Genomic DNA, 57,671 nt, shown 5'->3' on the forward strand with positions numbered 1-57,671 from the left:
ACCCCAGAAGGTCTTGCCGATGTAAAACCGGGTGATGTGATTACCACCGAAGTAGAAGGTGTTGGCACCCTGACCAATACGATAATTTCTGAGACTGACTACTTAGCCAGCTTACACTAGGAGCCGATTATGCTATCGAAAGACATTATTACGTCCTGCGCACAGCGCCTAAATGAAGCAGAAAAGTCACGCACCCAAATCCGCCAGATCTCATTAGATAACCCTGACATCACGATCGATGACGCGTACGCCATTCAACGTGAGTGGGTCGATATGAAATTGCAAGAAGGTCGTAAAATCATCGGTCATAAAATTGGCCTGACATCGCGTGCTATGCAAATGAGTTCTCAGATTGACGAGCCTGATTACGGTACGCTTTTGGACGATATGCTGTACCACGATGGTTGCGAGATCAACACTGAAGATTTTATTGTGCCTCGTATCGAAGTGGAATTAGCGTTCATTTTGAAAAAGCCACTGAAAGGCCCTAACGTGACAATTTTCGACGTCTATGATGCAACCGGCTACGTTGTTCCAGCATTGGAGCTGATCGATGCACGCAGTCAGTCCATTGATCCTGATAGCGGTCGACCACGTAAGGTATTTGATACGATTTCGGATAACGCGGCGAACGCGGCCATCATCTTAGGTGGGCGTCCAATCAAAGTGGACGAAGTCGACTTACGTTGGGTATCTGCGATCATGCAACGCAATGGCGTCATCGAAGAAACCGGTGTCGCCGCAGGCGTACTGAACCACCCCGCAAACGGTATCGTTTGGTTAGCCAATAAATTAGCACCTTTCGATGTCGAACTTGAAGCGGGGCAAATCATACTTGGTGGCTCGTTTACCCGCCCAGTTGCAGCACGTAAAGGCGACACGTTCAGCGTGGATTATGGTCCGCTTGGCTCTGTATCTTGTTACTTCAAATAAAGGTGACGAACCATGACAGCACCCAAAAACACATTTAAGCAGGCCCTTGCTAATAAAGAACCTCAAATTGGACTTTGGCTGGGCCTTGCTAACCATTACACCGCAGAACTGATCGGTTCGGCGGGTTTTGATTGGCTTTTAATTGACGGTGAACATGCGCCAAATACCCTGCAAACCATATTGGGGCAGCTACAAGCGTTGGCACCTTTTAATACGCATCCTATTGTGCGCCCTGCTTGGGCAGACGATGTGGCACTGAAACAAATCTTAGATTTGGGTGTGCAAACCATCTTAGCCCCGATGGTTGATAACGCTGAACAAGCACAACAAATCGTGCGTGGAACGCGTTACCCTCCGCACGGTGTGCGCGGCGTTGGCAGTGCGTTAGCACGCGCCTCACAATTCAATCGTACGCCGAATTACCTAACCACGGCGAACGATGAAATTTGTGTGCTGGTTCAGATCGAATCGACAAAAGCGGTTGAAGAACTGGACAATATCCTAGCAGTCGATGGGGTTGACGGTGTCTTCATCGGCCCTGCGGATTTGAGCGCGTCGTTAGGCTATATCGGTCAACCTAATCACCCTGAAGTGGTGAAAGTGATCGAAGCCAGCATTGCCAAAATTGTCGCTGCCGGCAAAGCGCCGGGAGTGCTCATGGCCGACCAAGTGCAAGCACGTCGTTACCTAGATTGCGGCGCATTGTTTGTTGCTGTGGGCAGCGATACGGGCCTACTAATGAACAGCACTAAACAATTGGTTCAAGCGTTTAAACCTGACGCGGAGAATCAAAATACGGAAGGCCCAGCCTCTGTGTATTAAGGGTGGTTGCCCAACATTATTCCGAGTTAATGTTAGACATGTAATCTATTTTTCACCCTTTTTTTGCCCAGTATACTGGGCTTTTTTTTGGCTTTATAATTGCCCCACGATAACAATAAAAAATTGAGCATCCTATGACCAAAGAGTGGATTCCAAATATCGACCTTGGCCAAGATTACGATTCGAAATACAAGGACGAAACCGTTCATTTCGACAAACTTGGCAAACTTGCGGACTTTTTTGGACGGGATATGCCCATGCACCTGCATGCGGAATACTGTCAAATCCACCTTGTTCAAGCGGGTAAAACCTTCTTCAACATTGACCAGAACACCTACGAAACCCAAGGCAATGCCTTATTCTTTACGCCGTCCTCGACGCCTCACGCATTTTGGACAGAGCCTAATGCCCCAGGCTTCGTGCTAACCATGCACGCTTCGGTGTTAGCAAGTATTACCGATCGCTTGCAGGCATTTAATAATATCTTTTATCTGCCCATCGTCATTGAAGAGCGTCATACCACGCAAGCAGCGTGGCGTAAGATCGAGCAGATTTTTGACCTGCTGAAATACGAATGGATTGGGCAAAGCAAACTTCACAGTGAAGCAATAGAGTCCATCCTTCAGCTGCTTATCATCCACCTATTACGCCTGTCTGGCTCCCAACACCCACGCTACCAAAACAACCAAGCAGAAATTCTCAGCTTCCGTACATTCAGCCGCTTAGTCGAAACACACTTCGTCGATGAGCGCCGTATCACGTTTTACTGCGATCAGTTAAAGATTAATGAGAGCCGTCTAAATTACATCTGTAATAAAATTGCCGATACCAGCCCCAAAAAAATCATCAATGGGCGTGTCATTTTAGAAGCGAAGCGACTGTTGTCGCACACCAATATGAACCTTACTGAAATTTCGTACACCTTAGGTTTTATGGACCCGTCTTACTTCTCGCGGTTTTTTTATAAAAACACGCAATCAACGCCTACAGAGTTCAGAAATGAACACCGGAAAGACTAGTTCTCTGGCCTAAGTCAAAAGAGCAATGTGCGTAAATTGCCCTAAAAATATGCCTCACACATTTACTTAACATGTTAAGTAAAATACACTTTGAGGTATTTCGTGAACATTGACAAGCCAGTTTTCCATTAGAGTAAGCTCATGATTGAAACAACCATTAATCAACACAACCTAACCACCGCGGCTGCCGTTCAAATTGGAGCGACAGCAATGGCCCATGCGACGAGTCTAGGCATTCATATCAGCATCTGTATTGTCGATGCGTCCGGCATCCCTTTAGTCAGTCTGCGCATGAACCAGTCCCCGCTTCTTTCTACCGGCATCGCCGAGAAAAAAGCATACACCGCCGTGTCATTTGGCAAGCCGACCCAGTCTTGGCAAAGCACACTGATGAACAAAGAGAAGATTCTGTTTGCGCTGCAAAATGAGCCTAACTTCACCTACTTAGGCGGAGGGCTCCCTATTCGCCTAGAGACCATTACCGTCGGCGCCATCGGCGTTTCCGGTGGCAGTGAAGCACAAGATATCGACTGCGCCCAAGTGGCAATTGATGCGTTAATTAACAATCACTAAAGAGAGATCACGATGCTGAAAAAACACTATCCATTTTATTTAGCCAGCAAGCCCGTTTATGACAACGAAGATTTGGAAGTACGTAATAAGTATTCCGATGATCTGATTGCTACCGTGGCCTTAGCAACTGCGGATCACATTGATCAAGCGATTGCCGCGGCAGACCAAGCACAAGCCGCCATGAAAGCGCTTCCCGCTTACAAACGCCAAGCCATTCTGAACCATTGCGTGCGCCGCTTTAAAGAACGCGCCGAAGAGCTGGCCATCGCTTTATGTCAGGAAGCAGGCAAACCGATCAAAGATTCGCGCGGTGAGGTGACACGTTTGATCGATACATTCCAAATCGCCGCTGAAGAAGCCACGCGGATTTACGGCGAAGTGATTCCGATGGATATTTCAGCACGTGCCGAAGGCTATCAAGGTCAATGGAAACGCTTCCCGATTGGACCGTGTTCGTTTATTTCTCCGTTTAACTTTCCTTTAAACTTAGCGGCACACAAGATTGCGCCTGCGATTGCAGCCGGTTGTACGTTTATCTTAAAGCCCGCGTCTTTAACGCCGATCAGTGCCTTAATCATTGCCGAGATTTTAGCGGAGACAGAACTGCCTGAAGGTGCGTTCTCGATCCTACCGTGTCGTCGTGATGGCGCCGATTTATTCACCACAGACGAGCGTCTGAAACTGTTGAGTTTCACAGGCTCGCCAGATGTAGGCTGGGATCTCAAAAAGAAAGCAGGTAAAAAACCGGTTGTCTTGGAGCTGGGTGGCAATGCTGCCTGCATCGTCGATGAAGGAACCGATTTGGACGATGCCGTTCAACGTATCGTCTTTGGCGCTTACTACCAATCTGGTCAAAGCTGCGTCAGTGTGCAGCGAATCTTAATCCACGACTCGCTTTACGATCAAGCCAAAGCCATGCTCTCCGACGCGGTTAAAAATCTCGTTATGGGCGATCCATCGAACGAAGATACGTTTATCGGCCCAATGATTTCGTTAAAAGAAGCCGAACGTCTTCATGGCTGGGTAGAAGAAGCCCGTCAAGCAGGTGCGACTGTCTTGGCTGGTGGGCAACGTAATGGCGCTATGTTGGAAGCTACGTTATTGGAAAACGTGACCGCTGCCATGACAGTGAATAACGAAGAAGCATTTGGCCCGGTCGCGATCATTTCAAAATTTAGCGATTTCGATGAGGCTCTAAAAGAAGTCAATAATTCTGAGTTTGGACTGCAAGCCGGTATTTTCACCAAAGACATCTATAAAGCCCACAAAGCTTGGGAAGAGTTGGAAGTGGGCGGCGTGATCATCGGTGACGTGCCATCTTGGCGTGTCGACCATATGCCCTATGGCGGTGTGAAAGACAGTGGCTTGGGCCGTGAAGGTATCCGTTATGCCATTGAAGATATGACAGAGTTAAAACTGATGGTGCTTCGTACACCAAAATAAGGCTGATGTAGACCCTTTTTCAAAAGCCAACATTATGTTGGCTTTTTTATCTCTATAAGGACGGCATATGACTCGTACACATTCTTTTTGGTTAATTCCCTTACTGGGCTATCTTGTCGCATTTGGCCCCTTGTCCATTGATACCTATTTACCCAGTTTGCCTGAGATTGCTAAGAATCTCGGTGCCAGTCAACAAATGGTGCAGTACAGTATTACCTCGTTTTTAGTCGGCATGGCTATTGGCATGCTGATCATTGGCCCACTCTCCGATCAACTTGGGCGTAAGAAGATCTTATTGGTTGGTACTTTCACCTATGCCCTCACAAGCCTTGGCTGCGCCATGGTTCAAGATGCGGAATCGTTGGTACTCTTACGCGCTTTACAGTCCCTAGGCGCTGCTGCAGCGGCGGTACTCGCCAGAGCCTTGGTCCGCGATTACTTTGACCATCAGCAAGCGGCCAGTATTTTGTCGAGCATGCATATTATTTCAATGATCGTGATGATCTTCGCGCCACTGTTAGGCGCCTTTATCGTCAATACGCTGGATTGGCGTTGGATCTTCTATTTACTGGCTGCCGTGTCAGTTTTCGCTTTCGTCGCTATCGCGCTCATCATCAAAGAGCCGCAACGGGACACGACGAAACCGCCCAGCATCAAAGACTATCTAAGCTCATATGCAGTCTGTTTCAGCGAGCCAAAAGTAACGTTACTTATCCTGACCAATGGCTTTTCGTTTGCCGGCATGTTTGCGTTTATTGCAGCCTCGGCCTTTGTTTACATCGAATACTTTGGCTACCGCGAATCCACTTACGGCCTGCTGTTCTCAGCCAATATTGGTGCCATTATCGTTATGACGGTGATAAACAAACAGCTGCTGACACGTGCGTCATCTGAAACAGCTCTCCGTTTTGCGATCACTGTTTCGGCGATCTCCGCGTGCCTAATGGCATTAATAAGCGTATCTTATGCTGACATCGCCCTATTATTTATCGCCTCCAGCATGCTGTTTATCAGCGTCACAGGTTCCATTGGCGCCAACTGCTTAGCAACACTCTTTGCCATTATTCCAGAGCGAGCTGGCACCGCAGCAGGCTTATTGGTCGCAATGCAATTTGCGCTGGGCTCAATCAGCACCTACATCACGTCACTTCTTTTTGACGGAACACCCGCTTCGCTTTTAATCGTGATGGCGAGCTTTGGCGCGTTGAGCTTTGCCTCTTACGGTTTATCTTTGATGATCAGCCATAAAAAACAGCCACACTAAAGGTGCCATCTTCTGCATTTATATATGGCTTGGTAATTTTCTGATATTCGGTAACTTGTCTATAGAGCGCAGATTAAGTTGAGATAAATAGACGCTTAAATTAATTAAAGGCGCGACTTTTTCTAATCGCAATTAAAAAAACCGAGAAAGCATATAACAGCCTTCTCGGTATAAAAAAACTCTATTTTTGATACCTATCTCTTCAGGGGAGTGAAGGAAGGTATCCATTTCCCTTAACGATGCATCTATTTTAGAAGCTGAATTTAGCCGTGTACATTAAGCGAGTTGCGTCTGCATCGCTACCATCGAAGTAATCACTCTTGAAGTAACCAAGTTCAACTCCCATGGTGACATTGTTCACTGGGTACCAAATGTAGTTAACAAATGCATTGGAGTTAGCTTCGTTGTTACCGCCAACGTTACCTAGGTCATTATTCATATCGTCTAGGTCCATTTTTACTTTGCCATACACGATATTAAAGTCGCCTTCGCCGATCTTAGTGGATAGGCCGATTGAGCCGCCCCAGGCAGAGACTGTTTCTAGATCTCCATTGTGTAGGTAGGCATCCGTCCCAGTATAATCAGCACCTGAACGGTATAGGTAACTGTTGGTGCCATCAGAATAGTTAACAACGGCATGTAGTGTTACTGCTCCCATGTTTACATCTACACCAGAAAATGCGCCAAAACCAATGGTTGATTCATCAGTTGTGCCGTCATCAAGCGTTAGCATTCTGCCCATACCAGCAACTACAAAGTTAACACCCTCTGCAGCAGAGCCTTCGTAGCGCGCCGTGAAAGTAGGCAGACTGGTTTTGGTGCTAGCACTCCAGTCTGATGATCCATCGTTAACATTTGGAAAGTAGTCTTTTTCTAGAGCGAGAGACAAACCTCCGTCGGTATAACGAATTTGTTCAACACGGTCTTGAACACCTGCAATACCTGCTGTGGAATCGATGTCTACTGTAGGAGTCCAGCCAGTCCAGCTATTGTAGTTTGACCAAGTACGACCCACTGTCCAGTTTTCATAAGAACCGTACGCTTGACGAATAGAGAATGTACCTCCACGAAAGTGACCCTCTACAACGACTTTAGCACCATCTTTATGTTGGGCAGAGATACCAATAACAGACTGTTGATCAGCATCGAAAACACCTTCTGCAACATTATTTGAATCAGTTAGTTTTGCAAACGAACCAGATTGAGTAGCAACCCCAATATCTTCATTAATATCGTAAACCGTATTTAGTTGTGCATAACCATACACATTGGCTTGTATATCACCTGCGTTAATGTCGAAGGCAATAGCTGATTGAGATACTCCCAATGACCCCATACCGGACAAAATACTTAACACTAAAAAATTCTTACTCTTGATCATTATTTGGTTCCTTTTATGATTTTATATTAAGAAAGTGTTGATTAAAAACACATATTTTTTAGGTAATGCAATGCATTCGCAAAACAACATAGCATGCTTAAAATATGCACGACAATCGTTCAAAAATACCTAAATAGACAAAAAAGAATGGAATTAAAGTTTTTTTATGGGAAAAACCATTAAATTCGAGAGACTTGAATTTGCTCACATAAGTACAGCTTATGTTTTTTAAAGCATTGAAATAGAGTGATATTCGTTATATTTCCATGTGTTTTCTAGGCAAAGAATAAGGCTTATTCAATCATTTTTAGAATGTATTAAAAACGACATAGTTTGCAAATAGCGACACTTTTATTTTTATTGATAATTCATTTAAAAAAAACAATAGATTTTATTTTTTTAGATTTTTATATACCAAAAACGTCTTTTTTTTAACTTTTTACGTCATTTTTGACAGCCTTTTAACTTACTCATGATCATTCACATGCATCCTTACACTAAGAAATATGTGATCAGGCTGTAATATGACACGAACTTACCGGCATAAAATCATGCACTCTATGTCATACGCCTCTTGTAAAGAGACCTTAAGGCTTTATCGGCCTACTCTGGCAAAATTCCCCTAAATGAGATCGATGAAGAGAATGAATGACGAAACAACGCTTAATTTAGGTAGTGATATTCGGAGTTGGATTCGAGAAGCCTGCTTTAAATTCTGTTGGTGAGTTGGAAGATTTAATCACTGAACTTTTCAGCCATACCCTTATGAATACTTAACACACAAGTTAAAACATTCGTCATAAAAACATCATACATTAGAAATCCTTATGATTAGCATTAGTTTTTTAGCGGTTTACAAAACCCTTCTTCTTGCTCACTATTCATCATAGCCATGATTTTTAATTTGGCTTTATAGGCCTAATTATTTTAAGAAAAACCACTAATATAAAAATATAGGTCACAAAATAATAAACGAGGAACATATATGAAAACTAATAACTTATTATGCTACTTTAAGTTAAAATTAAGGGGGTCACATGGCTGATAACAAGCATAGTGACATGAAAACAGATTATGTAGTTGGTCAAGATAATATAGTAGGAAACCTAGGTCCTTTAGGGTTTGATATACATAATAGGGTCTTTATTATATCAGCACTCACCTCTCTCGTTTTCATTATTCTCACATTAGCTTTTCCAAAAGATGCTGGAACTATTTTCCAGTCAATTGTAGCGTTTTCGAATAAGACGCTTGATTGGTATTTTTTGAGCTTAGTCGACTTCTTCATTCTATTTTGCGTTTTTCTTGCTATCTCACCTTATGGAGCTGTCCGTCTAGGTGGTAAGGATGCAAAACCAGATCACAGCTACTTATCTTGGTTTGCTTTGCTTTTTACGGCTGGGATTGGCATCGGACTGCTTTTTTTTAGTGTTCTAGAACCTGTCTACCATGCCAATGTATCGCTTCCTCTTGGTATTACGTCTCCTTTTGCCGAAGATGGATCATTGATTGCAGGTGCAATTGAGGAAGCATCGGCCATGGGTCTTGCAGGAACATTTCTTCACTGGGGCATTCATGGTTGGGCTGTCTATGTCATTATGGCATTAGGGCTAGGTATTTTTACATATAACAAAGGCTTACCTTTTTCCATTCGTTCTGTATTTTTTCCGATTTTAGGTGATCGAGTTTGGGGCTGGTGGGGCGATATTATCGATATCTTAGCGGTATTCTCTACACTATTTGGCTTGGCAACTTCACTTGGTTTAGGTGCAAAGCAAGCCAATGCTGGTATGAATTTTGTCTTTGGAATTGATGTAACCACAACCACTCAAGTAATAGTGATTTTGGCTGTTACCGCTGTTGCATTAGTGTCTGTGTGGCGTGGCCTTGAAGGAGGTTTAAAAAAGCTTTCTGAACTGAATATGATCATGGCTGTTGTGTTTTTTCTTTTTGTTTTAATTGCGGGACCAACGTTGGTGGGTTTGAAAGGCTTTTGGACAGGTTTAACCACTTACGTCATTGAATTCATACCTTTGTCAGCTCCTGTAGGGCGAGATGATGATGCCTTCCGCCAAGGTTGGACTGTCTTCTACTGGGCTTGGTGGGTAAGCTGGGCACCTTTTGTGGGTATGTTTATCGCTCGTGTATCTCGTGGTCGATCGGTTCGAGAGTTTATAGTTTGTGTATTGTTAGTGCCTAGCTTATTCATCTTTATTTGGATGGGTGTGTTCGGTGGTATTGCTCTTGAGCAAGTTTACACTGACCCTGCTAACAGTTTAGTTAAAGAATATGTGATCGACAGCTACCGTCCTGAACTTTCCGTTTTCGGCCTACTTAATGAATTACCAATGCCGGGCGTAATGTCAATTTTAGGTATCATCTTAGCTTTGGTTTTCTTTGTAACATCATCCGACTCTGGATCTCTAGTTGTAGATACGATTACCTCTGGTGGTAAAGTTGATGCTCCTCGCCCTCAGCGTATTTTCTGGGCAGTGGTTGAAGGGCTAATTGCCATTGTACTTCTAATTGGAGGTGGCTTATCAGCTCTTCAAGCAGGAGTTACAGCGACCGCAATTCCATTCTCTGTTTTGATGCTGCTAATGTGTTATTGCATTGTTGTTGCCCTAAAAGGAGAAAAAATAAAAAACACTCCCTGATCACTCTTTTAAGTGTGTGACTCAAAAGCCATAGCGATTAATGCTATGGCTTTTGTATTTACTCTACTATAAGAAACACTCACTATATTAATATTTATAAATCCTTTTGATATGTTTTATTGAAGCAAATTAATACTTAAATAAGATCTGAATAGATTATAATCTTCATCCATAAAGACTAAAATAATAGAGAATTAAGACTAAAAAACCCATCTATAAATAGACTAAAAACCATAAAAAGATTAACAGAATTTCATTTTAAACTAGGAATCAGCGAGCCCCCTAATATTTAATTTCAGAAAAACCAATCTATATTAAAGATTAATCATTACTTGGTATATTGACCTCTTCAAGAAGCCACTGTCTAAACGTACTTGCATCAGGGTGCAAAAAACTCTTTTCAGAAGAAATCAGATAAAAAGCTTCGTTCGTAGGAACAGCTTCTTTAAACGGCACTATCAACTTACCTGTTTCAATCATCGGCTGAATCAATGAAGATCGACCTAAAGCAATACCTAAACCATAAGACGCCATTTCTAAAGTGGAGATCAAGGTATCAAACTGTATACCTTCATCAATCTCAACATCGTGAAATCCCGCCTGCTTAAGCCAATAGCCCCAACCCTCTTCGTAACCAATAACGTGTAATAACTCATAATTGGCTAAATCACCCGGACTGCTTGGGATCGGTTTACCATTCACTAATTTCGGAGAACAAACTGGGATAAGATGATCCCATGTTAAGCGCTCTGATTGCACATTAGACCACCTACCTTGACCATAGCGAATTTCTAAATCACTGTCAGTTTGCTCTTTAGAGTCTAGCCAAATATTACTCGTAAACCTCAGCCTTACATTAGGGTGCTTAAGGCGAAATTTCTCAATACGCGGCGTAAGCCAAGTATTGAGAAACACCAGACTCACTTTTACGGTAAGAGGTTGCGAACGACGACGCTGCCCAAACACCTCTTCAGTCACTATAGAAATCCGCTCAATAGACTCGCGTACCGCAGGCAAATACGCTTTTCCTGCATCAGTCAACTCTAAACTACGTGGAAGCCGTTTAAATAATAAACTACCAAGTTGAGACTCAAGTCCTTTGACCTGCTGACTTACTGCAGCTTACGTCAAATTAAGCTCTTGAGCGGCTAGCGTAAAATTAAGATGTCTAGCTGACGCTTCAAAGGAGTGAAGCCAGTTTAAAGGTGGCAACCTCTTTTTTATTTTTTTAGCCATCGCAGTTACCCTACATGCACATAATGAAAAATACCTTAACGTGGTAGTATAACGCCAAGAATTTAAATATGAATATACTATTACTTATCTGGTTGTTTCATGGTTGAAATTGAGTATAAAAAAACCTTCACGCACACCACTTTAATAGCCAAAGTCACATGGTGATTTTACACCTTTTATAGAGGATAAACCATCATGACTATAAACATGCTGACTTTAAAACAGTGGCAATTTTCAACCAAAATAGCCCTCCCAGAAATAGGGAGCGGGACATCAATACAAACCACACCAACTTAAACATTAAAGAGAAGCTTAAACATCACAAGTAAAGATAAAATCTCTAGTACATTACTCACAATTATTGGTCAACTACAGCGTCTCGAATATAGCCTCAGCACATATAATCGAGAGTAGAGAGAAAATGTTATCGCTCTCCACTAAAAAATTCTGAAAAAACACAGTCAAAAACTCACAACACACTATATTAATATTGAGCTTTAAAATCTAAATTAAGAGAAAAATAACAGCTTAAAAAATAGTTTTATTTCGGTATTTTTATAAATTCAAAATAAAACAATAAAAATACACCCTAAGACTACATTTTTATTATTACTAAATAAAAATATTTGGTCCTGAGGGTGATTTTTAATTGTTCGTTTCGCTATTTTTCCAACCCTATACTCTGCCTCTGTAATCAGTAATTTGGCAGCTCATTAGTAGCGCGACTTAATCATTTCATGATTAGTCGTAACCAATATACATTTCAATAATGATAAATAAGGGTAAGTGATGAAGACGAATAATTCTTTACCGCTATCAGGCGTTCGTGTAGTGGATTTCGGTCAACAGATCGCAGGACCAGCTGTAGCGATGGTAATGGCAGACCTAGGTGCAACGGTTATACATATTGATCCACCACTAGGCCCTAGTTGGGATCACCCTGCCAATGCTGTTTTGCATCGCAATAAGTCCATCGTCAAATTGAACTTAAAAACGAATGAAGGTCGCGCGCAAGCACTGGCGTTAATCGCTGAATCAGATATTGTTTTGGAAAGTTTCCGACCAGGAACCTTGAAACGATTAGGCATTGATTTTGAAGCATTGCGTGCCGACCGCCCTGAACTGATCACACTGTCAATTCCAGGTTTTGCTAGCAATGATTCTCTGCGTCGAGAATGGAAAGCGACTGAAGCAATCGTGGCAGCAACATGTGGCGCCTTTACAGACATGGGCTTCAACCGTGTACTAATGGGTTTAAACCCTAGTTTCTCACCACTTCCCCTTGGCTCTTCTTACACCATTACATTATCAGCGACCTCATTAGTGTTAGCACTTCGAGAACGAGAACAAAGTGGTCGAGGTGATCATATCGAGGTTCCTGTGGCGGCAGCGATGATGGAAGGTCTATCGTACAACTCATATGTCGTTGAAGGTTTGCCCGAACGATATAAAACCATGCGAGAGCATGAAATTGAACACCGTCGTAACAACCATCTTCCGTTTGATGTTTCCTACGAGGCATTACAAGAGTACTTAGACCCATTCTACCGAACGTACGAATGTGCAGATGGACGTATGTTCTATTGCGTATGCCCATCTCACCGCAATCATGCGAAACGTGCATTGAAGGTACTCGGTATTTATGATGATTTGTTAGCCGAAGGTTTACCTGAAGTAAATGATTTACATGCACCAATCTCAGAGTGGGACGGCGAAACATCAATTGGCGTATATCCATTGCCTAAAAAGTGGGCTGACATCATCTCTGCGAAAATGAAAGAGGCATTTTTAAAGAAATCTTCTGAGGAATGGGGACGCATCTTCGGTGAAGAAAAAATTCCAGGTGCATCACACCGTACCACTCAAGAGTGGGTGAACGACGATCATACAAACAAAGCGGGTCTTATCGTTGAAGTAAATGACCCTGAGTATGGTGTAATGAAACAGCCAGGGCCCATAACATGGTTCGAAGGCATGGATGAGGCCATTCTCCATCCAAAAGCCCGAAAAGCCGTATCATTTGAGGAAGCGCTAGCAGAACTAAAAACAATTGCTGGCTCTGAAGAAATAAAACGTCCAACAGGACAAGACATTAAACCAGCGTCGGGTAATGGTTGGTTAGATGGCGTACGCATATTGGATTTGACCAACGTCATTGCAGGCCCTCACTCTACTGCTTGTTTGGCACGTTTCGGCGCGGAAGTAATTAAGCTGGATACCGTCAAGCCAATGTACGATCCATTGATCGGTACTTTATTTAGTTTCCAGACCAGTGTCGGCAAAAGCAGCGCCCTACTTAATATCATGACAGATGAGGGTCGTGAAGCCTTTAATCGATTGGTTAAGTCTGTTGATATCGTTGTTATTAATGCCCCGGAGCGTCAAATGGCGACATTAGGGCTCGACCATGAAAGCTTACAAGCGGTTCACCCAGGCGTCTTATTCTGTCGACTTGATTGCCTTGGCGGCCCACGTCCTGGGCCTAAAACAAACTACATCGGGTATGATGACATTATCCAAGCAAACAGCGGAATCATGAGTCGATTCGGTGGCCCAGAAACCCCCGAAGAACATGCTCATCTAGGTACACTCGATGTAAACTGTGGTTTTGCTGGTGCACTTGGTATGGCGTTAGCTTTATATGACAAACTTAAAACAGGCCGCGTTGCGCGCGCACGAACCTCATTATCAGCTGTGACCAATATTGCACAGCTTCCATTTGCGTTCGATTACGAAGGTCGAGACCCTTTCAATGAACCCTCTGGTCGCGGCGTCTTAGGTTACGATGCATACTCTCATTTTTATCAAACCCTCGACAGCTGGATCTACCTTGATGCACTAGAGTCAGACGTATCGAAATTGGCCTCTATTGAAGGCCTTGAAGAGCTGTCTAATACAAGCGATCCATATTCGGTGTTGCGCGAAGCTTTAAGCCATGCGCCAAGTGAGTATTGGATTAATAAACTGCGAGCTACGGGATTAGCAGTAGCTGAGCAACAATCCATTGAATTGTTGCGCTCAAAATACACTCGAAAAGCTGATGGTAAAGTTGACCTTCATTCGGGCAGTTTCGCATTTTCCATGTATGAGAATCACCCAAGTGGTCATTGTGTTACTATGGTTGATCAATACGCTATCCGCCCTTCAGAAGCCAAAATTTTTGGCGTTACGCCAGCTGAACGTTGGGGAGAATCTACACGCGAAATACTTACTGCAGTAAATTACTCTTCAGAAGAAATAAATTCTATGCTCGACAACGGCATCGCTGGATTAGGTTGGTCTAAAGAATTTTTACCAAGTTAGACTAGTATTTTATATCGAAATTGCACCAGATTAATCTGGGCTTCAGACAGGTGTAAAAGTTCTCGCCTTTGTGCGAGGACTTTTATACAAAGTCCCTCTATTAAAAGCCCTCCAGTGCGCGCAGATTCCCAAAGTGGCTTCTAGCATGAAGAATGAAAGATCATTAAAACAAAACCCCAGCTAAAACTGGGGTTGATCAGTATCCTGAAAATCCTTATCAATAAACACCACCTATGATTTGGCTTATTTATTGAAAAGACCGCCAGCCATATATTTAAGACCTGTATCACATGCTACGGTAACGACGGTTTTACCGGGACCTAACGTTTTGGCAAGCTTGACGGCGGCTACAACATTAAGCCCTGTAGATGTACCAGCAAGAATGCCTTCTTTCTCGGCAAGCTCTAAACACATTTCACGACCTTCAAGTTCACATACTCCCCACACTTCGTCGTAGAGCTGCTCATCTAAGAAGGGAGGTATAAAACCAATACCGATCCCTTCTACATGATGCTCACCAGCATAACCTTTTGATATAACTGGAGAAGTATCAGGTTCCAGTACATAAACTTTCGTTTCAGTGTTAGTTTGCTTTAATATTTTGGCTACGCCCATCACCATTCCGGCCACACCTGCTGCCCCACAAAATGCATCAACACCTTGTGGAAATTGTTGCACGATCTCTTGGCCAATCACTTCGTAGCCAATTAATGCATCTCGATTTGAAAATTGGTCGGTGGGATAAAAATCTGCAAGTTTTCCATATTCATCAGATTGGCTAATCATCTTGGGAATCAGGTCAGCACTAATTTTTCCCGATTCACTGTGTATGATTTCTACATCTGCACCAAATGCGTCCATAGTTTTTAATTTCTCTGGGGCAAATGCATTCGATGATATAATTTTAAATTTATAACCTTTTACAGCACAAACGAATGCGAGTGAAGAGCCAGTGCTGCCTCCGCTTGCTTCTACGATCGTCATACCAGCTTTTAATTCTCCCCGCTTTTCGGCTTCTTCAATCATGGTTTTTGCCATTCGATCTTTATAAGAGCCAGTCGGGTTGAAATATTCCAGTTTTACATAAACATCAGCACAACCAGCGGGGAGGATATTATTAAGCTTAACAACAGGTGTATTGCCTATTGCTTCAAGCATGTTGTTGCACGTTAGGACATTTTTATTCATATCGCTACTCCCGACATAGCTATATCAACTGAGCTTTTACCCATTGTTTGTGAGCCTACGTATTGTTCGGAAAAAGCTGGCCTTGTGAAAATTTTTCGGACTAATGGCTCGAAATATTCTAAAGGTTTGGTAGGGTAATCTGGGTCGAATGATGCTTGATCCCATTTCTCGCAGAAATCGACGCATTTTTGATACCAAGGGTGATCTTTGAGGTAGTCTCGCTCATTAGGGTTCCCTCCATAAAAGTGTATGTAGTAATAATTTTGAAATAAGCCATGTTGATTAATAATCCATGTAACTTCAGGCCGTACATATGGACGTAAAATCGAAGCGGCAAGTTGCGAATGGTTGTATGGAGAAAGGTCATCTCCTATGTCATGTATAAGTGCAGCAAGAACCATCTCTTCGTCTGCGCCATCGGCCTCTGCTCGAGTTGCTGTTTGTAAAGAATGTCCTAATCTTGTTACTTGATAACCTGACAAGCTATTTTCAAGGTTTCTAAGGGCACTAAGAATTCGATCAGGTAAGCCCGCCGCATAGTCACGTTCATGCTTTTCTAAAAATTCGTATTCTTCTTTTGTGCCATCTTTCATTTGGCGAAACTGTACTTTTTCCATTTCTTTCTCCTGCTTGTTTTAGGTTTACGCAAAGAGCTTTCTTTTGAGAGCTAAATAACGCCCTTTAGGCTCATCAAGATCGATATAGGCGCCCTGTAAATGGCGAAATCCTTCACTCGGATCAAAAGAGGTTCGACCATGTAAGACTCGAGTGTTATGGAACATTTGAAGCTGGCCTGGTTCTAGTTTGAAGCGCCATTCAAAGCGTTCATCGGAGAACAACTGCCCCAACCTCTTGCGTGCTCGGTGAAATACTTTTAGCTCTTCCTGTTGCAATAACGGGAGAAAATCTAATCTGGGACTGTAGGCGACGCCTTCAACTCGTCCAGCCGAATCCAACTGAATCATAGTGCGGCGCTCAATGAGGTCGACATCTTGATCGAAGTGACGGTATCGAACAGGTATTGTGCTTAGTAGTTCGACGCCATAAGGGTCTTCTTTACGTAGCTGCTCTATAACAGAAAGACTATCAACAAGTGTTGATAATCCACCTGTAGTTTCATTTTTAATACAATGCAGTAGCTGTATACCTGGCATGGGATCTCGATAAGGGTTATCAGTATGTGGCCCAAGAGGTACGGAGCGATAGGCTAAATCGTTAGAGTCTGGTCGAGTATAGACTTCAAAATATTTACCAAAGTTAGTTTGACGGACATGACCGAAAAATTCGGCGACCTCTAGGACAGTGTCAGAGCGCTCAGGTACGCCATTAACGATAATAAGGCCATATGTTATAAAGGTTTTTAGTGCATTAAAAAGACCTTTTTCTGATCTTAGGTCATCATATTCCACATAGAAATTAGATTTCTCGACATCGCTTAACCATGGCTTTGGTTCTGGCGCCCCATCCCAAATGTCAAAATCAGCATCAAATTCATTTATGTTATAAGTTCCTTCATAACCATCGCTGAATGAGATTTGCAGTTTATCTGCAGATAGAGACTCTATTTTCTTAACACGAAGGTCTTCGGGAAGTTGATGTGGATCGAAAAGACGTTGCTTGGTTACTCTGTCTAAGTGCAGTTCGTCTTGACAGCGCTCTCGAAGCCATAAAGCAGGTAGCTCAATGCTCTTCTCATCAAACTGGCCTAACAAAGCATTATTCTCTTTGTTGACTGAAAGTGTTACTTGTTTCATATTTGTCCCTCCCATATATTGGCATCAGTATCTGTTTTATTCTTCCAACAAGGCAGACTTAAACCCTAATGTGTTACATGCAGAACTCTAATGATAAAAGAAACTGACTATCCATCTATCGCGGCACTTATCGCTTTTGAGATGACTGTAAAAAAAGGCTCTATGACTAGTGCAGCAAGAGAATTAGGCATCACTCAGCCATTAGTATCTCAACGCATTCGAGCGTTAGAGGAATATGTAGGAGGCATCTTACTCGACAGGTCTAAAAAACCGATTGTAACAACCGAAGCAGGCCAAAGATTTTATAAAGACATGAAAAACGGCTTAGGTCCGCTTTTATCTTCGTTAGAAAAAGTAAAATCTAACTTGATTGAGACAAAGGTAAAGGTGTCTATTAGCGCCTATTTTGGCTTTGCCTTTTATTGGCTGATGCCAAGGTTGACAGAATTACAACGCCAGTTCCCAGACTATCTATTTGAAATTCGTCCAACGAATAGTAAACAGGATATGCTTTCATTAAATTCTGATATCTCATTTCATTTTTGCAATGAATTAGGGCAATATCAGTTTGAAAAACTACTTATCGAAGAAGAAGTTTTTCCTGTATGCTCCCCAGATTTGGCTAAAAAATTAAACCTCTCATCGGGTAAAGTATTAGGAGATTTGAGATCGCTTCCGCTCTTACATAAAGATCAAAATGACCCTAGGTGGGTAAACTGGGACAACTGGTCATCTGCACTGGGCGTTAATATACCGGATCAACCTATAATCTTTTGTTACCAAAACTACCCGCTTGTTGTTGAGGCAGCCATTGCTGGTCAAGGTCTTTGTCTTGGCTGGAAAGGTTTGTTAGATAAACAAATTGAAGAAGGTAAGTTAATTGCGTTCAATCCTGTCCTTAAATCCCCACGGCGTGGGTATCATATTTGTTCTGATTATAAATCCACCGCCGCAATCGGGTTAGTGATTGATTGGTTTATTAATGAAGTAAACAAATAACGATTATTTAAAGCGGATAACTTGATGGCGCTATACTATATTAAAGGCTTGCTTAAACATTTAATTTATTTTTTGGTTATTCATTATATTAGCCTTGCTTTAATACTGCATCACGCCATTTGGCAGGGGAAATATGCTGCCAATTTTGAAACGCTCGGAAGAAAGAAGCCTGATCCTCATAGCCCAACATATAGGCAATTTCACTTAATTCGTAACTCGCATTACGTAAATAATCCAATGCCAATTCATGCCTAGTATCGGATAGAATTGCTTGAAAACTACCGCCTTCATTATTGAGTTGGCGTTGTAACGAACGTTCACTAATAGCGAGTTCGCGGGCAATCGCTTTTAATTCGGGACGCCCAGCGGTCAGCGTTTTTCTAAGCAACCAGCGCACTTTTTCAGTATAAGATGAATTGACTTGATGTTGATTTAATTGTTCATCTAATACGTTATCAAGCATGGAGGTGAGTTCGTCATTGAAATTGATAAAAGGCAGCTCTAATTCCCTTGTATGCAAATACAGTACATCTTGTTCTGCATTCCATTTGATCGGACATTGAAAATAGGCCATCACTGCTTCTGATTTATCTCGTCGTAGCTCCAGCTTGATGTTCTTCAGTGGTGTTTCAGTGCCATGACGTCCAAGCGCAACAATGGAGCTAAAAGTTGCATCCATCAGGGAAGGTGGTGGTGAATCTCCTGCAAAAATCCAATGCGTAATAACTTTTATATATGGCTCGTCAGTTTCGAGTTTCAGTTCTTCTGGCGCGCATAATGATTTAAAACGGACTACACGTTGTAAGGCATCTCGAAATGTTCTGGCATGATATGCCACTAAAAATGACGGTGGCAATACGCTGCGATCCAACATCGTCATCAGTTCAATACCAACATCTACGCTTTTAAGCCGCTCCAATGCACTCCACAGCGCAAAAAATTGCGCTGTGGATACTTTACTTTGAGTATGACCAATTGATAAAGGTAAGCCCGCCAACCGAACTAACTGGGACCGGCTGACGCCTAATTTATCAACTCCCAACCAAAATGCTGCTGGGAGTGTATTTCGATCTGAAGTACTCATTTGGCTTGATAACCACCGTCAATATTTAAGGTATGCCCTATGACAAAACTTGCTTCATCGGAAAGTAGCCATGCAATTCCATTAGCTATTTCTTCAGGATAGCCCAAACGATTAATTGGGTGCATGGCTGCAAGCCCTTCTTCATTGGCGGCAATATGCTCTGCGATAATGTCTGTTCTGATAGCCCCCGGTGCAATCGCATTAATACGAATACCTTGAACTGCATGGTCTATTGCCGCAGACTTTGTAAGCCCGACTACAGCATGCTTGGTAGCCACATAAGTTCCCGTCATTGGTACACCGTTTAATCCAGCAATAGACGCTAAGTTTACAATCGCGCCACCACCTTGCTTAAGCATCTGAGCAATTTCATTTTTCATGCAGTAATAGACGCCCATCACATTCACATCAATCATTTCATTAAACTTTTTCGTATCAGATTGATCAAGCGTTGCGGCTTCGTTATAGACACCTGCATTGTTAACAGCCATATCTAGGCGCCCAAATTCAGAGACTACCTGTGCAATCATTTGCTGGATAGCTGTTTCATCCGTCACATCGTTGCGAATAAACTTAACGATAGCGCCATTAATGGCAACGGATTCAATGTCAGCTATAGCACCGCTAGCTAACTCTTCTCGACGCCCTGAAATAACCACATTCACGCCTTGGCTAATCAGTTTTTTAGCCGTGGCCTTACCAATTCCTGTTGCTCCACCTGTAATAAGTGCCGTTTTAAGTGTCATGTTGATTCCTCTGTCGTTATCGTTAATGTCGATTCACTGTAAGAGAAAACACGATCTAAAAACTTGCAAATCACGCCAATGGTATTGCATGAGGCGCCAATATTTCTTAATTACGCATTCCAGTATTAATAGAAAGCTAATGGCACTAGGGAACTAGATACGCTAAAAGCCCAGGTTTTTAGCAAATTGAAAAGCAAATCAAGTCAGTCGTGGCTCAGTGCCAATTAGCTGACTTATTCGAGCATTCTCTAGTCGAATGATAGTATATAGGCCCGTTTAAATCATCAGAGCTTATCCTTGATGATCAGCCATAAAAAAACGCTCAATTGAGCGTTTTTTTATGGCTAAAAGAGCTTTACCTAACGAGCTTTTAGCTTACTAATGGTAAAGATTGCAATTGATCCAATTGTTAACGTGAGTAACGTCAAAGAGATCGGGCGGTCTATAAAGATACCGAACTCACCATTTGACACCCCCAGCGCCTGCCTCATTCGATCAAGGAAAACCGGCCCCAGTACCAACCCTAAAATGATCGGGACGGCGGGGATATTATTGCGTTTCATAATATAGCCAATCACAGAAAAGCCTAACGCAATCAGTGCATCGGTAATTTGATAGTTTTGACTGTACGCACCAAGGAACGCCAGTACAAAAATCAGAGCACCAATAAAACGTCCTCGAATACGTGTAATGTTGACAATGTATTTCGATGCAAACGTTAAGTAGGCAAACACAAACACATTCATAAAGAACAATGATACGTATAGGCCCGAAATAAACTCAGGATGCTCAGCAAACAAACGTGGTCCAGGAATATAGTTATGCACCATAAAGACCGATAATAACATCGCCATCAAGGCATCCGCAGGTATACCAAAAGCCAACAATGGAATCATCACCGAAGCGGTTACCGCATTATTTGAGGTCTCCGACGCGACAATACCGGCTTCCGCACCATTGCCAAACTCTTCCGGATTTTTGGAGAACTTTTGCGCCAACGTATAGGAAAAGAATTGCGAACCGAACTCTCCCACACCCGGTAACAATCCCATAACCACGCCTAAAATAGCAGAACGTATCGCCGTTACTTTATTTCGTAGCAGCACCGTAAAACCACTAAAGTGCCCTGATCCTTCTAATTTCGTTTTAAACGAGTCGCCACTCTTCTTAGACAGTAAAATATAAGCCTGCGACATGGCAAACAAACCAATTACAGCTGGCACTAATGGGATGCCCGCTAATAAGAAAGGCTCATCGAACGTATACACTTGAGTATTATAAGATCGGTCAATACCGATGGTTCCTAAGAACATGCCCAAGCCAATCATGGCCGCCGCTTCGATGGCAAATTTGTTATGTGCCAGCACTACAAACACCATTCCTAATAAGGCCAGCATGGCAAACTCAGCCGAGCCGAATAAGGTCGCCACTTGAGACAACATGGGCGCAAAGAACACCAATGATAAAACCGAGATGATCCCGCCAAAAAACGAAGACGTATAAGCGATGGAAAGCGCTTTTTTACCTTCTCCTCGCTTTGCCATCGGATAACCATCATAGGTCGTCAGCACGGCCACTGGCGTCCCCGGGGTATTCATCAATATGGCTGGAATGGCTCCACCATACCAAGCCCCCCCGTATACACCTAAAAGCAGTGTCACACCAAACAGCGGCTCCATTGAAAACGTCAATGGCAACAAAATCGCCATCACGCCCGCAGGCTCTAAGCCTGGAATTGAGCCGATTGTCACCCCAATCAACGCACCAATTATGACAGCCCATATAACACCGCCACTGAAGACTTCATTTAAACCTAAAGTAATGAGTTCCATCGTTGCTCTCTATAAATAGCTGTTCATAAAATAAAGCAGTTCACCGCTGAAAAGCGTTTCGTATAAGGTGACATCTGGAAACCAAATATTGACACCAACGCGGAAGATCAAAACGATTAAAGTGACTGCAACCAAAGCATAAAATGCCCAGAACCAAGTTAAGAGGCGGCTAAGCCAAAGCAGAGACAGGACAAAGAGTAAGGTAGAGACCGCAAAGCCAATCACACCAATTGCGTAGATATAGACAATAAACAAAGTCCCTGTAATCAGAACAATTTGATAATAGGGTAAATTATCGATCAATCCCCTTACGATCGTATCGTCGCCTGGTTGAGGGCGCAGTACGGTTAAGAGTTTCAGAAATGAGAAAAACGCCAGTACACTTAGACCAACAAGAGGAGCAACAAAGGGTTGTGTATACCAGCCGCGTGCGCGTTTCATTTCCGTTGTATGTTCTGGAAAACTGAAGATTAGATACATGGTAACCACGAACGTTACGATGAAGAAAAGTTTCGACTTACGTTGCGCTTGATCCATCCTACCCTCCTTGTTTACTGCTTTTAACAGTATTTGAAATGGGTACGATCAACACCGGTATCGCAGCATTATGAATCACTTTTTGCGCCGTAGAACCTAGGAAAAGACGAGATAATGCATTGACTCTTCGATCCCCCATTACGATCATTCCAGCGCCAATCTCTTTAGACACTTGAACAATTTTCTTTGCTGGATCACCAAAGGTTACTACCACTTCTATAGCGTTTTCATCGACAGAAGACGTTTCGAGCTCTTCGACGATAAAGTTATGAATACGTGTTCTCATATAAGCACTGATTTCTTTTTTAAGTGCCTCTAAGTGCTTATCATGAGCCTCTTTAATTTCATAGCCACTCATCATTTCATCTTGTCCGCGATGAAACTGATCTGACACGTGTAAAAAGAAGATTTTTCCATTCGTCTGTATCGCTTGCTCTAATGCGGCATGCAGTACAACTCGACTCCCTTTTTCTAAATCCGAAGCATACAGAATGTTCTTCATTCTAATCCCCAAAAAAAAGCGCAGCTATCTTACTGATAACTGCGCTTTTTACTTTCTATTTTGCTCGATTTACCACTTTACGAACGGTGTACTCAAGCAAGCCTTCTTGACCAAACTCAACGCCCATACCGGAATCTTTGTTACCACCAAATGGAATATGCGGTAACACCTCTGCATGGTTATTGATCCAAACGGTACCGGAGTCTAATTGCTCTACCACCCAATCGCGTTCGGGGCATTCTTCCCCCCAAACAGAGCCCCCTAAGGCAAACTCCTTATGGATCGCATGAGACATCACCTCTTCTAGGTTATCGTAAGGAATGATCGGTAATACCGGACCAAACTGCTCCTCACAAACCACAGACATGTCATGTTTAGGATCTTTAATCAGTGTTGGCGCGATAAAATAACCATTTAGCCCAGCAGGCAATGATGGTTGAATCACTTCAGCACCCGCCGCTTTGGCTTCTTCAATCATAGCGTTGACACTATTAAATTGTTTTTCATTTTGCACTGGACCAAACGTCACTCCCTCATCCATACCATTACCAACAACTTGCGCTGCCGCAATTTTCGTCAAGGCATCCGACAAGGCTTCGTACTTAGAGCGATGTACGTACAAACGTTTCAAACAGGCACAGGTTTGACCCATATTGATAAACGAAGTCATATAGATCTTTTCAGCGACCTTACTGATATCCGCGTTTTCCAACACGATACCCGCATCGTTACCACCTAGCTCAAGGGTCACTTTCTTCAGATCCGCTACAGCGATTTGCGCTAAATGCTTACCGACTGGCGTGGAACCCGTGAAAACCAGTTTCTTTACATCTGGGTGTTTCACCAACGGTTCACCTACCGCGCGCCCTCCGCCAATGACCACTTGAACCAAGTTTGGTACCGTGTGCTTATTGATGATTTCAGCGAGTTTGATCGTGTTTATTGGTGTCGTTGAAGCCGGTTTGATCACCACACTACAACCTGCACGAAGCGCTGGCATAATGTGCCACACGGCAATCATTAACGGCCAATTCCAAGGCGTAATAGAGGCCACGACGCCCACAGGCAGTCTTTGTTCCTCTACATAACGCTCTGCACTGTCTTCTATTACAACGGGTTCTAGGCTTAACTCGGCATTATAACGAGTCCAACCTGCAGCACCGCCAACTTCCATTTGCGCGATGGCCATGGGTTTGCCCTGCTCCGAAACAATAATTTCAGCCAACTCAGCACCACAAGCTTCGATTTCATCTGCCACGCGATGCATGGCTTGCGTGCGTTCTGCAGCCGATGTTTTGCGCCAGATTTCAAATGCGCTTTTGGCATTTTCAACCGCTGCATTTAAGCCAGCAGAGTCAGTCTCTTCAATGCTTTTATAAACGGATTTGGTTGCAGGGTTAATGATATTAATTGCCATGTTTCATACACCATTTTTATTTTGAGCCAATTTTTATCGCGCTAAACTGTGCGTTACATTGCTTCTGAAAGTTTTTTCGCACTTTCATAGTCCAGTTCGATTCGTTTTTCCGCATCATCCATATCTGTCCAGTAAACACCGGCACCCGTTGACTCTTGAAGCTTAATAACTTCAGGTGACTGTAGGGCTTGCTGAGCAATGACTGAGATTTTCTCTTTAATGTCACGCGGCGTGCCTTTTTTAACGAACAAGCCATTCCAAAGCGTTTGCGTAATACCTGTCGCTTCATTCAATGTTTGTACATCTGGGGCAATAATAAGACGATCATAAGTAAACGATGTTAATAACTTCACATCACCAGAATCCAAGCAAGGCAATATTTGCTGAGTGGTTGTGTTGGCAATGTCGGCATCGCCATTTGCCAGCGCCGCACAGTTCAATTCATTGAAAGCAGAGTCTGAGGCGATTTTGATACCCAATTTATCCGCCGCTTGGAATGTAAGAGCAGTTGGAAGCGCTTGGTACCCAAAGTGGCCTAGGGAGATATTGTGATCTTTCGAGTATTCCGCCAGTTCAGCAAGATTGTTATAAGGAGAATCCGCTTTGGTTGCTAATACGAACGGGTAGTCTAAGAAAATACCAATCGGTTCGAACGCGTCTTTGTCATACGGCGCATTACCACCGACCACGGCAGAGGTCACCAAGTCCACAACAAAAGAACCAATCACGCTGCCATCAGGGCGCGATTGTGCTACCGATGTCGCGCCTAACACACCGCCACCACCAGGCTTGTTTACAACGGTCGCTGGTACGCCTGTCTGCTTTGACATTTCTTCAGCGATTCGGCGAGTCAAGATGTCTTCTATATCGCCAGGAGGCCATGGCACAATAAAACGAACTGGGCGATTAGGGTATTCCGCAGCATTCGCGGCCGTCGATACAGCCCCCATCAGCATAGTGCATGCGATTGGGGCAAGAATTAGTTTCATGCTCTTATTCATTTTTATGCTTCCTTTTGTTTGTTATAAGTAAAAATTACACTTGCGTCTGTCTATGCTCTATGTCCCGTTGGGGACATTTTTATACTCCTACCTTGCTCGGCGTTTCATATCGATCGCTTTTAAATCGAACTTGGAAGTAAATTTGCACTTTTTGTAAACACCATCCTCTTTTATTTCAACAAATCACTATCCAGTTTTGGCAAAACTGCTTCATCAACCTTTACATATGTAAGTTATTCACCGATGTTTATATCTTGAACTTTAGCTGTTTGGAGGGGCTCCCATGAACCACGAAGCTCAACAAGACTTAACCTATCACCACGAGGTGACCCACAATACGGAAGAGCATTCAGCGGCATGGAGAGGTTGGCAGATCACTTGTGATCAAGTAACTGATGGCCAATTCGAGGGCGAAGTAACCGAACTAGCGTTCGATGATTTGCAATTAATTAGAGATCGTTCCAATCAAGCCTTGGTTAAAACAGGGCAAGCAATGAAGAACTTCTTAACATTCAGCGTACCTGCTCGCCAGCATACGCAAGAGTTTTACTGTGATGGGCACCTATCGGTGGCCAATCATATTTTGATTGCGCCAGCCGATCGCTTACCTGAGATTCATACACCTAGCAACCTAGATATCTTTTGCATCAGTGTTGATTTAGACGTGATAAAAAACATGTTAAGCAATCAAGGCATTGAGTCTGGCTTAAACAGCTACGCAAGCTCTACCTACCTAAAAGAAGCCTGTTTTGGTGAGGAGTTGAGTGATTGTTTGCATACAATTTTTTCATCAGACCTGTCGACACAACAACTGGAATACTCCCGAATTCAAAACGGCATCAAAGGTACGATCATGCAACACTTAATCGACCTAGCTGATTCAGGGGATAATTACGCAATAACACCTTTGGCACGCAAAGTCATGGTCGACCGAGCGCGAGAGTATGTCCTTGCCAATTTAGATACCCCACCCACTATTCTCGAGTTATGCAATGTTGTGGGTGCCAGCCGCCGCAAACTGCAATACTGCTTCCAAGAAACCTTCGGCTTAAGCCCTATGTCCTATCTTAGGATCATGCGACTTAATGCCGCACATCGAGATTTATTGCATTATTCTAATCAATACAATATTCAAGATATCGCTGCAAAATGGGGCTTTCTTCACTACGGCCGCTTTGCCTCTGAGTATCGTACGCTGTTTGCGGAGTTGCCTTCGCAGACCATAAAACGTGCGTCATAAATCCTATTAGCGCCACTCAACACACTGATTGATTGTGTTTGACACAACCAACCAGTGTGTGCGTCTTTCAGGCTCCAGCCTACACACCTAACTGCCGATATAATCGCGCTGATAGCTCACCACTCGACATCAGATTTTTTGCCTCTTACTCATTTAAACACGACTTTTTTTCTAGAAATGTCCTAGAAGTCCTTGAGAAATGTCCATTCAAACACCTACCGATTAGACCAATAATAAAGTTACTTTCACGATAACAATAAGAGAGAATGGCATGAAACGTCACAACCCATTACTAGAAGACCTTAAATCTGTCCTACCTGCGATCGCCGAAAATGCAAGCAAAACAGAAGCGTTGCGCCAAGTCCCTAAAGAAAATATCGAACTGCTAAAAAAAGTCGGTTTACATAAAGCTTTTTTGCCAAAAGCGTATGGTGGTTATGAGATTTCCTTACCTGAATTCTGTGATTGCATTGCAGCACTGGCAGGCGCCTGTTGCAGCACGGCATGGGCCTTTAGCTTACTTTGCACGCATAACCATCAAATGGCGTTGTTTTCAAAACAGCTGCAAGACGATGTTTGGAAAGAAAATCCAGATGCGATGGCCAGCAGTAGTATTGCCCCATTTGGACGCTATCAAGAAGCCGAAGGCGGCATCATTTTTAATGGTGATATGAAATGGAGCAGTGGTTGTGACCACGCAGACTGGGCCATTGTTGGCTTCTTACGTGATAATGCTGAAGGCGCAAAAGATTACTGTTTTGCTGTCATCCCAAGTTCTGATTACCACATTGATGATGATTGGCACGCAATGGCGATGAAAGGATCCGGTACCAAAACACTGGTGATTAAAGACGCTTTTGTACCAGAACATCGTATTCAAAAAGCCAAAGACATGATGGAAGGCAAATCGGCTGGTTACGATTTATACCCTGATAGTAAGATTTTTTACGCTCCCTACCGCCCTTATTTTGCCTCTGGCTTTGCTGCGATGGCACTAGGGGTTGCTGAACGCATGGTCGAAGTGTTCCAAGAAGTAACGTCCACCCGAGTTCGCGCATACACAGGTGCAAAAGTTCATGCGGCTACGCCTGCCTTAATGCGTCTAGCGGAGTCAAAGCACCAAGTCATGGCAGCACGTGCCTTTATGGAAAAGACCTGGGATGAGCATAAAGCGTTTGCAGAAGCGCATCGTTACCCAACGCGTGAAGAGTTGGCCTACTGGCGTACCAATCAAGCGTATTCTGTCAAAATGAGTATCGAAGCGGTGGACCGTTTGTTTAATGCCATCGGAGCAACACAATGGATGCTCGACAAAGAAGCACAACGTTTATTCCGTGATACGCATATGTGTGGTGCCCACGCCTACACCGACTACGATGTCTGTGCACAAATATTAGGACGTGAGCTGATGGGCCTTGAGCCAGACCCTTCCCTTCTTTAAGAAAGGTCTGAGCATTCTCCCTACGTTTAACCACTACTATTGATAGAGAGCACCCTAATTATGAGTTTTGATCCTAAAGAATTTCGTCGTTGTCTTGGTAACTTCGCAACCGGTGTCACCGTTATTACGGCGCAAGCTGAAGATGGCACCAAAGTCGGTGTGACCGCAAACAGCTTTAACTCCGTTTCACTTGATCCTGCCTTGGTTTTATGGAGCATTGTCAAAGAGTCAAGCAGCTACCCGATTCTAGAAAAAGCCTCGCATTTCGCCGTCAACATCTTGGCGGCCGATCAGATTGATTTGTCTAATAACTTTGCCCGTCCAAGTGATGACAAATTTGCCAACGTGGCATTTGAAGCGGGCGCTGGCCAAGCGCCACTACTTCACAATACGGCGGCCAATTTCCAGTGTGAAAATTATCAAATTGTCGACGGCGGTGACCACTGGATTATGATCGGTAAAGTGGTAGCGTTTGAAAATAATGGTCGTAGCCCACTGTTGTACGTACAAGGCAGTTATGCGGGCGCCATTCCGTTTACCGGAACACAATCACCTGATAAAAATGTCGCCTCACCTGAAACGCTAGAACGTCTGCACAACAGCGCCATCTATCTGATGAATAAGGTTTTGCAAAAACTGCAAGAAAACTACCTGCCAAAGCAGTCAGCTACCGGGCTTAGCTCCAGTGAAGCTCGTTTATTATTAGTATTAAGCGATGCACCCAATGTGTCATACGATGACCTCACCAACTTGGTGACCATTCCAGAGCCGGATGTCCAAGCTGGGATAGAACGTTTGCAAACGTCAGGCTTAATAAACCAAGCGATGGCCCTTACTGACAAAGGGCTGGAGATGGCAGACCGACTTTGGGCTATTTCCAAGCAACAGACCGACGAAGTGTTCAGTTCTTTTGACGATGAACAATATCAAAGCTTCAAGCTACAACTGCAAACACTTTTGAAGCAACTGTCATAACGCACACACTTAAACTCATCAGTCCCTTCATTTAAAAACTAAGGCAGATCAAACGGCCTTAGTTTTTTTATGTTTCAATTCTGACGCGTATTCTTGCATGCAGTTCAAAAATCCACACACTCGCCTCTTCTCGCATCGCATAGAAATGAGTACGACTAATGCTGTTCATAGTAAAACGATCCTTATAAAATAAGGGCTCAATTAACGTTCCCCAGACAGAGCAGCTTACACGTCTATGAAAAAACTCGAAGACTCACTGACCCTCCAACTTCTGCGTGCACGCGAATCTGCCATGACTTTCTTTCGCCCCGTACTTCTTAAGGCGGGCTTTACAGAACAACAGTGGCGAGTGCTTCGTGTTTTAAACGATCATGAAGAATTGGAAGCAAAACAGCTTGCGCATTTATGCTGTATTTTAAGCCCTAGCCTGACACGGATTGTTAATCGCTTTGTCGAAGAAAAAATGATTATTCGCAAGCGCTCTCATGAAGATCAGCGCATCACACTGTTATCTCTAACCGAGGAAGCTAAAGCGTTAGTCAAAGAATTTCGACCGAATGTCGACGCCGGTTATAAACAAATTGTGGACAAACTCGGGGAAGATAAAGTAAAGCAGCTTAGCCAGCTTTTAAAAGAAGTGATTGATATTTCTGCTAGCGGAAAATAAAAAAAAGCGCAATTTACATTGCGCGAATAGTGAGTAAGGGCAGAACTCATATCTATTTCAATCATTTTGCAGTCATCCATTACCACACGATCATTGTATCGATCTAAATATCCTTTAAGAATAGCTCTTTCGGGACATTTCTAACGACATCAGAAACGCGAGAATCGGTACGGGCTTGGGTCAATAATGGGGGATTCATTACTGACCAAGTCCGCTGCGAGTTGACCCGCAGCAGGTCCCGTACCGAAACCGTGCCCTGAAAAACCTGTTGCAACCGTTAAGCCTGGTATCTCGGCAATGCGGTCAATCACGGGGTTAGAATCAGGTGTCACATCAATAATCCCAGCCCAAGCTTCCTCAATTTCAGCCTTCTCAAACACTGGCCATGCATTACTTAGATTGTTCAACGCATCTTGGTTTAAGCCATGGTTAACGTCAGGGTTATTGACTCGCACTTTTTCAAATGGCGAGACACTGTCACTTTTCCAGTGGCGCCCTAACGCTATATCTTTAAAGAAGGTACAGCCGAACGAGATTTTCAAGAAACTACGCTGAGTACGCAATTGATCTAAGTATTTGCTGCCAATTAATAAATGGTCCAGTGTCACCGGCGCATCCAATTTACCGCGTTGGGTAATGATATAGCCGCCATCTTGATGTTTACGAAAAGAAAAGTCCGGTCCACCTACGGCAATGTCGGTTGGCCCGTCCATGGGTTTTGTGCGCAATACCGAACACACCAATGGTAAGGTAGGCAATGAAATGCCATGGTTACCCAGGAAGCGACGCGACCAGGCGCCACCTGTTAGCAATACTTGGTCACACAGAATTTCTCCTTTCTCTGTCACGACACCACTGATTTTACCCGCGCTGGTTTGCAGTGTTCTTACAGCGCAGTTTTGCACAAAGACAGCACCTTTCGCCATGGCCGCTTTCGCCATGGCTGGCACCGCAATAGACGGTTCCGCTTTACCATCCGTCGGTGTGTACAAGCCCCCTTTCCACTGACCTTGGCCACCTGGAACGTGCTGATCAATGTCTTTTTGGCTTAACAGCTTAGAACCCAGATCCAATGATTCAACAGATTTTAGCCAGCCTTCATGCATGGCTAGCTGTTCATCGGTTTGTGACAGAAACATGATGCCAGATTGCTTATAACCCACGTCTGAGCCAATACGTTCGGGCATTTGTGCCCACAGACGATCCGCGGCTAAGGCCAAAGGCACATCGTCAACATGACGGCTGGTTTTACGAATCCAGCCCAAATTTCGAGACGATTGCTCTCCTCCAAGATGACCTTTTTCGATGACCACAACCGGTATGTTGCGTTCAGCCAAAGCTAAAGCAGCCGACACGCCAACGATACCCCCGCCGATAATGACCACGGATGTTGAATCAGGCAACGTATCCTGCGTTGCTATTCGTTCTAGCGTAATCGTCATAGATATTTCACCTCAAAAAGCCCTCCTTAATTGAGAGGGCTTTACTTAACAATCTAATTATTGAGAAACGTTAATTGTTTCAACGTCTGCTTCAGAAGCACCACGGTAAGCCGTTACTTCTAGTTCAACCTTGTACACAGTAGAACCTAGAGGTGGGCATGTAACGGTTGTCACTGGGTCTACGCCACGGAATTTCGTACCGATGAATTCCATGACTTTTGCCGTATCCTCTGGGTCTTGGATAAACACGCGCGACACCACAACGTCTTTCAAACTAGCGCCAACCGGTACCAGAGCACGTTCAATGTTTTTGAATACTTGCTCGGCTTGCTCAATGACATCTTCTGGGATTTCCTGCGTGTCTGGATTACGCCCTGCTGTATTTGATACATAAATCCAGTTATCAACGGCCACAACACGAGAGTAGCTGGCGATTTCTTCAAACTTAGAGCCAGTTTTTACTTTAACAATTTTAGTCATTTACACACCTATGGAATGTGATTAGTTAGAATTTAGATCGTCAGTCACGTTGTTAGCGCAACACTGGGGTATCCCAAAGATTTAAAGGAACACCGATGCCTTTTTCGATTGCGTTACGGTAGACAACCGTTGCCCATGCCACGTCTTCTACCGGCATGCCACCAACCGACATAATGATGATTTCTTCGTCATTTTGGCGCGCTGGGGTATCACCAGCGACAATCGCCCCTAGGTCTTCAAGGTCTGACTCAGACATTAATTTGTCATCGATCATGTCCATGAAACGCATACCGACCAATGGAATAGTATGGTGCGCAGGTTTCGGTACTTCTTCGTACCACGCTTTGTAGAGACCAATGCTGTCCATCACTTTACGCACGTTGTCGCTGCTCATGCCATCGTCCAACATACAACTCGCTGGCATCGCTAGGAATGCGCCAGGTTTCACCCATTCATGTTTCACCATTGGGTATTTCGACGGGTCGCCTACTTCGCCAGAGTTACAGTAAGAAACCAGATCGGAGCCACGTACAACCTCTTCTACGCTGTCCACGACGTGTACATTTTTAAGTTGCGGGTAGTTTTCTTTGACCCATTCGACAAACGCGTCCAGATTTTTTTGACCACGACCTTTGATCTTGATCGTATCGACGTTTGGGCGAACCGCCATAAACGAGGCAACGGTCGTTTTCCCCATCACGCCGGGACCTAAAAGGCCAATCACCTTGGCGTCTTTACGCGCCAGATGACGTGCACCCACACCAGGAATTGCACCTGTTCGGTAAGCCGAAAGAAGGTTTGCAGACATAAATGCTAATGGCGCGCCCGTTTCAATGTCATTCAAGATCATCAACAAAATAGAACGTGGCAAGCCGCGTTCACGGTTAGCAATATTAGAGCCGTACCACTTCACACCACTGGTTTGAAAGTTGCCACCTAGATAAGCCGGCATCGCCATCAAGCGACGATCTGCCGTAGGCTTAGGCATGGTTGGAAAAGGTGACTCATCTGGAAAGGTAATCATTGCCCCATGCGAATCATTGTTGGGCCCCGCCATGCGATAGTCGCCATGATGTAGCAACCCAAACATCTCTTCCATTGTATCTACGCATTGCGCCATATCGGTGACGCCAGCTTTGATCATGTCTTCTTCTGAAAGGTAGATGAAATCAATCTTAGTATTCTCAGTCATAGCCATACCTATCTAAAACGAGTTAATATTTTTTATAAAGCTCGAAGTCATACACTGGAGATCTGTCTACCTATGAATGACGTTTAGAAATACTTTAGATAAGTGAACTGCATAAATATTGAATATTTGCGCCAATTAAGGATTTTGAATCGGCAATGTTGTAAGTAAAAATTATAAAAAAGGTAATCACTATGACAACAGCACACATTGGTACAGGAGAGCAGCCATGGTTCGTCATACATTCGCAATCGGATGTCTATCAATACGCGCCACAGATTCATGGCGTCTCTCAGATCTATCGTTTTCAGGCAGGAGAGCACTCTGATACAACCTTTGCTATCCCAGATGGCTGTGTCGACATCATGTTTGACTGCACTGAACAATCCCCCAGCGCCAAGATCTGTGGCTCTACAGTCTGCGCGCAAAATGCAAAATTAAAGCAAGGTCATCATTACTTCGGGGTTCGTTTTATGCCCGGAACGATTCTTAAATCGTTTGATATTTCGACCAAAGAACTGATAAGCCAGCGTTTAAATCTGTTCGACTTCGTACAAGATAAAACGTTTCTATTGGAACAACTGATGGCGAATCAAGACTTCTCAACACAAGCGCAGATTATTGAGCAATACTTAATTCACGATACAATCGTGGCACCGTCAAGCAAGACTCAAACCGTGATAGAAGCCATTATTCAACACAGTGGCAACATTCAAGTGGCTCACATTGAGCAGTTAACGGGAATCAGTAAACGCACCATGCAGCGCTTATTCAGCAATGAAATTGGCCTATCCCCAAAAGCATTCTGCCGCATCGTTCGCTGCCAAAGCGCCATCCGCATCATCAATCAAACGTCAGATCTGAGACTGATTGAATTGGGCAATGATTTAGGCTTCAGCGATCAACCTCACTTTATGCGCGAATTCAAAAAACTCATTAGCGCTACGCCCTGCGATTATCAAAAACAGATTCTTAAATCTTCCTACGCTTCTCGAATCCACACACGTTAGTTCACTCCCTCCCCTGTTTTCACTCGGCGAAACTGATCCATAATTGTATCAATTTCGCCGAATTACTTAACATGTTTACTAAATATCTAGCAGTGAGTATCCTATTTCTAACCCCTGATTTGACGGAACCGATATGAAACCCATCCCGATGCCTGTATTGATCACGATGGCAATGGGCAGCCCTATTGCACTGAATGCATTGTTACCCGTATTGCCTCTCGTTGCAGACACCTTTGCGGTGTCCAACAGCACCGCACAGCTGAGTTTGTCCTTGTATTTGGCAGCGCTAGCCATTGGACAACTGAGTTTAGGCGGGCTGATTAATGCCCAAGGGCTCAAACGCAGCCTTCGTATTGGTTTGATTGGCTTTATATTTGGAAGCAGTTTAGCCATGTTTCAATGGAGCATTGAAACGCTGCTGGTTGGGCGTGTTTTTCAAGGGTTGGGCGGAGCCGCGATGATCTCGATTGCCCGTGCGTTACTCGTCGAAAGCTACGGCAATAAAGTCGCGCCTCAGAAAATGGGCTACATTATTATGGCCATTGCCTTATCTCAAAGTGTTGCCCCTTTATTAGGCAGTTACATTACAGATTGGTTTGGCTGGAGCTATATCTTTGTGATGACGGCACTTATGGGAGGTCTTTTACTGTTACTGTCTAATCAATACGTTAAGATGAATCCGGTTGCCAAAAAACGTTTTTCATTCCAAGAGACGTTAACGCTCTATCAAACTTTGCTTAAAGACGCTTCTTTTCGAAGCTACGCCTTGGCCAATACGTTGATTGCCTGCTGCTTCTATTTTTTTGTCAGCGCCTCTCCTTACATCACCGCAACATTTGATCAATCAAGCCATTTATTTGGTTATTGGTTTATGAGCATCACCCTGAGCTTCATGTTAGGTGGCTTTTTAAGTACGCGCGTCACAAAATACGTCAGTGAAGACCGCGCCATTGTGTTAGGTAACGGAATCGCGTTACTCGGTGCGCTATTATTGCTGTTGATCCCAATGATCACCTATACCCATTACCTAACGCTTTTTCTACCGATGAGCTTAGTGACCCTTGGGCGAGGCATCAGTCAGCCGTCTTATCAATCGGCGGCGATTGGTGGTGTCGGCAGTAACGGCGGTATGGCCGCTGGGTTAATGGGATTCTTGCAACTGGCGTTTGGTGCCATTTGCTCTCAGGTGTCCCCTGTCATGGTCGAAGCCTGGCCGCTATCGCTTTCTATCGCCATTATTACCTGCGTTGGTATCGCACTGAGTGTGCATTCTATTCAACTCTATAGAATGTCTGCCAAGCCCCATTTTTAGAATAAGCCATAGGTGTTCTTTTTCAGTCTTTTTAGTTAAGTTAATGAATCACTAAAAAGCCTAGGTTCAGTGGATGCAAACCAAAAAGAAACGCGCCCTCATCAATCAAATCACTGACTTTGATATCAAGCTCATTCGTTTGTTTAAAACAGTGATTGAGTGCGGAAGCTATACCGCAGCGGAATCTATGTTAGGTGTCACCAAATCAGCTATTTCAATTCAAATGAGCGATCTAGAAAAACGCTTGGACATGAAGCTGTGCCACAGAGGTCGCGGTGGCCTCACACTCACGGAAGAAGGCGAAGCGGTTCTAAGTCTCTCAGAAGTGCTACTGGCGTCGATTGAACAGTTTAGAAGTGATGTGAACCAAATTAACAACGAGCTACGAGGTGACTTAAACATCGCGCTGGTTAACAATCTCGTCACGCAACCACAAATGCGCGTTACCCATGCGTTAAAAGACCTGCGCAACCTTAGTGATAAGATCAACATCAACATCACCATGTCGACACCCAGCGATATTGAAAAAGGCGTGATTGATGGACGTTTCCATGTCGGTGCGGTCCCGTCGAACAACAAAGTATCAGGGCTGGAGTATCACCCTCTGTATACTGAGCAATACTACTTATACTGCAGCGATGAGCACCCTCTGTTTTCCTATGCAAAACCCGATAAGGCGTTAGTGGAACAGAGCAATACGGTGATCACTGGGCACCGAATGACCCCAGACGTTGCCTTGATTTATCAGTCGCTAAATTGCTGCGCCACCGCATCGGATCACGAAGGCATTGCCTTTTTAATTCTGACAGGCACATACATTGGCTTTTTACCAGAGCATTACGCAGAGCACTGGGTGGCAAAAAAACGCATGAAAAAGTTACTAGCCAAAACCTATAAATTTAACTCTGAAATTAATTTGGTGACAAAACCAGCAGCGCTGCACAATCAAATCTTAAGTCAGTTTCTCGAGTTCATACAAAATGAGCGTGCTTGACGGGTACGCTGACGAACGGGGTTCTTTATTGACTGTCTTGAATCGGCAACGGAGCATCCGTCTTGACCGCACGAATGGCAAAGTTGCTGTGTATGTCTTTCACAAAGGGCAAGGTTTGGATAGTACGAAGTATCGCTTCGTATTCTTTTAAGTCGTGTACCACCACTTCCAAGCGATAATCCGATTGCCCTGACACCACAAAGCAACTCAACACATTCGCCATGGCAATGATTGAGGTTTCAAATTGTGAACTGGTTTGATCTTTATGATTTTCCAGTGACACATCCACGAACACGGTCATGCCAAGCCCTACTTTCTCTCGATCGAGCGTCGCTCTATAACCTGTGATCACCTGCTCACGTTCCAACTTTTTGACACGTCTTAGACAGGGTGACGGCGACAAATGAATGCGCTCCGACAACTCTACATTGGTAAGACGACCATCTTCTTGCAGTTGGCGTAAGATCGAAAAATCTACTTTATCCGTCATTTGGCATACTCAATCTATTAGTATCTATAAATTAGCACATTATGCCTTTATGAACATAAAACCTTACCAACATAGCAAGGACATGCCTCGCCTCTTTCCTGAATAATGATGGCTGACCGATGCGTATTGAAACGCTTTCTTACGCCATATCCCTCATTATTAAAGGTACGCTCAGATGGCTCAACTGCACGCTTCTACATCCTCCACGGTGCCCCAGTATCGACAGCTAGCGCAAGGAAACGCGTTTCAACTTGGCATCGGCTCTGCCCTAGCAACGGTTTTAATTTGGAGCGGTTTTTTACTGTCAATGCGAGCCGGCGCCATATCTGCGTTAACCACGTATGACTTAGCGCTGATGCGTTTTGTTTTACCTGCTCTCGTGTTATTGCCTTGGATGATTCGAGATTGGTCGCGCGTCGTGGCCACCTCTAAATGGGTGTTAGCGGGCATCGTGATCGGGGCGGGGGTGCCGTTTTTTTACCTGAGTAGCATGGGGGCTTCCTTCGCACCGGCTGCCCATTCGGGTCTGTTGATTCCAGGCACCTTCCCTTTATTCGTCACTGGCATTGCCGTTTTAGTATTTAAAGAGCCCATTTCAAAACAACGCTTAACGGGCCTAATCTGTATTGCCATCGGCGTCTTGAGCCTAGTCGCCGTTTCCCTGTTAGAGGTTGGCAGTCAGGTATGGAAAGGCGATCTTATTTTCCTGATGGCGTCTTTACTGTGGGCGCTTTACACCCTTTGCCTACGACTGGCTGGGTTGCCCCCGCTGGCGATTACCGGTTTTTTATGTGCCGTTTCCAGCGCAGCTCTGTTGGTGCTATATGGGTTGGGCTATGCCAATACAGGCTTAACAGAAACCCCCATCTCCACGGTCGCCATACAATTTACGATACAAGCAGTGTTTGTTGGCATTGTGGCAGGTTTCACCTATGGCTTTGCGATTAACCGCATTGGCGCGGAATTGAGTGCCGCGCTTGGCTCGTTGACACCCGTTGTAGTCGCCTTATTAGCCATTTTTGTTCTTCATGAGCCGTTTACGCTTTCCACCTTTTTAGGCTTAGGCTTGGTCTGCGGCGGCGTATTACTTGCCAGTGGTTTTTCTTTTCGCTCTGTCTTCTCTCGATAATAGGTAACGTTTATGTTTTTTAACACGCTTAGCGCGGCGGCGCCGGACCCGATCATGGCATTGTCTTCTCTTTGCCAACAAGATGCTCGCCCATCCAAGTTAGATTTGGGGATCGGCGTCTACCGCAATGAAGCGGGTAATACGCCGATATTTCAAGCCGTCAAAATGGCTGAACAGGCACTATTGCATCAGCAAGACTCAAAAGCCTACGTCGGAATGCGGGGCAATCTGTGTTTTAACCAAGCCATGACCGCGCTCATACTCGGCGATCAACAGCCTTATGATCGTGTGCGCACCTTACAAACCCCAGGTGCCAGCGGTGCCTTACGCTTACTTGCGGATCTCATTGCTCGAACGCAACCTCACGCCACGGTATGGCTAAGTGATCCTAGCTACACCAATCACGAGCCTATTTTCCGCGCAGCGGGTCTAAAGGTTCGTCACTACCCTTACTTTGACCTCGCCACCAAGCAGATCAACCATCATGCAATGATGTCTCAATTTGCGCAGTTGGACACAAGCGATGTTGTGCTGTTACATGGCTGTTGCCACAACCCAACTGGCGCAGATCTGACTTTTACCCAATGGCAGCAGGTAACGGAGCTTGCTTTACACAGGGGCTTTCTACCCTTTATAGACATGGCCTACCAAGGATTTGGTCAAAGTCTTGAGCAAGATGCCAAAGGGGTGCGTTACCTAACGGAACACGTTCCTGCGTATCTGTTAGCCAGCTCGTGCTCCAAGAATTTTGGTTTGTACCGAGAACGCGTTGGCGTGGCAATGGTCGCAGGTGAAACCGAGACCGTCAGCGATCACATGCTGTCTCAACTGATTTGCTTAGCACGCAACAGCTATACGATGTCGCCTGATCACGGTGCGGCCGTTGTCGCACACATACTCAATGACATAGCACTTAAAGATAACTGGCAAAACGAGCTCAACACGCTTAATCAACGTATTCGTCATACACGCAGCGCTCTGCGCCAAGCGTTAGAAAATCGCTTCGATAAAGACTTTCGTTTTATTGAACAACACCAAGGTATGTTCACAATGATGGGACTCACGGCTGATACCGTTAAGCGGTTGCGCACAGAAAAAGCCATTTACCTACTCGACAATGGCCGACTCAACATTGCTGGGCTGGCCACCTCCCAAATTGACTATTTTGCTGACAGTTTAAAAAGTGTGGCGCAAGATGCCGGCTAATAGTTAGCCATTTTCTTGGTTTTTCTATGCTTAATTTTTAACGTATCAGATTGGTAAATAATGCTAAGCTGCTCATAGTTTTCTCACTCGAAAGGAATGCCCATGTTGATACGTAACCTAACCTTTGCTGTATTGCCTTTTTTATTAACGGCGTGTACGACAATGTCTGAGCCAACGAGTGACGTGCAGACGCAACAACACATTGCATCGAGCGCTGTCGCGCAACCAAAAACGGCCGAGCAAAAGGATATGTCACTGATTGCAGACATCAAACAAAGCCAGCAACAAGCCAAGCAAAAGCAATCGAAAGTAGAGCAAGAAGCGCACTCTCGTCAGGCACGATTCGAACACAACCTAAAACAGCCAAAACCGGTCGGTGCGCAAGTATGCACATGGCAAAATAGCATTGGTCATGTCGCAGCGGTGGAAAAAGATCGCATCCAAATCAACGTTCATGGACGCGCGCCGTCAACCACCTATGGCGCCTTCTTTGGCGCCAACCCTACAAACCAAGACATTGAAAAACAAGAAGCAACGGTCTGGACCGACGGAGAAGATTGGGCGGTGTGTGGCGGTAAGTAAGACTTGGGGCTTACATATAAATCAAAGAAAGCATGAACGGCTAGCTTGATAACCGATTGACAAACAACACGACTTTAAAGCTTGGCTTGCCCCAAACACTGAAGCCACTCGATAAGTCTAAATTACCTGAAAGCCTTTCATGCAGCTCTTCGCTGACCCCCGCGTAGTCAGACAAGGTGAAGCTCTCTGGTGCCCAGATATGCAGTAAGACTTGGGTGTTGGTTTGCATGCTTTGAACATGAGGCGTCCCTTGAAGTAAAGGAAAGTCGGTTAGCTTCTCCAAAATACCGTCATAGCTGTCTGCCTCAATGACTGCGCCATGGCCCATGCCTTGACCTGCCAAGGCTGACAAAAAATGAGCGAAGTCAATCCGCGCCACCGCTTCACTGTCGATCATCGCCAATAGGCCCGATATCAGTTCATTGATGTAATGATTGGCGGCATCGAGGGCATCATTCAGTTTGACGTTATCGCCTAACGCCTGTTGTAACTTGGCATTCTCCAACACAAAGGTCGTGCCTGCGGATTTGCGGCAGCGCTCAATTAAGGCATCCGCCAAGATAATGCGGCGCCGACCTTCAAAAGCAAAAGGCCTTACCACAAACGCGATGGTTAGAACTTGTTGCTGCTCGCAAATTTCTAACAACACAGGCGTGGCGCCAGTGCCTGTTCCTCCACCGCCACCACTAACGGTGATCACCAAATCGAACCCAGCAATCATATCTTGCAACGCTTCGGTCGATTCACGGGCAGACTGTTCCCCAACATGAGGCATAGAGCCTGCACCAAGCCCCCTTGTCAGAACCTCACCAATCGGCACCTGCACGGGCGCTTTGGTTAAACTCAGTTCTCGTTGATCCGTGTTAACCGCAGCCAGTGTCACCTTGTCCAAAATAGCCGTTTGCACCATGACCTCCACGGCACTGCAGCCACAGCCTCCAACGCCTACCAAAAGGATTTTCGGAGCCTGTTGTTCGGCAAGATCAAAGACCACCTCAGCACTATTAACATTCATAGTCACTCTCCTTGTTCCAGCAACGTCCAGCCTTGTTCCGCTTCACTCATTGCAAGCCACCAGTCCAACAGGTCATCATCACCTTGACGGCGAGTACCATCGCGACGAACAACATTAACCACTTCCCAGCGATTGCCATTCAGACGCTCATTATCCAAACACTCAAACTCAATCACGCGTTCTTTACCGGGGTCGTCCACACGAAACACATAGCGTTCACCATTGTGGATCTGCTCAATGGTGCTTTGAATATGATCGTTCATATAACGCTGCTCTATACGAAACATCTGCTCGGTTTCAATCGCGGTTAATGGTGACTCCGTAACGAACGGAGGCATAGGGAAAAATACATCATTAGGCCTTCCCATCAGAGCACGGCGACGCTTTTGATAAGCCGCCATAGAACCTTCATACTGATCAAACCAAGCTTGTATGCTCTTTAGCGTATCCGCAGAAGGCGCGCTATTATTTTTGCCTTTGATCTGGCCCAGACTCCATGTGCCATCCGTGCAGGTTAGCTCTATTGTGGCTCGCTCTTCACCCATGTATCGGTAGATATAGCTTTCTCCCTGCTCGATCGCTTGGCGATAACTCGATACACAGTGCTTCATACGTTGCCCCTCCTTACATAAGGCAAGAAACGTGCGAATAGGCTTAATGGTCTGGGTTTCCTCTAACGGCGGTTTTGGGAACACACCCCACAACCCATCTTCTTGGGGCAACACCTTATTTAACCGTTTTGTCCATTTATCATGACGCTTCTTAAGACCGTCAAACGAGCGCACGCGATCAAAGTGGCTGTAAGCAGGAATGCCTAACGCTTTGCCAATACGCTGAACATCTCCAGCTACTTGCTTCACTTCCCACAGCCAACTGCGAACGTCTTTGCCTGAAAGCGGTTTCACTCTCTCCAAGTCACCTTGCCACTGACGCACATCGATCGGTAAATCGATGAGCGTCATAATTTGCAAAAAGGATACACTCGCTTGTTCAAAGCCATTTAGATAAGCGGCTTGTTGCGGATCGCGCAGCCATTTTTGTAGACGCTGCCATTCATGCACATCCCCCACACTTGCGCGCACTTTGCGTAGCCACTTGAGCATCCATTTCTCTCGATGCCCAGAGACCAGCTCTAACAAATCTAAACGAGGACGTGTTAACCAATGCTCGATATCCTCCTTTGGTAGCTGTGCTTGCTGTGCGCACCCCAAGAACAGCCAAGCTAAATTAAAGTCTGACTCACACAGTTGTTTAAACGCATTAGATTGAAGGCACATATTGAGCATAGAAATCTGTAAATGCCGAACCGACAGTGCTATCTTTTTTACGTCTTCTGGTAAGAAGCGCATGACTTCTTCCAAGATCGGGCACGTTTGTGCCCAAGTCAGCAATGGCAAACCTGCGTCCTGATCGATCTCCTGCCAGCGGTCGTCATTAAGCTGACTGCGCTTAATGACGATACCTTCGTGAATCAGTAGATAGGGTTGAATCAGTAGCCTCTCTTTGATTGGGTAGGTAATCTCCCAACTCAGTGCTGAGCTCTCTAAGTAGAATGCCCCATCGTGAGCCTGCAAAGCGACGAGCTCCGCTAAGCGCTTGTCACGGGCTGCTATGTGTTCGCGTAAGATCGCCATAGCCGTTCTCCCTACTTCTTCGACTTACGTGATCTATTACGGTTGATCTTGCGGGGCACCCACTCCTCAGACGATCGTGGCACAGCCTTTAGCGGCGCTTTCTTCTCGCCTAGTTTATCGTGCAGTTCAAACGTAATCGATTTAACGCTGAGACAATCCGAGCGATGACCAACAACCTTAGCCAGCATGTGTTCTAATATCTCATAAAGCTCGGCTTGTGCGTGCTGTTCATCACCGTACGCCACCATGGTGTGATCACCATCTTTCAAGATGTTCTTACGAGAAAGTTTCACCTTGCCATCTTTCTCATAGAAACAACCAAAGCTACCACCGTACTCGACACTTTCGTCGTTGTCCCACAGGAACCACTTCTGCTGTTGATCTGGATACCAGATTTGGCTGCACTCCACATGAAACCAAGGCTCTACCTTCGAGGTACCTTCTCGCCAAGTACGCACATCGACCGCACGTAGGAATCCCGTCTCTTGGATTAAATCCTCCATTGCAAAGTGCTCTTCAAAGTCTTCAGCCACTTCTTCAAAGTCGATCCACTCTTCAAGGTCCTCCACCGAAGCAATGTAGATCGGATCTGTTGCGAAGGAATCCAAGACACGCTGACGCGATACCCAAAAAGTCGCCGCCAAGTTAGCGTCGTCATAGACTCGTTCTTCCAAAGCATCGATTATGGCTTTTTTAAGGCGCTGTGCCGCACTGCCCATTAAATAATTGGCGTGATCATTGCGCTCATCAAAGGTGTACAAATCAAACTCATACACATACTTCACACGGGGAATATAGAAATCCGGCTCAATCTTATCCATATTGTGAATTGGGTTTGAATCCGGGAAAAAGCGTAAATTTCGAGAATGAATAATCATAGAAAGTGTCCTTATGTCTGTCGTTCAACAAGGACTACTTTAACAGTGCAGAGCGACAAAACATGTCGCCATAACCAATTGATTTTAAAGGAAAAAAGTTTAACTAAAACCGTAACCAAAACATACCGCCTAACTCAATAAACATCAACTAAAAACGGCACCATTTTTGACGCTATAACTTAGCCAGGCGAGGCTGTAAATACCTAAAATCCACCCTCAAACTAGAGGTTTAGCGCATAAAATTCGGACAGTGGAAGGGTTATAAAATGTGCTCAAGGGACTTAGTGGCAACACAGCTGCAAGCAAAGAGAATCTATATGCCCAATATCGGAATATTTTGGTGTTTCAACGGAAACGTCATTGGCCGTAGCCGACCTTTTCAGGAAGGAGAATGCAGCCTACCAGGCCTGTGGGATACACCAGATAATCATATCGACCTATGGGAACACGCCCCCGATAGCATCCAACTGCCGAATGAACTGAGGCAGTTGGAATATCAGTCCATACCCAAAGGGAGAGTCCTATAAAACAAAAGAAGCAGAACAGCCGAATCACTCGAAAGTACTGGTAAGCGGCGTATGAATAGCTTGGTGTACCCCTGATGCCGAACCTAAAAAGGCATATCTTAACTAGGGCTAATAAAAACCAATAAAATTATAACTCTCCATAAAACTCTTAGTTTTTTCAGTAGCCACAATAATCATGACACTATGGATAAAAACTCGCCAATAACCATTAACTCTTCTGAGTCGTCTGCGAGCTCAATATTTGAGTACCCAAATGACAACGTATCTGGCTTAAGAATTACTTTAATGTTCACTTGCTCATCATTATCAAAGCTCTTTAAGCTTTGATAGACCTTTATGGTAAAACTACCACCATGATCTGGATCTTCGATACTTCGATGTTGAACTAAAACTACTTTACCGTTTCTCGATCCACCGGGGTTTGACTTGAACAAACACCACGATCCACTAGGAATTCTACGATTCATGGACTCACCGATTACTTGAACAATAAACATACCTTCACTTGCACGAATATAATCAGGAAGCTCCACCCAATCGCTACTATCCGCTATCTGTGCATCACTGAATCCACCTGCAGCTGCTTGGATATCAAATACTGGAACGTGTGTCACATAAGGGTTTGCCTCATCAAAAGCAACAATATTTAATGCAAGTCCATCAAACGGTGAAGCCATATTGTTTATCTCTCGCTCGGTTGAGCAAATTGCGCTGGCTTTAAAATAGTCTAAGGTTTCTTTATCAGTAGAGTATATAAAGCAGCCTTTTTGGCCGCGCGTCATTAAGGTTCTATATGTATTCTTTATGATTTCATCAGTCAGGCTTTTTGCAAGCTCTTTGTCTTTCTTAAGCATTGTTTTAAAACCTCTAATTGATCGATCATTAGACGATCGGTTCCTTGCATCAGTGACTACGAAGCCATCTCGAATAACGAAATCATCCCCTAAAATCACCCCAACGTAATCAAGCTCTAACCCCTGACAAGTATGTATACAACCAACCTGATCAACCGATTTTTCAGCAATTAACCAAAGGCTTCCATCGTCCGTTAAATTCCATTGTGCTTCGAAGTTAAACTCAGGAATTACTATGTCCATTGCAGACTTATCTTTCTTACTCTTCCAGTCCCAGCAATACCCTGCAACCATTCGCGCTTTGTTAGACAACCTATTCTTCTCTAAAATTGCTGTACGCATAGCAGTTGGGTCATCGAATACACGAACTTCATAGTCGATATCATCGAGTGTGGTGTTCGCTGTTTGACGTACTTGAAGGACGTTATCGACCCACGAAAGATAGCCATCAGAACCGTTACATCGAAACTGAGAGCTCAAATTCAACTCTGTCACGTTTGATGAAAGCATATCCGCCCATGATCGAATAGAATCATTGGTACCGATATCTTGAAGTGTTACTCGCTGATATTCATCGATGAAGAAAATGGACAGTCTCGATCCCGAAATGATCTCTTTAATTTGATTTTCGCCAAGATTTCCATATAAACCAGACTTTAAATTAAGACGGTGAGCCTCGTCGACAATAAGCGCATCAAATTGATCTTTCTCTACTTCAATATAAGAACCAGAACCTTTAAACATTTGGTCGATGTGCGTCTTTTTTTTAGTACCAGTCAACTTCTTTTTAAAAACTTCTCGAGGCGCTGCGTTTTTGGAAACATATTGCACTAGCATTTCACGATTTGTCATTTCTACAAGTAAGTTAATCGCAACAACAGATTTTCCTGTTCCTGGTCCACCGTTAACTATTAGTGTTTGCTTTTTGCCAGATTTAGCCTTATGAGCCAAATCAAGCGCAGTTTCATAGACTAGCTTTTGATCATCAATCATCAAAAATTCAGGGTTACCCTTAAGCATTGAAGCTAATGCATCCGCAAGGTTTTTAGAGGGCTTTATTACACCATGCTCTATACGGTACAAAATGTTGTCACTGTCGCCGTAACGGACATACTTTTTTAGAAAGCTAGCCAAACGTATGGCATCTTGTTTAATAAATACTGGCGCCTTATTGGTGTGTGCCTCATAAAATGGATCGTTGATTACATGACCAAAATCCATGTTATGAAGGTATGCACAAGGCTGTAATAGAATGGATTCTTTACGAACGGTTTCATTGTAATCTTGAATCAACGCACCATACGACCATGCTTGATAGGAAGGATGATTTGTTTCTTTCATCCCGTGCTGAAAACGGGTTTTGACGATGGCATCTTTATTTGTCTTCTCAACATTTTGCCATTGCTTTAGCTCTATTAGGACTGCCGTATCTCGTCGATCCTTGTCCTTCCCTGTAAGAATGAAATCTACTCGTCGATTGGTCATTGGTAAATTATACTCAATTGCGACACCAGCAGATGCAGGAATATCCTCGTCCCATAAGACTTGAGACATATATTGAAGCGAGTTCTCCCAAGAAATTTTTTCATTTCTAGGGGAATTACGGTTTAATCTTCGAAAAACCTCAGTCTCTACTTTGTCAGCAATTACGTTCGATCTGACGTCAGCTAAAAATTCGCGCTTAGTTCCCGAATATACAATCATTCGTAATCTTATCCATGTACTGATAGTTGCACTATTTTGATACCTCAAAGCTAATATGAGCTTGGAGCCAGTTTCTCAGCCCCCCCACTACTACGGACGATGTAGAGTACAGTTAGAGGTTATTGATTGAAGAAATAGCACTCCAACTATATTATCTTTATCAGTTCCTCGTATGCTTAGATTTCAGCAATTACCGACACACTTAGTAAAGTAGAAAGGGGCCAAGTGGCCTATATGCTTTTGGTTCTAACACAATCCGCTAAGGTGCTCAGATGAACACCCCATTTAAGCAAATTATTCTATGTGAACGATACCAGATTGAAGGCTTAAAGAAACTAGGATTTTCCGCTCGAAAGATCGCTGACAAGAAGCTGCAGCCAAGCTCATTCCAAACCAAGTATATATTGACTAACGGCCAGCACACTTTGATGCGAAAGAAAGGATTGGACACTGGGAAGGAGATACAGTCTATGGTCAGGGTGCCATCTGGTTACAGTCACAGAGCGTGTTTCAGAGACACTGCTCATGCGCCAAGCGAAGAATAAGACAAAGAAAGCGGTATATCAGGGGATCAAACGAGTGTTCAAACCCGCATGTCTTTTTTCACTCAATATAGTTCGCGTTTCTGTAAGCAAAATACCACTATAACCAAAGCTTCATCTTCCGGAAAGCCAACCGAGCCTGAGTCAAGAGTTTCAAAATAACAACTAACTATCATTTCTTGACCAAGATATTCTTGAATATTATCCATACGACTATCAATCAACTGGTCAATATTATTGGATCTAGGTCGATTTCTCAATCGACTAATTGCGGCAATATAACCAGTCTCTAGCCTTTTAGATTCATGTACTTCCATTGCTAGGGCTTTCAAACGCTTTGCCTCTTTAAGCAACTGGCGGTTGTTCAACGATCTTTTTACTTCAATAACGTGTCTCAGCTTTCTGCTTTTCTTGCTAGTAAGCACAACATCAAACCGTCCGCTATCTCTTAATTCCGAAGAGCTCTGTACGTACTCCAGACCTAAGCTAGCGAGCGCTTCTTTTACTGGCATTTCCAGTCTATAACCAAGACTTGGAAACGCTTTGGCTAAACTATGCGCAATAAGAACATTCAAATAATACTCAGGCATTTTTCTTATATGGACGCCCGTGCTGTCATATGACTCTTCGGCAGCCGATACTATCGCGTCTATAATTTGCTTTTGGATATTTACTTTTGTTGCCCTAATCAAAATTACCTCCGTATAACATTCATTTACTAACCCTATATCTAACTAAACACTCACGCTAATCTAAATTCGCTCTTGCTTTGCCATAAATTTGCAGCACTATTTTGAGCTATCTGATACGCCCAATCTGCTACAGACATGGATTTCTCTTTATCGCACTCGACGTAACTGGCAAGCTCCTCAGAGATCATGTTTGCGTGGTTGGCGAGATTATTTTCTTCCCATTTAAACTTGTGCTCATAGCTGGCGAGGTAATCTCGCTTACTGTTGTTGCAGGTACGATCAGCCAATACAAAGTTGTGGCCAAGGTCGAACGCGTATTTGGCAAATGGGATAAAGTGATCGACTTCGGCATGTTGGTCGAGCTTTTTGCCACAGTAGAAGCAGGTATTTTTCTGTATGTCTTGAAGTAGAGGCTTGGCATAGGCTAAAGCCTTACGGTCTTGACCAAACAGAAACTCTGGTAAGTTGGCTTGTGCACCGACTAGGTATTGGTTGTGCTTAAAAGAAATGATTTTGTCGATCCAAGCGGCCCGAGCAAGGTAGGTGATCAGATGATAAAACTCACGAAAATAACCCGCGATACCAGCATTTAGCTCGATATGGTTCTGGCTTTTATCATGCGGATATAAAAAGCATTCTTCTTTTTTTGCCAAAATCTGCAAGCGCCAGAGTGGGCCACTTTTGAGGGCTGCCTTTGCTACTCTATGCACAGTTTTATAGTGTGGGCTTTTGTACAACTGATTGATGTTGTACAAACCTGTTTGCTGGATGCTCTGCACCGCCGTGATAATAGCGATTTGCTTTTGCGAATCACTGTTTTGATGCAATTGCATTGTTTGACTAGAACCACCAAACGGTCGGGCCTGATTCCAATACAAACGAAGCATTTTGTCCGCTAAAACATCTAACTGAATAGGGAGTTTACTGTTTCCGGTCACACTTGAGCTTTCCACACATACATCCGCAATCGCATGTAATAACGCATACTTGTACGTCGCGGTAAAATCACCCTCCACCAACATCCGTTGAATGTAAGCAATAAACTCGATGGCCGTTTTCATCGCCAATTTACTCTTGCTTTTCAACGATTATGTTGAGCCACTGCTCGGACGAGCGACCCTCTCTCTGGTCACCTGTTACCCACATATCTTTGACCTCAAACCCTTCCAAATACGGCCTGACCGTTTGTTCGGTCTGGTCACAAAAGAAGCGCCCTTCTTTAACACGCTCTTCATCACCATGCTTGAACGACATGTACAAAATGCCATTTCGCTTGAGTGCCTTACGTAAGCGTGAAATTGCATCCATGAGTTCTACTTTGGGGACATGCAGTAAACTTGCACAGCACCAGATGCCATCATATAAACCGGACTCATTAAATGTTTGAAAAGTGAGCACAGGAACATCAATATTTAGGTAATTAGAAGCTATCGAAGCAAGCCTAGAGCTCGCATCAAAAGCCGATACCTTATGACCTATTGATTGGAAATACTTCGCATCGCGGCCACTGCCACAACCCGCATCGAGGATATTGCCGCATGGCGGGATAAGAGGGAGAAAACGCTGATACAACGCAGACATGTCGACTGGTAGCGTGCTCTTAGCAAAGTCTTCTGCAAACGTGTCGTAATATAAGGTCGTGTTAGCTTTCAAATCCATGTAGCACCTTAAGCGAAAGGGAATGATATAAAATTGACATGACTACTATCTTTCACGACATCAACCCCAACACTTCCCTCGCCTGCTGGTGAATATGCTCACGCCACGCTTTCGGCTCCTGCACGTCAATCGCAGCCCCGTAGCCTTGTATCCACCAAAGCGTTTGTTGGTCATCTGGTACCTTGGCAGTCAGTTGATACCAGCCGTCTTCTTCTGGTTTTAAATCTTGGTCTTCGCTTAAAGGCGTTTCGGACAGTAACCAAGCGATTTCATTTTTCACACGCGCTTTGAGCTGTACATCGTCGGTGGAGACTCTGTAATCAAATGCGCCTTGATTAAGGTATTCGCTTAAGTTGAAGCCTTTTAGTGGGCGAAATTTTTTTTGGGAGCGCTCTGCCCTTTGGATTCTATGCAATGCAAATTGGCGTATGTCATCGTAGTCTTTTACGGTTGCTAAAAGGTAGCTAACACTATGACGAACAACGATGGCTTGCGGATGCAGTATGTAGTCTTTGGGTTCATTCTGTTTACGGCTTAGGTAGGTTACGTCAATGGCGTACTCTTCTAACGCCGCTTCGGATACAGCGTCCCAAATACCCTGTTTAACTTGAGCAGGAATTAAAGCTTTACCATTCGGGATAGCTTTGACGCGATTAGCCCAGCCAGAGTAGTGATTCTTAGGTAGCGCGTTTAAGTATTGTTGGGCCGCTTTGAATTGAGGCGCAATCTGATCTACAGCGATTTTCGGCAGTAGGCTAGATAAATACTCATGCGCCAGTACTAAGGTTAAGGCTGTTGGTGTATCCAGCCCAAGCTTTGAATCATTAAAGCTAGCTGACAAATTCCAACGGTGCTCGCCATCGCCTTCTATACAATTAAGCGGTAAATGGTCCATCATGGCTTTCAGATCACGCTGAACTGTACGCAGGTTGACCACAAAACCTTTTTCTTCTAATTTTCGATGAATGGCTGAAGTGGCTCTATAACTAGGCTTTTTGGGGATGATTTTCAGCATCGAGAGCGTGCGAAATAGGGTTTCGTGCTTTTCACCCATGTTTGTATCCTTACATACTGTCTTCTTGACGAAAACTTTACCATAAACCCAATCAAAATAATCGCCTGTTTTATACCGAGCATTGGCACTCTAAACGGCATTCAGGAGCCAATATGCTAAGATGGCATTTTATTCCAACTCTGGGAGCTTTCATGTTACGTCGACTTATTATGGCCTTGGCACTGATTCCCCTTGCAGGTACATCCTTTGCAGCGGAGCATATCGTTAAAATGGTCAATCAAAATGATTGGGGAACGATGGCCTTTGAGCCAAGTTTTTTACACGTCGAGGTGGGTGATACGGTGACCTTTGAGCCAACAGACTATGGTCATAATGCGGTCACGATTAATTATATGGTCCCAAGAGGGGCGAACCGTTACCGCGGTAAAATCAACAAGCCTATTACGATGGAGATTAATAAGTCAGGATTTTACGGCATTGAATGCTCACCGCATTTGACCATGGGCATGGTGATGATTATTCAAGCAGGCGACGGTGATATAACAGAGTTTGAGATCCCTAAGACCTTGCCCAAACAAGCCAAACTTCGCTTCCAAGCCATTAAAGACTATGCAATGTCGCGGTAAAGGTTAACAATCGATGCGGCTATTAAATGTTATATTCCTACAACTGGGTTTGATTTAGAACGTTTCATTTTATTAGATTGGTAAAGGCCTTGTTTCGTTTACATGCGAACGCGGTTCTTTCTGACTTTACGGGACCAAGTGTGTCAACTAATACGCAATATAAACGCCTCTCTAACCGATACTTGGTTCTCTCTTTGGTTGTGGCATTGGTCCCTTTGTTTATCTTTACCAGTCTTTATGATCGCTATTTTGATCAATTAGTCTCCAAAATCACTGATGGCAGGCTTAACACGCAGGTGGCTGCGGTTCAGAATGAGTTTCGCGTCCATCTCAGAGAACGCTTGTACCAGCTTGACGTGCTTGCTGACGAGCTTGACTCATCAGAGATCTTTCAAAAGGATGGCAAGCACAATCTTCCTGATGCATTACAAGCATTATTACGATTACAAACTGACCCTAATAATGTCTATGGCATTGCTTTTTTTGACGCCAGTAAGCGGTTCTTATGGAGCTTTCCCGAGCACTCTTATTCAGAAAAAAGGTATCTTGCGGTTCAGACCTATCAAACACAGTTCGAACAAGCCGATCTATTGGGGCCGGAATATTTCAGTTTTGAACGGCCCGCTTCAGTACTGCTTATGAAACCTATTACTAGGCTTTCTGAAAACAATACCGTTTCCTATTTAGGGCTAATATTACGCTTCAACTCGTTAGCGGCCATTCCAAAATCACTGGGTACGGACGGCATATTTACACCCTATATTGGTGTACCTGGCGACCGAGTGTTTGACATTGTTGGGCAGCCTATTCAAGACGGAGAACACTATGACCAATCATTTAATTTATACCCAAACTGGTCCATTAAACTAAAGCAGAATGAAGTACTAACGGCGGCACCAAGTGCAACTTTACGTTATTGGTTAATCGGCTTAGTACTGCTAACGGCGGCCTGTCTTATGATTATCCATTGGTTTATTTCTAAACGATTAAACCGTCAAGTAGATACGCTCATTGAAGGCATTGAACGAGTGGCTTCAGGAGACCTCAAATCTCCCGTTCCACCTCAACCAGGCACAGAAGTCGAGCGCCTCACTTTCGCAATTGAAAAGATGCGCTCTCAACTTAACCAAGTCATTCAATCCAATGTTGAAATGGAGCGACGAGCCTCGCTGGGCAACCTAGCCGCCGGTCTCGCCCACGATATTCGCAATCCTCTTAATATTGTTGGCATTACGACAAAAGCACTTTTAAAAAGAGAACACAACGATGAAAACAAAGAGATGCTTTCAATGGTAGTGGAAGAACTCGGTCGAGTAAATGGTGTTATCGATAACCTGTTAAACTTTGCCCGACCAACGCCCCCCAAACAAGAAATGTTTTTGCTGGTGAAGGAACTCCATCTAGTTGCTAATTTATTGAATGCCACAGTACACAAACACAAGGCAAGCTTGACGATTGAGTGTGAGGAAACGTTAGAGCTGTTCGCCGACCCTTCGCATCTGCATCAAGTATTAATAAATCTTGTTTTAAATGCCATCCAGTCATTTAATGGTATAGGTTGCGATGTCACCATCCGCGCTCAACGGGAGACTGAACACCTGGTGATTAAAGTGACGGATAATGGACCGGGCATAGACCCAACACATCTTGAGCGAATTTTCGAACCGTTCTACACCACCAAACCCACTGGAACAGGCTTAGGCTTGGCCATATGTCAGGTGCTGATTCAGGCCAATCAAGGGCGAATACAGATTCATTCGAGCCCTGTTGGCACCACGGTGGTTTTACAATTCCCTATACACGCAAAGTTAGACGATACCTATGAGTAACCTAAACGTTTTGGTCATTGATGATGAACAGAATTTAGTTCGTAGCATTAAATTTTCCTTGAACAATAAAGATCTGGAGCTCTCTGCTGCTTTTACCGGACAAGAAGGCATCGCAGCGTTTGAGCAATTAAATCCTGATTTAGTGCTGCTCGATTTAGGCTTACCGGACATCTCTGGACTGGATGTATTAAGTCAGTTGCGACAAATATCGCCCGGCACTCCCGTGATAATGATTTCGGCACATGGGGACACTAGAACAGCGGTTAAAGCGGTAAAAGAAGGTGCTGTTGATTACATCACGAAACCGTTTGATGTGGACGAACTTGAGTTATTAATGATCCGAACGGCCGAGCAACGAAGAGTCACAAAAGAATTAGAGTTCCTGCGCAGCAAAGACGATATAAATAATCAGATCATAGGTCACTCAGCGCAAACCAACCTCCTTAAGAACATGATCACACAAGTCGCAAACAGCGCCGCCAGAACGATCTTGATCCAAGGCCCTTCGGGGACAGGGAAAAGCATGGTCGCCAAGAGCATCCACAACCAGCGATACAGTAATGCGCCCTTCATTGAAGTAAATTGCGCCGCCCTGCCTGAGCACTTGATTGAAGCAGAGCTCTTTGGCGCAGAAAAAGGCGCGTATACGGGCGCCACCTCTTCACGCGATGGTTTGGTAGCACTGGCCAATGGCGGTACTTTATTTTTAGATGAAATTGGCGAGATGCCTCTTAATATTCAAGCTAAATTGCTGACGTTTCTAGAGCAAAGAACCTTTCGCCCTGTCGGAGCGGGTAAAGAACGTAAATCTGATGCGGTCATTATGGCAGCAACGAACCAAAACCTAGCGTTACAGATCTCAGAGGGACGTTTTCGACAGGATCTATTCTATCGTCTTAACGTTGTACCGGTAGAAATTCCCGCCCTGCAAGATCGCATCGCTGACCTCCCCTTGCTGGTGGCGCATTTTGCTAAACTAATGGCTCAAAATGAGGGTTGTCAACCTGTTAGCATAACGCCGGAAGCCATGTTTGCACTGCAACATTATACTTGGCCAGGTAACATCAGAGAATTGAAAAACTTGCTAGAACGAATGACAATTTTATACCCAGGTCAGTACATCACGTGCGATGTTTTGCCTAAAGAAATTGCCGCTAAAACGTTGCCGGTTACCGCATTAGAGTGTTCATATGATGAACAAGTCGAGTCCAAAGAAAAAGAACTCATTCTGCAGGCATTGAATGCTTCACAGGGTAAAAAAGGCTTAGCGGCAGAGAAACTCGGGATATCCCGTCATGCATTAAAAAGACGCATGCAGCGCTTAGATTTAGACCTTTAGGCCAATGTCCTATGCAAAATAAAAATATTACTCTGAACTTGTTGGCATTGAAGATTTATTTACTGATGCTGTGCTTTTTCCCTTTAAGCGCATCCGCTGAAATAAGGTTGGGAGCAAACAGCGATGACGCTGTAAAAGTGGGTTGCCTGTTTCCGATGACCGGCCGAGGTGGGCTATATGGACATGACAGTCAAATCGGTATCCAGATTGCTCTAGAGAAAATAGCTGCTACAGAGCGCTATCCAAACATTCAAGTATTGATTGAAGACTCGCGCTCCAAAGCCTCTAGGGCCACACGTATTGCTCGTGCTTTTGTGCAAGAGGAAGGCACACGCTTTTTATGTGGTGTCGTCAATTCTTCGGTTGCCTTACAAGTCGCGCAAGTAGCGGCTCAAGAAGAGGTGTTCTTTATTGGTACAGACCACGCCTCTTCCCGCTTAACAGAGCCTTTAGCAAACCCGTTTTATTTTCGGGTCAGCAACAATACCAAGCAAAGTATGCTGGCTGGTGCAAACTATATTAAAGAGCACTTATTACCGAAAAAAGATGGCCACCCCATTAGAATTTCATACATTGCCCCCGACTACGAATATGGCTATTCCGTTTGGCAGGATTTCACCGGTGCACTGGATGAATTACAGGTGCCCTATCAAATTGTCACAACATTATGGCCAAGGTTGTTCGAACCTAATTACTCGCCCTTTATCCGCGCTTTAATGGAGCAACCCACAGACCTCATTGTTAATTCTATGTGGGGCGGAGATCTCGTCGCGTTTATTCAACAAGCACAAAATACACCATTATTTAATCACTCAGCGTTTGCGAACTTTGACACGGGTGGCAATTATGAAGTGCTCGCCGCATTAGGCGATGACATGCCAAATGGCTTGATTATGTCGTCACGCCATCATACCAATTGGCCTAACACTGAATTGAACCATTGGTTCGTTAATCGCTTCAAATCAATCAGTGGTCGCTATCCGTCCTATGCCGCTGAAGGTGCCTACTCTGGAATTATGGCGATCGCTGAAACGTTGGCGATTGCTGGCAAATCTGCCGATAATCCCGCCATTCAGAAAACGCTAGAGCAGCTTGTACTTCATCTACCGGAAGACCCCATTGGCTACTCATCGTTTATGGATGAACAAACGCACCAGCTTCAGCAAGTGATTACCATAGGGGTCACGCAGCCAGATCCCAGCCAACCTCCCGCAATGAAACTACTTAGCGATTGGTCCGTTTATTACCCCAGTCGTTTTAGCCCTCGAAGTAATATAGAACATTAATCTGTGATCGGATTGCGCTCATAGCCATTCATTTTTATGATCGGAATCCGCTCACGAATTTAGATAACCGCTAATAAAATTTAATTTTCCTTTATATTTCAATATATTAACAAAAGCTACAAAACTGGCACCGCCTTTGCAATTTCACCTTTAGCGCTGCGATCAGTGCGCCCATTCCGAGTATCAAGCTGCCTAAATTAGCGACGCTTCAAGGGTGTACTCTAGCAGTCGTTTGGCAAAAGCAAGACCTCTCCACTTTCTTGCCAAAGCCTACGAATCATAAAAATAAAGGTGTTAAAACTATGTATCTAAATGATGCGTCTCTATTAAAAGAACGCTGCTTAGTGAATGGTCAATGGGTATCAGCTGCGGATAATAAAACCATCCCTGTCACTAACCCAGCGAACGGTGAAGTGATTGCCAACATCCCGCACCTTGGTGCGGATGAAGTCCCTTCTATCATTGAAGCCTCACACGCTGCCCAAAAAAAGTGGGCGGCTATGACGGCAAAAGAGCGTTCAAAAATTCTGCGCCGCTGGTTTGATTTGATCATCGAGAATACTGACGACTTAGCGATGATCATGACGTCTGAACAAGGTAAGCCGCTAACGGAAGCCAAAGGTGAAATCGGTTATGCCGCCTCATTTGTGGAATGGTTTGCAGAAGAAGCAAAGCGTGTCTACGGAGACACTATCCCTGCACCAATGACGAATCAGCGTTTAACGGTCATTCGTCAACCAATTGGTGTGACCGCGGCCATTACCCCTTGGAATTTCCCTGCCGCGATGATCACTCGTAAAGCGGCGCCAGCTCTCGCGGCGGGCTGTTCTATGATTGTCCGCCCGGCAGATTTAACCCCTCTTACCGCGTTGGCCCTTGCTGAATTGGCTCAAAGAGCAGGCATTCCCGATGGGGTTTTCCAAGTGATTACAGGCTCTGCCAGCAAACTCGGCAAGGTGCTGACAGACAGTCATGTGGTGACCAAGCTGTCCTTTACTGGATCAACTGAGGTGGGTCGTCTACTGATGGCTCAGTGTGCGGATACCATTAAAAAAGTATCTCTTGAGCTCGGCGGCAATGCTCCGTTCATTGTATTTGATGATGCCGATCTGGATAAGGCTGTCGAAGGAGCAATGGCCTCTAAATATCGCAATGCAGGTCAAACTTGCGTCTGTGCAAACCGTATCTTAGTGCAACGCGGTGTATACGATGCCTTCATTGCAAAACTTCAAGAAAAAGTGGCGGCTTTAAACATTGGTAACGGCATCGAAGATGGTATCCAAATAGGGCCGATGATCGAAGAAAAAGCCATTACCAAAGTGGAAGAGCATATTCAGGATGCCGTCTCTAAAGGTGCCAAGTTGGTTCATGGTGGCAAGCGTCTAGGCGGATTATTCCTGCAACCTTCGATCTTGGTAGACGTCACCCGTGATATGAAGGTGGCTCAAGAAGAAACGTTTGGCCCTATGGCGCCGATCTTTCCATTCGATACCGAAGCACAAGCTATTTCCATGGCAAACGACACCATCTTTGGCTTAGCGGCTTACTTCTTTACCCAAGACCATGCTCGCAGTGTGCGCGTTTCAGAAGCTTTAGAGTACGGCATGGTAGGCCAGAACACAGGGCTTATTTCCAACGAAGTCGCACCTTTCGGTGGCGTCAAACAATCAGGTCTAGGACGCGAAGGCTCTAAGTACGGCATCGATGAATACTTAGAACTGAAATACATCTGCAGCGCTATTTAATTCGAGGAAATCATTATGTCACAGGGTATCAAAACATTTTCATTTAACACTCCAGGTTCCATGCATGTTGAATGGGGCGGAGCGAAACGTCTTGGGGAATTAGCCAGCGAATGGTTTCAAGAGCGCAACGTCCTGCTGGTAACTGATAAGTTTCTCAGCGACAGCGGTCTTTTGAATGAGACCAAAGCCTCATTAGAAGCTCAAGGCTTCAGTATTTCCATTTTCGACGATGTGGTTGCAGACCCGCCAGAGCACATCTTAATGGCCTGTGTGGATTTTGCTAAAGCCAATCAAACCGATTTAGTTATTGGCTTGGGTGGCGGCTCACCAATGGACATCGCGAAGTTAGTAGCGGTTATGCTGACATCAGAACAACCTCTTGCTGAGCTTTATGGTATCGGCAAAGTGAAAGGAAAGCGTGCTCCGTTATTGCAAATACCAACGACCGCAGGAACCGGTTCTGAGGTAACGAACATCA

Annotated in this window: 50 protein-coding genes and 1 pseudogene (2 of these 51 cut by a window edge); 26 read left to right on the forward strand and 25 right to left on the reverse strand. The window is 44.4% G+C overall.

Annotation, left to right across the window (positions count from 1 at the left end):
* The 7 genes from AYW76_RS06905 to AYW76_RS06935 all read left to right on the forward strand — a co-directional run.
* Positions 1–120, forward strand: partial view of a fumarylacetoacetate hydrolase family protein gene (locus tag AYW76_RS06905; protein ID WP_067217631.1) — the final stretch only. Its footprint begins 645 nt before the window's first position; the window shows 120 of its 765 coding nt (coding positions 646–765); its start codon lies off the left edge, out of view; it ends in the stop codon at positions 118–120.
* 9 nt (positions 121–129) lie between these two features.
* Positions 130–933 carry a 2-oxo-hept-4-ene-1,7-dioate hydratase gene (gene hpaH / locus AYW76_RS06910; RefSeq protein ID WP_067217634.1) on the forward strand — a complete coding sequence of 268 codons (804 nt, stop codon included), beginning with the start codon at positions 130–132 and terminating at the stop codon, positions 931–933.
* Between the two features lie 12 nt (positions 934–945).
* The gene (hpaI, locus tag AYW76_RS06915) at positions 946–1,755 is read left to right on the forward strand and encodes a 4-hydroxy-2-oxoheptanedioate aldolase (RefSeq protein ID WP_067217638.1); all 810 of its coding nucleotides are present in this window, start codon (positions 946–948) and stop codon (positions 1,753–1,755) included.
* Positions 1,756–1,889: 134 nt separating this feature from the next.
* Positions 1,890–2,774, forward strand: a complete 885-nt coding sequence (locus AYW76_RS06920) for a helix-turn-helix domain-containing protein (protein WP_067217642.1) — start codon at positions 1,890–1,892, stop codon at positions 2,772–2,774.
* Between the two features lie 141 nt (positions 2,775–2,915).
* Positions 2,916–3,347 carry a GlcG/HbpS family heme-binding protein gene (locus tag AYW76_RS06925; RefSeq protein WP_082866145.1) on the forward strand — a complete coding sequence of 144 codons (432 nt, stop codon included), beginning with the start codon at positions 2,916–2,918 and terminating at the stop codon, positions 3,345–3,347.
* Between the two features lie 12 nt (positions 3,348–3,359).
* On the forward strand, positions 3,360–4,790 hold the full coding sequence (locus tag AYW76_RS06930; protein ID WP_067217646.1) for an aldehyde dehydrogenase family protein: 1,431 nt from the start codon (positions 3,360–3,362) through the stop codon (positions 4,788–4,790).
* Between the two features lie 67 nt (positions 4,791–4,857).
* Entirely contained in the window at positions 4,858–6,054 is a 1,197-nt protein-coding gene (locus AYW76_RS06935; RefSeq protein WP_067217650.1) for a multidrug effflux MFS transporter, read from the forward strand.
* Positions 6,055–6,304: 250 nt separating this feature from the next.
* Here the strand turns inward: AYW76_RS06935 and AYW76_RS06940 are convergent, their stop codons facing one another.
* Positions 6,305–7,435 (reverse strand): hypothetical protein, encoded by a 1,131-nt coding sequence (locus AYW76_RS06940; RefSeq protein WP_067217653.1) that lies wholly within the window; start codon positions 7,433–7,435, stop codon positions 6,305–6,307.
* A 1,037-nt stretch (positions 7,436–8,472) separates the two neighbouring features.
* On the opposite strand from AYW76_RS06940, the gene AYW76_RS06945 reads away from it, so the two are divergent.
* Positions 8,473–10,092: a BCCT family transporter gene (locus AYW76_RS06945; RefSeq protein WP_067217656.1), complete on the forward strand. Its 1,620-nt coding sequence runs from the start codon at positions 8,473–8,475 to the stop codon at positions 10,090–10,092.
* A gap of 321 nt (positions 10,093–10,413) precedes the next feature.
* On the opposite strand, the gene AYW76_RS06950 is transcribed toward AYW76_RS06945, so the two are convergent.
* Together AYW76_RS06950 and AYW76_RS19595 are read right to left on the reverse strand one after the other, a co-directional pair.
* Complete coding sequence (locus AYW76_RS06950) at positions 10,414–11,070, reverse strand: LysR substrate-binding domain-containing protein (protein ID WP_331709439.1); 657 nt, start codon at positions 11,068–11,070, stop codon at positions 10,414–10,416.
* A gap of 57 nt (positions 11,071–11,127) precedes the next feature.
* Positions 11,128–11,199, reverse strand: a pseudogene (locus AYW76_RS19595) (hypothetical protein); the annotation flags it as partial.
* 918 nt (positions 11,200–12,117) lie between these two features.
* Here AYW76_RS19595 and AYW76_RS06955 point away from each other — a divergent pair.
* A complete protein-coding gene (locus AYW76_RS06955) occupies positions 12,118–14,631 on the forward strand; it encodes a CoA transferase (protein ID WP_067217659.1) in 2,514 nt (837 codons plus the stop codon).
* Between the two features lie 243 nt (positions 14,632–14,874).
* Here the strand turns inward: AYW76_RS06955 and AYW76_RS06960 are convergent, their stop codons facing one another.
* Genes AYW76_RS06960 through AYW76_RS06970 form a run of 3 tightly spaced genes read right to left on the reverse strand, consistent with a single transcriptional unit; the run spans position 14,875 to position 17,573 of the window.
* Positions 14,875–15,819, reverse strand: a complete 945-nt coding sequence (locus AYW76_RS06960; protein ID WP_067217663.1) for a PLP-dependent cysteine synthase family protein — start codon at positions 15,817–15,819, stop codon at positions 14,875–14,877.
* Positions 15,816–16,436 carry an HD domain-containing protein gene (locus AYW76_RS06965; protein WP_067217666.1) on the reverse strand — a complete coding sequence of 207 codons (621 nt, stop codon included), beginning with the start codon at positions 16,434–16,436 and terminating at the stop codon, positions 15,816–15,818. Before AYW76_RS06965 ends, AYW76_RS06960 begins: the two co-directional genes overlap by 4 nt.
* Positions 16,437–16,460: 24 nt before the next feature.
* Complete coding sequence (locus AYW76_RS06970; protein WP_067217670.1) at positions 16,461–17,573, reverse strand: TauD/TfdA family dioxygenase; 1,113 nt, start codon at positions 17,571–17,573, stop codon at positions 16,461–16,463.
* A 90-nt stretch (positions 17,574–17,663) separates the two neighbouring features.
* Between AYW76_RS06970 and AYW76_RS06975 the strand changes: the two genes are divergently transcribed.
* Positions 17,664–18,572, forward strand: a complete 909-nt coding sequence (locus AYW76_RS06975) for a LysR family transcriptional regulator (protein WP_067217673.1) — start codon at positions 17,664–17,666, stop codon at positions 18,570–18,572.
* An 88-nt stretch (positions 18,573–18,660) separates the two neighbouring features.
* Here AYW76_RS06975 and AYW76_RS06980 read toward each other — a convergent pair whose 3' ends face one another.
* The 7 genes from AYW76_RS06980 to AYW76_RS07010 all read right to left on the reverse strand — a co-directional run bounded on the left by AYW76_RS06980 (position 18,661) and on the right by AYW76_RS07010 (position 25,679).
* A complete protein-coding gene (locus AYW76_RS06980) occupies positions 18,661–19,656 on the reverse strand; it encodes an AraC family transcriptional regulator (RefSeq protein WP_067217675.1) in 996 nt (331 codons plus the stop codon).
* Positions 19,653–20,402: an SDR family NAD(P)-dependent oxidoreductase gene (locus AYW76_RS06985; protein ID WP_067217679.1), complete on the reverse strand. Its 750-nt coding sequence runs from the start codon at positions 20,400–20,402 to the stop codon at positions 19,653–19,655. The genes AYW76_RS06980 and AYW76_RS06985 overlap by 4 nt, the downstream gene beginning before the upstream one ends.
* A 359-nt stretch (positions 20,403–20,761) precedes the next feature.
* Complete coding sequence (locus AYW76_RS06990) at positions 20,762–22,234, reverse strand: tripartite tricarboxylate transporter permease (protein ID WP_067217682.1); 1,473 nt, start codon at positions 22,232–22,234, stop codon at positions 20,762–20,764.
* 9 nt (positions 22,235–22,243) lie between these two features.
* Positions 22,244–22,771 carry a hypothetical protein gene (locus AYW76_RS06995; protein WP_067217685.1) on the reverse strand — a complete coding sequence of 176 codons (528 nt, stop codon included), beginning with the start codon at positions 22,769–22,771 and terminating at the stop codon, positions 22,244–22,246.
* Between the two features lies 1 nt (position 22,772).
* Positions 22,773–23,273, reverse strand: coding sequence for a universal stress protein (locus tag AYW76_RS07000; protein ID WP_067217689.1), 501 nt, complete (start codon positions 23,271–23,273; stop codon positions 22,773–22,775).
* Between the two features lie 55 nt (positions 23,274–23,328).
* On the reverse strand, positions 23,329–24,690 hold the full coding sequence (locus AYW76_RS07005; protein ID WP_067217692.1) for an aldehyde dehydrogenase family protein: 1,362 nt from the start codon (positions 24,688–24,690) through the stop codon (positions 23,329–23,331).
* Between the two features lie 53 nt (positions 24,691–24,743).
* Positions 24,744–25,679, reverse strand: a complete 936-nt coding sequence (locus AYW76_RS07010; protein WP_231872567.1) for a tripartite tricarboxylate transporter substrate binding protein — start codon at positions 25,677–25,679, stop codon at positions 24,744–24,746.
* Between the two features lie 295 nt (positions 25,680–25,974).
* Between AYW76_RS07010 and AYW76_RS07015 the strand changes: the two genes are divergently transcribed.
* The 4 genes from AYW76_RS07015 to hpaR all read left to right on the forward strand — a co-directional run bounded on the left by AYW76_RS07015 (position 25,975) and on the right by hpaR (position 30,014).
* Entirely contained in the window at positions 25,975–26,931 is a 957-nt protein-coding gene (locus tag AYW76_RS07015) for a helix-turn-helix domain-containing protein (protein WP_067217700.1), read from the forward strand.
* Positions 26,932–27,202: 271 nt separating this feature from the next.
* Positions 27,203–28,372: a p-hydroxyphenylacetate 3-hydroxylase oxygenase component gene (locus tag AYW76_RS07020; RefSeq protein ID WP_067217703.1), complete on the forward strand. Its 1,170-nt coding sequence runs from the start codon at positions 27,203–27,205 to the stop codon at positions 28,370–28,372.
* Positions 28,373–28,432: 60 nt separating this feature from the next.
* Entirely contained in the window at positions 28,433–29,347 is a 915-nt protein-coding gene (locus tag AYW76_RS07025; RefSeq protein ID WP_067217707.1) for a p-hydroxyphenylacetate 3-hydroxylase reductase component, read from the forward strand.
* A gap of 235 nt (positions 29,348–29,582) precedes the next feature.
* The gene (gene hpaR, locus AYW76_RS07030) at positions 29,583–30,014 is read left to right on the forward strand and encodes a homoprotocatechuate degradation operon regulator HpaR (RefSeq protein ID WP_067217711.1); all 432 of its coding nucleotides are present in this window, start codon (positions 29,583–29,585) and stop codon (positions 30,012–30,014) included.
* 149 nt (positions 30,015–30,163) lie between these two features.
* Here the strand turns inward: hpaR and AYW76_RS07035 are convergent, their stop codons facing one another.
* The 3 genes from AYW76_RS07035 to AYW76_RS07045 are packed head-to-tail and all read right to left on the reverse strand — an operon-like array spanning position 30,164 to position 33,128.
* Positions 30,164–31,456 (reverse strand): NAD(P)/FAD-dependent oxidoreductase, encoded by a 1,293-nt coding sequence (locus tag AYW76_RS07035; RefSeq protein ID WP_067217714.1) that lies wholly within the window; start codon positions 31,454–31,456, stop codon positions 30,164–30,166.
* 57 nt (positions 31,457–31,513) lie between these two features.
* Positions 31,514–31,936, reverse strand: a complete 423-nt coding sequence (locus AYW76_RS07040; RefSeq protein ID WP_067217718.1) for a RidA family protein — start codon at positions 31,934–31,936, stop codon at positions 31,514–31,516.
* 52 nt (positions 31,937–31,988) lie between these two features.
* A complete protein-coding gene (locus tag AYW76_RS07045) occupies positions 31,989–33,128 on the reverse strand; it encodes a tyramine oxidase subunit B (protein ID WP_067217722.1) in 1,140 nt (379 codons plus the stop codon).
* 191 nt (positions 33,129–33,319) lie between these two features.
* On the opposite strand from AYW76_RS07045, the gene AYW76_RS07050 reads away from it, so the two are divergent.
* From AYW76_RS07050 to AYW76_RS07060, 3 genes are all read left to right on the forward strand, one after another.
* Complete coding sequence (locus AYW76_RS07050; protein ID WP_067217725.1) at positions 33,320–34,135, forward strand: helix-turn-helix domain-containing protein; 816 nt, start codon at positions 33,320–33,322, stop codon at positions 34,133–34,135.
* A gap of 133 nt (positions 34,136–34,268) precedes the next feature.
* Positions 34,269–35,447: an MFS transporter gene (locus AYW76_RS07055; protein ID WP_067217728.1), complete on the forward strand. Its 1,179-nt coding sequence runs from the start codon at positions 34,269–34,271 to the stop codon at positions 35,445–35,447.
* 73 nt (positions 35,448–35,520) lie between these two features.
* Positions 35,521–36,441, forward strand: coding sequence for a LysR family transcriptional regulator (locus AYW76_RS07060; RefSeq protein WP_067217732.1), 921 nt, complete (start codon positions 35,521–35,523; stop codon positions 36,439–36,441).
* Between the two features lie 25 nt (positions 36,442–36,466).
* Here AYW76_RS07060 and AYW76_RS07065 read toward each other — a convergent pair whose 3' ends face one another.
* The gene (locus AYW76_RS07065) at positions 36,467–36,931 is read right to left on the reverse strand and encodes an Lrp/AsnC family transcriptional regulator (RefSeq protein WP_067217735.1); all 465 of its coding nucleotides are present in this window, start codon (positions 36,929–36,931) and stop codon (positions 36,467–36,469) included.
* Between the two features lie 175 nt (positions 36,932–37,106).
* Between AYW76_RS07065 and AYW76_RS07070 the strand changes: the two genes are divergently transcribed.
* From AYW76_RS07070 to AYW76_RS07080, 3 genes are all read left to right on the forward strand, one after another.
* Positions 37,107–38,060: a DMT family transporter gene (locus tag AYW76_RS07070; RefSeq protein WP_067217739.1), complete on the forward strand. Its 954-nt coding sequence runs from the start codon at positions 37,107–37,109 to the stop codon at positions 38,058–38,060.
* A gap of 12 nt (positions 38,061–38,072) precedes the next feature.
* On the forward strand, positions 38,073–39,266 hold the full coding sequence (locus AYW76_RS07075; RefSeq protein ID WP_067217742.1) for an amino acid aminotransferase: 1,194 nt from the start codon (positions 38,073–38,075) through the stop codon (positions 39,264–39,266).
* Positions 39,267–39,368: 102 nt separating this feature from the next.
* A complete protein-coding gene (locus tag AYW76_RS07080; RefSeq protein WP_067217745.1) occupies positions 39,369–39,848 on the forward strand; it encodes a hypothetical protein in 480 nt (159 codons plus the stop codon).
* Positions 39,849–39,888: 40 nt separating this feature from the next.
* On the opposite strand, the gene AYW76_RS07085 is transcribed toward AYW76_RS07080, so the two are convergent.
* From AYW76_RS07085 to AYW76_RS07130, 8 genes are all read right to left on the reverse strand, one after another.
* Complete coding sequence (locus tag AYW76_RS07085; RefSeq protein ID WP_067217748.1) at positions 39,889–40,863, reverse strand: FtsZ/tubulin family protein; 975 nt, start codon at positions 40,861–40,863, stop codon at positions 39,889–39,891.
* Between the two features lie 2 nt (positions 40,864–40,865).
* Positions 40,866–42,497 carry a PcfJ domain-containing protein gene (locus AYW76_RS07090; RefSeq protein ID WP_067217751.1) on the reverse strand — a complete coding sequence of 544 codons (1,632 nt, stop codon included), beginning with the start codon at positions 42,495–42,497 and terminating at the stop codon, positions 40,866–40,868.
* Between the two features lie 11 nt (positions 42,498–42,508).
* A complete protein-coding gene (locus AYW76_RS07095; RefSeq protein ID WP_067217755.1) occupies positions 42,509–43,375 on the reverse strand; it encodes a hypothetical protein in 867 nt (288 codons plus the stop codon).
* Between the two features lie 700 nt (positions 43,376–44,075).
* Entirely contained in the window at positions 44,076–46,460 is a 2,385-nt protein-coding gene (locus AYW76_RS07105; protein ID WP_067217761.1) for a DNA/RNA helicase domain-containing protein, read from the reverse strand.
* Between the two features lie 607 nt (positions 46,461–47,067).
* The gene (locus tag AYW76_RS07115; protein WP_067217767.1) at positions 47,068–47,694 is read right to left on the reverse strand and encodes a hypothetical protein; all 627 of its coding nucleotides are present in this window, start codon (positions 47,692–47,694) and stop codon (positions 47,068–47,070) included.
* Between the two features lie 50 nt (positions 47,695–47,744).
* Positions 47,745–48,755 carry an HNH endonuclease gene (locus AYW76_RS07120; RefSeq protein WP_067217770.1) on the reverse strand — a complete coding sequence of 337 codons (1,011 nt, stop codon included), beginning with the start codon at positions 48,753–48,755 and terminating at the stop codon, positions 47,745–47,747.
* Between the two features lie 7 nt (positions 48,756–48,762).
* The gene (locus AYW76_RS07125) at positions 48,763–49,353 is read right to left on the reverse strand and encodes a class I SAM-dependent methyltransferase (protein ID WP_067217773.1); all 591 of its coding nucleotides are present in this window, start codon (positions 49,351–49,353) and stop codon (positions 48,763–48,765) included.
* 52 nt (positions 49,354–49,405) lie between these two features.
* Positions 49,406–50,407 carry a helix-turn-helix transcriptional regulator gene (locus tag AYW76_RS07130; RefSeq protein ID WP_067217776.1) on the reverse strand — a complete coding sequence of 334 codons (1,002 nt, stop codon included), beginning with the start codon at positions 50,405–50,407 and terminating at the stop codon, positions 49,406–49,408.
* A 152-nt stretch (positions 50,408–50,559) separates the two neighbouring features.
* Between AYW76_RS07130 and AYW76_RS07135 the strand changes: the two genes are divergently transcribed.
* The 6 genes from AYW76_RS07135 to AYW76_RS07160 all read left to right on the forward strand — a co-directional run.
* Complete coding sequence (locus AYW76_RS07135) at positions 50,560–50,994, forward strand: pseudoazurin (protein WP_067217779.1); 435 nt, start codon at positions 50,560–50,562, stop codon at positions 50,992–50,994.
* A gap of 140 nt (positions 50,995–51,134) precedes the next feature.
* Positions 51,135–52,823, forward strand: a complete 1,689-nt coding sequence (locus AYW76_RS07140) for a sensor histidine kinase (protein WP_156489041.1) — start codon at positions 51,135–51,137, stop codon at positions 52,821–52,823.
* Complete coding sequence (locus tag AYW76_RS07145; RefSeq protein WP_067217785.1) at positions 52,816–54,162, forward strand: sigma-54-dependent transcriptional regulator; 1,347 nt, start codon at positions 52,816–52,818, stop codon at positions 54,160–54,162. Before AYW76_RS07140 ends, AYW76_RS07145 begins: the two co-directional genes overlap by 8 nt.
* A gap of 11 nt (positions 54,163–54,173) precedes the next feature.
* Complete coding sequence (locus tag AYW76_RS07150; RefSeq protein WP_067217788.1) at positions 54,174–55,448, forward strand: ABC transporter substrate-binding protein; 1,275 nt, start codon at positions 54,174–54,176, stop codon at positions 55,446–55,448.
* Positions 55,449–55,750: 302 nt separating this feature from the next.
* Complete coding sequence (locus AYW76_RS07155; RefSeq protein ID WP_067217791.1) at positions 55,751–57,193, forward strand: NAD-dependent succinate-semialdehyde dehydrogenase; 1,443 nt, start codon at positions 55,751–55,753, stop codon at positions 57,191–57,193.
* A 27-nt stretch (positions 57,194–57,220) separates the two neighbouring features.
* A protein-coding gene (locus AYW76_RS07160; protein ID WP_407943002.1) for an iron-containing alcohol dehydrogenase crosses the window boundary here: on the forward strand, positions 57,221–57,671 show its 5' end (the start). The gene runs 704 nt beyond the window's last position; only the first 451 of its 1,155 coding nucleotides appear in the window; it begins with the start codon at positions 57,221–57,223; its stop codon lies off the right edge, out of view.

The organism is Marinomonas gallaica (assembly GCF_001639745.1).
Lineage (GTDB): Bacteria > Pseudomonadota > Gammaproteobacteria > Pseudomonadales > Marinomonadaceae > Marinomonas > Marinomonas gallaica.

Bases quoted from the DNA above. Each gene is read 5' to 3' on its own strand.
- AYW76_RS07045 (WP_067217722.1), bottom strand. From the start codon at position 33,128: ATGACTGAGAATACTAAGATTGATTTCATCTACCTTTCAGAAGAAGAC.
- AYW76_RS06985 (WP_067217679.1), bottom strand. From the start codon at position 20,402: ATGACACTTAAAACGGCACTTATTACAGGTGGAGCAACAGGAATTGGT.
- AYW76_RS07065 (WP_067217735.1), bottom strand. From the start codon at position 36,931: ATGACGGATAAAGTAGATTTTTCGATCTTACGCCAACTGCAAGAAGAT.
- AYW76_RS07055 (WP_067217728.1), top strand. From the start codon at position 34,269: ATGAAACCCATCCCGATGCCTGTATTGATCACGATGGCAATGGGCAGC.
- hpaI (WP_067217638.1), top strand. From the start codon at position 946: ATGACAGCACCCAAAAACACATTTAAGCAGGCCCTTGCTAATAAAGAA.
- AYW76_RS07050 (WP_067217725.1), top strand. From the start codon at position 33,320: ATGACAACAGCACACATTGGTACAGGAGAGCAGCCATGGTTCGTCATA.
- AYW76_RS06955 (WP_067217659.1), top strand. From the start codon at position 12,118: ATGAAGACGAATAATTCTTTACCGCTATCAGGCGTTCGTGTAGTGGAT.
- AYW76_RS07060 (WP_067217732.1), top strand. From the start codon at position 35,521: ATGCAAACCAAAAAGAAACGCGCCCTCATCAATCAAATCACTGACTTT.
- AYW76_RS07090 (WP_067217751.1), bottom strand. From the start codon at position 42,497: ATGGCGATCTTACGCGAACACATAGCAGCCCGTGACAAGCGCTTAGCG.
- AYW76_RS06965 (WP_067217666.1), bottom strand. From the start codon at position 16,436: ATGGAAAAAGTACAGTTTCGCCAAATGAAAGATGGCACAAAAGAAGAA.
- AYW76_RS07150 (WP_067217788.1), top strand. From the start codon at position 54,174: ATGCAAAATAAAAATATTACTCTGAACTTGTTGGCATTGAAGATTTAT.
- AYW76_RS07010 (WP_231872567.1), bottom strand. From the start codon at position 25,679: ATGAAACTAATTCTTGCCCCAATCGCATGCACTATGCTGATGGGGGCT.
- AYW76_RS06980 (WP_067217675.1), bottom strand. From the start codon at position 19,656: ATGAGTACTTCAGATCGAAATACACTCCCAGCAGCATTTTGGTTGGGA.
- hpaR (WP_067217711.1), top strand. From the start codon at position 29,583: ATGAAAAAACTCGAAGACTCACTGACCCTCCAACTTCTGCGTGCACGC.
- AYW76_RS06935 (WP_067217650.1), top strand. From the start codon at position 4,858: ATGACTCGTACACATTCTTTTTGGTTAATTCCCTTACTGGGCTATCTT.
- AYW76_RS07105 (WP_067217761.1), bottom strand. From the start codon at position 46,460: ATGATTGTATATTCGGGAACTAAGCGCGAATTTTTAGCTGACGTCAGA.
- AYW76_RS07035 (WP_067217714.1), bottom strand. From the start codon at position 31,456: ATGACGATTACGCTAGAACGAATAGCAACGCAGGATACGTTGCCTGAT.
- AYW76_RS07015 (WP_067217700.1), top strand. From the start codon at position 25,975: ATGAACCACGAAGCTCAACAAGACTTAACCTATCACCACGAGGTGACC.
- AYW76_RS07085 (WP_067217748.1), bottom strand. From the start codon at position 40,863: ATGAATGTTAATAGTGCTGAGGTGGTCTTTGATCTTGCCGAACAACAG.
- AYW76_RS06940 (WP_067217653.1), bottom strand. From the start codon at position 7,435: ATGATCAAGAGTAAGAATTTTTTAGTGTTAAGTATTTTGTCCGGTATG.
- hpaH (WP_067217634.1), top strand. From the start codon at position 130: ATGCTATCGAAAGACATTATTACGTCCTGCGCACAGCGCCTAAATGAA.
- AYW76_RS06925 (WP_082866145.1), top strand. From the start codon at position 2,916: ATGATTGAAACAACCATTAATCAACACAACCTAACCACCGCGGCTGCC.
- AYW76_RS07025 (WP_067217707.1), top strand. From the start codon at position 28,433: ATGAGTTTTGATCCTAAAGAATTTCGTCGTTGTCTTGGTAACTTCGCA.
- AYW76_RS06920 (WP_067217642.1), top strand. From the start codon at position 1,890: ATGACCAAAGAGTGGATTCCAAATATCGACCTTGGCCAAGATTACGAT.
- AYW76_RS07000 (WP_067217689.1), bottom strand. From the start codon at position 23,273: ATGAAGAACATTCTGTATGCTTCGGATTTAGAAAAAGGGAGTCGAGTT.
- AYW76_RS07120 (WP_067217770.1), bottom strand. From the start codon at position 48,755: ATGAAAACGGCCATCGAGTTTATTGCTTACATTCAACGGATGTTGGTG.
- AYW76_RS07005 (WP_067217692.1), bottom strand. From the start codon at position 24,690: ATGGCAATTAATATCATTAACCCTGCAACCAAATCCGTTTATAAAAGC.
- AYW76_RS06975 (WP_067217673.1), top strand. From the start codon at position 17,664: ATGATAAAAGAAACTGACTATCCATCTATCGCGGCACTTATCGCTTTT.
- AYW76_RS07135 (WP_067217779.1), top strand. From the start codon at position 50,560: ATGTTACGTCGACTTATTATGGCCTTGGCACTGATTCCCCTTGCAGGT.
- AYW76_RS06960 (WP_067217663.1), bottom strand. From the start codon at position 15,819: ATGAATAAAAATGTCCTAACGTGCAACAACATGCTTGAAGCAATAGGC.
- AYW76_RS06995 (WP_067217685.1), bottom strand. From the start codon at position 22,771: ATGGATCAAGCGCAACGTAAGTCGAAACTTTTCTTCATCGTAACGTTC.
- AYW76_RS07145 (WP_067217785.1), top strand. From the start codon at position 52,816: ATGAGTAACCTAAACGTTTTGGTCATTGATGATGAACAGAATTTAGTT.
- AYW76_RS06945 (WP_067217656.1), top strand. From the start codon at position 8,473: ATGGCTGATAACAAGCATAGTGACATGAAAACAGATTATGTAGTTGGT.
- AYW76_RS07130 (WP_067217776.1), bottom strand. From the start codon at position 50,407: ATGGGTGAAAAGCACGAAACCCTATTTCGCACGCTCTCGATGCTGAAA.
- AYW76_RS07075 (WP_067217742.1), top strand. From the start codon at position 38,073: ATGTTTTTTAACACGCTTAGCGCGGCGGCGCCGGACCCGATCATGGCA.
- AYW76_RS07040 (WP_067217718.1), bottom strand. From the start codon at position 31,936: ATGACTAAAATTGTTAAAGTAAAAACTGGCTCTAAGTTTGAAGAAATC.
- AYW76_RS06990 (WP_067217682.1), bottom strand. From the start codon at position 22,234: ATGGAACTCATTACTTTAGGTTTAAATGAAGTCTTCAGTGGCGGTGTT.
- AYW76_RS06970 (WP_067217670.1), bottom strand. From the start codon at position 17,573: ATGAAACAAGTAACACTTTCAGTCAACAAAGAGAATAATGCTTTGTTA.
- AYW76_RS07095 (WP_067217755.1), bottom strand. From the start codon at position 43,375: ATGATTATTCATTCTCGAAATTTACGCTTTTTCCCGGATTCAAACCCA.
- AYW76_RS07080 (WP_067217745.1), top strand. From the start codon at position 39,369: ATGTTGATACGTAACCTAACCTTTGCTGTATTGCCTTTTTTATTAACG.
- AYW76_RS07070 (WP_067217739.1), top strand. From the start codon at position 37,107: ATGGCTCAACTGCACGCTTCTACATCCTCCACGGTGCCCCAGTATCGA.
- AYW76_RS06930 (WP_067217646.1), top strand. From the start codon at position 3,360: ATGCTGAAAAAACACTATCCATTTTATTTAGCCAGCAAGCCCGTTTAT.
- AYW76_RS07125 (WP_067217773.1), bottom strand. From the start codon at position 49,353: ATGGATTTGAAAGCTAACACGACCTTATATTACGACACGTTTGCAGAA.
- AYW76_RS07155 (WP_067217791.1), top strand. From the start codon at position 55,751: ATGTATCTAAATGATGCGTCTCTATTAAAAGAACGCTGCTTAGTGAAT.
- AYW76_RS07020 (WP_067217703.1), top strand. From the start codon at position 27,203: ATGAAACGTCACAACCCATTACTAGAAGACCTTAAATCTGTCCTACCT.